This is a genomic window from Sulfitobacter pacificus (assembly GCF_030159975.1).
In the GTDB taxonomy this organism is placed as follows: domain Bacteria; phylum Pseudomonadota; class Alphaproteobacteria; order Rhodobacterales; family Rhodobacteraceae; genus Sulfitobacter; species Sulfitobacter pacificus.
Genome location: NZ_BSNL01000001.1, coordinates 1810656 through 1867537, shown reverse-complemented (window position 1 = coordinate 1867537; position 56882 = coordinate 1810656). Strand labels below are relative to the sequence as shown.

At 59.0% G+C, this 56882-nt stretch carries 54 protein-coding genes (1 of these 54 only partly in view); 33 read left to right on the top strand and 21 right to left on the bottom strand.

The window, feature by feature from the left end:
• Positions 1-364: the 3' end of an ATP-dependent helicase gene (locus tag QQL78_RS09400; RefSeq protein WP_284372807.1), read on the top strand. 2054 nt of this gene lie to the left of the window's left edge; only the last 364 of its 2418 coding nucleotides appear in the window; its start codon lies beyond the left edge, outside the window; the stop codon is at positions 362-364.
• On the opposite strand, the gene QQL78_RS09395 is transcribed toward QQL78_RS09400, so the two are convergent.
• A complete protein-coding gene (locus tag QQL78_RS09395; protein ID WP_284372805.1) occupies positions 361-996 on the bottom strand; it encodes a hypothetical protein in 636 nt (211 codons plus the stop codon). The two genes, QQL78_RS09400 and QQL78_RS09395, sit on opposite strands and share 4 nt — an antisense overlap.
• A 107-nt stretch (positions 997-1103) precedes the next feature.
• Between QQL78_RS09395 and QQL78_RS09390 the strand changes: the two genes are divergently transcribed.
• On the top strand, positions 1104-1634 hold the full coding sequence (locus QQL78_RS09390; protein ID WP_284372803.1) for a DUF2975 domain-containing protein: 531 nt from the start codon (positions 1104-1106) through the stop codon (positions 1632-1634).
• Positions 1634-1846 (top strand): helix-turn-helix domain-containing protein, encoded by a 213-nt coding sequence (locus tag QQL78_RS09385; RefSeq protein WP_284372802.1) that lies wholly within the window; start codon positions 1634-1636, stop codon positions 1844-1846. Before QQL78_RS09390 ends, QQL78_RS09385 begins: the two co-directional genes overlap by 1 nt.
• Positions 1847-2041: 195 nt before the next feature.
• Here the strand turns inward: QQL78_RS09385 and QQL78_RS09380 are convergent, their stop codons facing one another.
• Positions 2042-2263 carry a DUF1127 domain-containing protein gene (locus QQL78_RS09380; RefSeq protein ID WP_284372800.1) on the bottom strand — a complete coding sequence of 74 codons (222 nt, stop codon included), beginning with the start codon at positions 2261-2263 and terminating at the stop codon, positions 2042-2044.
• Between the two features lie 504 nt (positions 2264-2767).
• On the opposite strand from QQL78_RS09380, the gene QQL78_RS09375 reads away from it, so the two are divergent.
• Positions 2768-3853, top strand: a complete 1086-nt coding sequence (locus QQL78_RS09375; RefSeq protein ID WP_284372798.1) for an Mrp/NBP35 family ATP-binding protein — start codon at positions 2768-2770, stop codon at positions 3851-3853.
• A 40-nt stretch (positions 3854-3893) separates the two neighbouring features.
• Here QQL78_RS09375 and QQL78_RS09370 read toward each other — a convergent pair whose 3' ends face one another.
• Entirely contained in the window at positions 3894-4679 is a 786-nt protein-coding gene (locus tag QQL78_RS09370; protein ID WP_284372796.1) for a hypothetical protein, read from the bottom strand.
• 783 nt (positions 4680-5462) lie between these two features.
• Between QQL78_RS09370 and mraZ the strand changes: the two genes are divergently transcribed.
• From mraZ to mraY, 7 genes are read left to right on the top strand one after another with little or no spacing between them, the layout of a single operon-like run.
• Positions 5463-5966: a division/cell wall cluster transcriptional repressor MraZ gene (gene mraZ / locus QQL78_RS09365; RefSeq protein ID WP_284372794.1), complete on the top strand. Its 504-nt coding sequence runs from the start codon at positions 5463-5465 to the stop codon at positions 5964-5966.
• Between the two features lie 5 nt (positions 5967-5971).
• Positions 5972-6964: a 16S rRNA (cytosine(1402)-N(4))-methyltransferase RsmH gene (rsmH, locus tag QQL78_RS09360; protein ID WP_284372793.1), complete on the top strand. Its 993-nt coding sequence runs from the start codon at positions 5972-5974 to the stop codon at positions 6962-6964.
• A gap of 2 nt (positions 6965-6966) precedes the next feature.
• Positions 6967-7323 carry a cell division protein FtsL gene (ftsL, locus tag QQL78_RS09355; protein ID WP_284372791.1) on the top strand — a complete coding sequence of 119 codons (357 nt, stop codon included), beginning with the start codon at positions 6967-6969 and terminating at the stop codon, positions 7321-7323.
• Complete coding sequence (locus QQL78_RS09350) at positions 7320-9110, top strand: peptidoglycan D,D-transpeptidase FtsI family protein (protein ID WP_284372789.1); 1791 nt, start codon at positions 7320-7322, stop codon at positions 9108-9110. Before ftsL ends, QQL78_RS09350 begins: the two co-directional genes overlap by 4 nt.
• A 14-nt stretch (positions 9111-9124) precedes the next feature.
• Positions 9125-10606 (top strand): UDP-N-acetylmuramoyl-L-alanyl-D-glutamate--2,6-diaminopimelate ligase, encoded by a 1482-nt coding sequence (locus QQL78_RS09345; protein WP_284372787.1) that lies wholly within the window; start codon positions 9125-9127, stop codon positions 10604-10606.
• The gene (locus QQL78_RS09340; protein ID WP_284372786.1) at positions 10603-12030 is read left to right on the top strand and encodes a UDP-N-acetylmuramoyl-tripeptide--D-alanyl-D-alanine ligase; all 1428 of its coding nucleotides are present in this window, start codon (positions 10603-10605) and stop codon (positions 12028-12030) included. The genes QQL78_RS09345 and QQL78_RS09340 overlap by 4 nt, the downstream gene beginning before the upstream one ends.
• Before the next feature lie 42 nt (positions 12031-12072).
• On the top strand, positions 12073-13155 hold the full coding sequence (gene mraY / locus QQL78_RS09335; RefSeq protein ID WP_284372785.1) for a phospho-N-acetylmuramoyl-pentapeptide-transferase: 1083 nt from the start codon (positions 12073-12075) through the stop codon (positions 13153-13155).
• A 112-nt stretch (positions 13156-13267) separates the two neighbouring features.
• On the opposite strand, the gene QQL78_RS09330 is transcribed toward mraY, so the two are convergent.
• Positions 13268-14179 (bottom strand): glutaminase, encoded by a 912-nt coding sequence (locus tag QQL78_RS09330; RefSeq protein ID WP_284375520.1) that lies wholly within the window; start codon positions 14177-14179, stop codon positions 13268-13270.
• Positions 14180-14252: 73 nt separating this feature from the next.
• On the opposite strand from QQL78_RS09330, the gene murD reads away from it, so the two are divergent.
• On the top strand, positions 14253-15653 hold the full coding sequence (gene murD, locus QQL78_RS09325; protein ID WP_284372784.1) for a UDP-N-acetylmuramoyl-L-alanine--D-glutamate ligase: 1401 nt from the start codon (positions 14253-14255) through the stop codon (positions 15651-15653).
• Here murD and QQL78_RS09320 read toward each other — a convergent pair.
• Positions 15640-16818 carry a BaiN/RdsA family NAD(P)/FAD-dependent oxidoreductase gene (locus tag QQL78_RS09320; protein WP_284372783.1) on the bottom strand — a complete coding sequence of 393 codons (1179 nt, stop codon included), beginning with the start codon at positions 16816-16818 and terminating at the stop codon, positions 15640-15642. The two genes, murD and QQL78_RS09320, sit on opposite strands and share 14 nt — an antisense overlap.
• A 114-nt stretch (positions 16819-16932) precedes the next feature.
• Here QQL78_RS09320 and QQL78_RS09315 point away from each other — a divergent pair, with 114 nt between their 5' ends.
• From QQL78_RS09315 to ftsA, 11 genes are all read left to right on the top strand, one after another.
• Positions 16933-17460 (top strand): redoxin domain-containing protein, encoded by a 528-nt coding sequence (locus QQL78_RS09315; protein WP_284372782.1) that lies wholly within the window; start codon positions 16933-16935, stop codon positions 17458-17460.
• 145 nt (positions 17461-17605) lie between these two features.
• Entirely contained in the window at positions 17606-18775 is a 1170-nt protein-coding gene (gene ftsW, locus QQL78_RS09310; protein WP_284372780.1) for a putative lipid II flippase FtsW, read from the top strand.
• Positions 18772-19872 carry a UDP-N-acetylglucosamine--N-acetylmuramyl-(pentapeptide) pyrophosphoryl-undecaprenol N-acetylglucosamine transferase gene (locus tag QQL78_RS09305; protein WP_284372779.1) on the top strand — a complete coding sequence of 367 codons (1101 nt, stop codon included), beginning with the start codon at positions 18772-18774 and terminating at the stop codon, positions 19870-19872. The genes ftsW and QQL78_RS09305 overlap by 4 nt, the downstream gene beginning before the upstream one ends.
• The gene (gene murC, locus QQL78_RS09300) at positions 19869-21290 is read left to right on the top strand and encodes a UDP-N-acetylmuramate--L-alanine ligase (RefSeq protein WP_284372777.1); all 1422 of its coding nucleotides are present in this window, start codon (positions 19869-19871) and stop codon (positions 21288-21290) included. Before QQL78_RS09305 ends, murC begins: the two co-directional genes overlap by 4 nt.
• A 25-nt stretch (positions 21291-21315) precedes the next feature.
• Positions 21316-21567, top strand: coding sequence for a DUF2484 family protein (locus QQL78_RS09295; protein WP_284372775.1), 252 nt, complete (start codon positions 21316-21318; stop codon positions 21565-21567).
• Positions 21564-21830, top strand: coding sequence for a DUF2484 family protein (locus tag QQL78_RS09290; protein ID WP_284372773.1), 267 nt, complete (start codon positions 21564-21566; stop codon positions 21828-21830). Before QQL78_RS09295 ends, QQL78_RS09290 begins: the two co-directional genes overlap by 4 nt.
• Positions 21827-22114: a hypothetical protein gene (locus tag QQL78_RS09285; RefSeq protein ID WP_284372771.1), complete on the top strand. Its 288-nt coding sequence runs from the start codon at positions 21827-21829 to the stop codon at positions 22112-22114. Before QQL78_RS09290 ends, QQL78_RS09285 begins: the two co-directional genes overlap by 4 nt.
• A 6-nt stretch (positions 22115-22120) precedes the next feature.
• Positions 22121-23074, top strand: a complete 954-nt coding sequence (gene murB, locus QQL78_RS09280) for a UDP-N-acetylmuramate dehydrogenase (protein WP_284372770.1) — start codon at positions 22121-22123, stop codon at positions 23072-23074.
• 110 nt (positions 23075-23184) lie between these two features.
• Positions 23185-24066, top strand: a complete 882-nt coding sequence (locus QQL78_RS09275; protein WP_284372768.1) for a D-alanine--D-alanine ligase — start codon at positions 23185-23187, stop codon at positions 24064-24066.
• A complete protein-coding gene (locus QQL78_RS09270; protein WP_284372766.1) occupies positions 24054-24923 on the top strand; it encodes a cell division protein FtsQ/DivIB in 870 nt (289 codons plus the stop codon). Before QQL78_RS09275 ends, QQL78_RS09270 begins: the two co-directional genes overlap by 13 nt.
• Before the next feature lie 40 nt (positions 24924-24963).
• Complete coding sequence (gene ftsA / locus QQL78_RS09265) at positions 24964-26298, top strand: cell division protein FtsA (protein ID WP_284372764.1); 1335 nt, start codon at positions 24964-24966, stop codon at positions 26296-26298.
• A 63-nt stretch (positions 26299-26361) separates the two neighbouring features.
• Here the strand turns inward: ftsA and QQL78_RS09260 are convergent, their stop codons facing one another.
• Positions 26362-27984, bottom strand: coding sequence for a thiamine pyrophosphate-binding protein (locus tag QQL78_RS09260; protein ID WP_284372762.1), 1623 nt, complete (start codon positions 27982-27984; stop codon positions 26362-26364).
• A 579-nt stretch (positions 27985-28563) separates the two neighbouring features.
• Between QQL78_RS09260 and ftsZ the strand changes: the two genes are divergently transcribed.
• From ftsZ to QQL78_RS09230, 6 genes are all read left to right on the top strand, one after another.
• Positions 28564-30201 carry a cell division protein FtsZ gene (gene ftsZ, locus QQL78_RS09255; RefSeq protein WP_284372760.1) on the top strand — a complete coding sequence of 546 codons (1638 nt, stop codon included), beginning with the start codon at positions 28564-28566 and terminating at the stop codon, positions 30199-30201.
• 206 nt (positions 30202-30407) lie between these two features.
• Complete coding sequence (lpxC, locus tag QQL78_RS09250; protein ID WP_284372758.1) at positions 30408-31331, top strand: UDP-3-O-acyl-N-acetylglucosamine deacetylase; 924 nt, start codon at positions 30408-30410, stop codon at positions 31329-31331.
• 212 nt (positions 31332-31543) lie between these two features.
• Complete coding sequence (locus tag QQL78_RS09245) at positions 31544-32416, top strand: outer membrane protein assembly factor BamD (protein WP_284372756.1); 873 nt, start codon at positions 31544-31546, stop codon at positions 32414-32416.
• A 36-nt stretch (positions 32417-32452) separates the two neighbouring features.
• Positions 32453-34102: a DNA repair protein RecN gene (recN, locus tag QQL78_RS09240; RefSeq protein ID WP_284372754.1), complete on the top strand. Its 1650-nt coding sequence runs from the start codon at positions 32453-32455 to the stop codon at positions 34100-34102.
• Between the two features lie 21 nt (positions 34103-34123).
• Positions 34124-35806, top strand: coding sequence for a chloride channel protein (locus QQL78_RS09235; protein WP_284372752.1), 1683 nt, complete (start codon positions 34124-34126; stop codon positions 35804-35806).
• Positions 35807-35963: 157 nt separating this feature from the next.
• A complete protein-coding gene (locus QQL78_RS09230; protein ID WP_284372750.1) occupies positions 35964-37772 on the top strand; it encodes a calcium-binding protein in 1809 nt (602 codons plus the stop codon).
• Positions 37773-37857: 85 nt separating this feature from the next.
• On the opposite strand, the gene QQL78_RS09225 is transcribed toward QQL78_RS09230, so the two are convergent.
• The 7 genes from QQL78_RS09225 to QQL78_RS09195 all read right to left on the bottom strand — a co-directional run bounded on the left by QQL78_RS09225 (position 37858) and on the right by QQL78_RS09195 (position 46091).
• The gene (locus QQL78_RS09225; RefSeq protein ID WP_284372749.1) at positions 37858-38202 is read right to left on the bottom strand and encodes a DUF427 domain-containing protein; all 345 of its coding nucleotides are present in this window, start codon (positions 38200-38202) and stop codon (positions 37858-37860) included.
• 31 nt (positions 38203-38233) lie between these two features.
• Positions 38234-40024, bottom strand: a complete 1791-nt coding sequence (locus tag QQL78_RS09220; RefSeq protein WP_284372747.1) for an aminopeptidase P family protein — start codon at positions 40022-40024, stop codon at positions 38234-38236.
• Positions 40025-40066: 42 nt separating this feature from the next.
• Positions 40067-41944, bottom strand: coding sequence for a cobaltochelatase subunit CobT (gene cobT, locus QQL78_RS09215; protein ID WP_284372745.1), 1878 nt, complete (start codon positions 41942-41944; stop codon positions 40067-40069).
• On the bottom strand, positions 41941-42642 hold the full coding sequence (locus QQL78_RS09210) for an aspartate/glutamate racemase family protein (RefSeq protein WP_284372743.1): 702 nt from the start codon (positions 42640-42642) through the stop codon (positions 41941-41943). Before QQL78_RS09210 ends, cobT begins: the two co-directional genes overlap by 4 nt.
• Positions 42643-42657: 15 nt before the next feature.
• Entirely contained in the window at positions 42658-43644 is a 987-nt protein-coding gene (gene cobS / locus QQL78_RS09205) for a cobaltochelatase subunit CobS (RefSeq protein ID WP_284372741.1), read from the bottom strand.
• A 133-nt stretch (positions 43645-43777) separates the two neighbouring features.
• On the bottom strand, positions 43778-45430 hold the full coding sequence (locus QQL78_RS09200; RefSeq protein ID WP_284372739.1) for a hypothetical protein: 1653 nt from the start codon (positions 45428-45430) through the stop codon (positions 43778-43780).
• A 34-nt stretch (positions 45431-45464) separates the two neighbouring features.
• On the bottom strand, positions 45465-46091 hold the full coding sequence (locus tag QQL78_RS09195; RefSeq protein ID WP_284372737.1) for a DnaJ domain-containing protein: 627 nt from the start codon (positions 46089-46091) through the stop codon (positions 45465-45467).
• Positions 46092-46168: 77 nt separating this feature from the next.
• Here QQL78_RS09195 and QQL78_RS09190 point away from each other — a divergent pair, with 77 nt between their 5' ends.
• Positions 46169-46426 carry a BolA family protein gene (locus tag QQL78_RS09190; protein ID WP_284372734.1) on the top strand — a complete coding sequence of 86 codons (258 nt, stop codon included), beginning with the start codon at positions 46169-46171 and terminating at the stop codon, positions 46424-46426.
• Between the two features lie 9 nt (positions 46427-46435).
• Here QQL78_RS09190 and QQL78_RS09185 read toward each other — a convergent pair whose 3' ends face one another.
• The 5 genes from QQL78_RS09185 to QQL78_RS09165 all read right to left on the bottom strand — a co-directional run bounded on the left by QQL78_RS09185 (position 46436) and on the right by QQL78_RS09165 (position 51479).
• Positions 46436-46951 carry a DUF4177 domain-containing protein gene (locus QQL78_RS09185; protein ID WP_284372732.1) on the bottom strand — a complete coding sequence of 172 codons (516 nt, stop codon included), beginning with the start codon at positions 46949-46951 and terminating at the stop codon, positions 46436-46438.
• Between the two features lie 117 nt (positions 46952-47068).
• Entirely contained in the window at positions 47069-47548 is a 480-nt protein-coding gene (locus QQL78_RS09180; RefSeq protein ID WP_284372730.1) for a thioesterase family protein, read from the bottom strand.
• Between the two features lie 77 nt (positions 47549-47625).
• The gene (gene gatB / locus QQL78_RS09175) at positions 47626-49134 is read right to left on the bottom strand and encodes an Asp-tRNA(Asn)/Glu-tRNA(Gln) amidotransferase subunit GatB (protein WP_284372728.1); all 1509 of its coding nucleotides are present in this window, start codon (positions 49132-49134) and stop codon (positions 47626-47628) included.
• A 108-nt stretch (positions 49135-49242) separates the two neighbouring features.
• Positions 49243-50031, bottom strand: coding sequence for a lysophospholipid acyltransferase family protein (locus tag QQL78_RS09170; RefSeq protein ID WP_284372726.1), 789 nt, complete (start codon positions 50029-50031; stop codon positions 49243-49245).
• A 149-nt stretch (positions 50032-50180) separates the two neighbouring features.
• On the bottom strand, positions 50181-51479 hold the full coding sequence (locus QQL78_RS09165) for a hypothetical protein (RefSeq protein WP_284372724.1): 1299 nt from the start codon (positions 51477-51479) through the stop codon (positions 50181-50183).
• 417 nt (positions 51480-51896) lie between these two features.
• On the opposite strand from QQL78_RS09165, the gene QQL78_RS09160 reads away from it, so the two are divergent.
• Entirely contained in the window at positions 51897-52502 is a 606-nt protein-coding gene (locus tag QQL78_RS09160; protein ID WP_431358334.1) for a transglycosylase SLT domain-containing protein, read from the top strand.
• A gap of 30 nt (positions 52503-52532) precedes the next feature.
• Here the strand turns inward: QQL78_RS09160 and QQL78_RS09155 are convergent, their stop codons facing one another.
• Genes QQL78_RS09155 through pepN form a run of 3 tightly spaced genes read right to left on the bottom strand, consistent with a single transcriptional unit; the run spans position 52533 to position 56266 of the window.
• Positions 52533-52928 (bottom strand): hypothetical protein, encoded by a 396-nt coding sequence (locus QQL78_RS09155; protein ID WP_284372721.1) that lies wholly within the window; start codon positions 52926-52928, stop codon positions 52533-52535.
• Between the two features lie 35 nt (positions 52929-52963).
• Positions 52964-53701 carry an SDR family oxidoreductase gene (locus QQL78_RS09150; protein ID WP_284372720.1) on the bottom strand — a complete coding sequence of 246 codons (738 nt, stop codon included), beginning with the start codon at positions 53699-53701 and terminating at the stop codon, positions 52964-52966.
• 3 nt (positions 53702-53704) lie between these two features.
• Positions 53705-56266 (bottom strand): aminopeptidase N, encoded by a 2562-nt coding sequence (gene pepN / locus QQL78_RS09145; protein WP_284372719.1) that lies wholly within the window; start codon positions 56264-56266, stop codon positions 53705-53707.
• A gap of 104 nt (positions 56267-56370) precedes the next feature.
• Between pepN and QQL78_RS09140 the strand changes: the two genes are divergently transcribed.
• Positions 56371-56586, top strand: coding sequence for a hypothetical protein (locus QQL78_RS09140; RefSeq protein ID WP_284372718.1), 216 nt, complete (start codon positions 56371-56373; stop codon positions 56584-56586).
• A 111-nt stretch (positions 56587-56697) separates the two neighbouring features.
• On the top strand, positions 56698-56856 hold the full coding sequence (locus tag QQL78_RS09135) for a DUF2256 domain-containing protein (protein ID WP_386257807.1): 159 nt from the start codon (positions 56698-56700) through the stop codon (positions 56854-56856).
• Positions 56857-56882: the final 26 nt, after the last annotated feature.

The window sequence follows — 56882 nt, the reverse complement described above, 5'->3', positions numbered from 1 at the left end:
GGCACATGTGGATGTGCTGACCCCACCGGGATTATACGGCGGCGGGTTTGGCGCGGCGATGCCCACCAGCAACCTGCATGAGGCAGCGGCAGAGGCCAATGTCTATAATTCGCCCGGTTGGCGGCGCTTGCAATCGCGGGCAGGCGAACGCGGGGTGTCGCAGCCGTCAGAGGCCAAGAACGTCACAATTGATATGCAGGCGGTCAGCAGTTTCGCAATGGGGGAACGGGTGTTTCACCAGAAATTCGGCTATGGCGCGGTTGTGGGGATCGAAGGCGACAAGCTGGAGATCGACTTTGAAAAAGCGGGGACCAAAAAGGTGGTATCCCGCTTTGTCACCGGTTGTGATGACGTGCCGTTTTAATCCGTGCTTGGGATATGGGTGTCGACCACGCGGCATTTGTCGATCTGTTTTGATTCGACCCATTTGCGACCGGCGATCCCGATAGGGGCCATGCCATGTGAGCTGTCCAGTTTGCAGTAGGCAAGGGCGGCTTCACGGGCTTCTTCGGCACTGTCCCAGCCGTGGGACGCACCATACCCATAGGCTCCATTGATGGCGAAGGCACCGAATTTGCCGTCTTTCTGGCGTTTTGGATATTTGCGTTCAAAATCCTTTGCGGTGCGCTGGCCCAAACCGTCCAAACCTTTGCCGTTCGGGTCCATGCCTTTGGGATATAGAACCGCGTGCAAGACGCAGGATTTGGATTTTGACACAATTTCACATCCGGTTTTGGCGGCTTCGCGGGCGATTTTCATGCTGTGAAAATTGCGGGTCCAGAATACGTGATCGGTGCCTTCAACCACATAGAACGCGCCAAAATAGGCCTTGTTGCTGGCGTACCATTTTAAGGTGCGGCGTTGTTTGGCGCTGAGTTTTATACCCGGCACCTTGCCCATGGTGACGGCATTGCCAAAGAGCTTTGGTTCGGCTTGGGCGGGAAGAGAAAGAAGCGTTGCCAAGAGAAGAATTGTCGTAAGGCCGTTTTTGTTCATCTGTCGATGCTCCTGATTTCTATCGGGTGGTGCAACGTAACACTGGACAGCACGTGTTTTGCAAGTATAAATTATCGTAAAACAATAAATTATACTGGGATGGCGTTGTGAACCGTATTAAAAAGATGTCCACCGTTGCGATGATCTGTATGTTGCCGATGTTGATTTACTATCCTTATGAAGCGATTGGCTGGCAGTTGGAGCTTTCCTTTCTGGATCCGGGTAAGTGGACCCGCAACGACAGTTGGGTTCATCCTGACGCTGAAATCGCGCTCAAAACGCGGATCGTGTTTTTCCTTATCTGGTTTGTGCCGACGCTCTTGGGCACAGCCGCATATGCCACCGGGCTGAGCATGTTGTGGTTGCTGCATCGTGGTGTGGTTTTTGATGCGCGGATCGCGCAGCGCCTGCGTCTGATGGGGCTGTTGATCACAGCCTCTGCCAGCCTGTCATTGGTTGCAGGTGCAATCAGCCCGATGATCCGCTCCTGGCACAATCCTGATGGCCCGTTGCCCCTGCGATTTTGGTATAACAGCGGTAACCTTGGCATGGTGTTTTGCGGTTTGGCGTTCTTTTTCCTTGGGCTGGTGATGCGAGAGGCGATCCGCATTGCCCGTGAAAACGAGGAATTTGTCTGATGGAAATCATCGTGAGACTGGATGTGGTGCTGGCGCAGCGCAAGATGAAGTCGAAGGATCTGGCGGCGGCTGTGGGGATCACGGTGCAGAATATGAGCCTGCTGAAATCAGGCAAGGTCAAAGGTGTGCGTTTCGAAACGCTGGCCAAGATCTGTGAAGTCCTGAAATGTCAGCCGGGGGATCTGCTGGAAGCGGTGCCAAGCGGCGGGTAAGTGGCAAAACAGGGGCTGAAACGGAAAACAGCTGCACCTTGGGAGGAAGGTGCAGCTGTTCTCTTGTCGGCCCGAAGTTTGATGGGAGGATCATTCTCCGGGTCTTGTCACGTGGGTGGCAACCTCGGGGAGGAGGCGTTGCTACAACCAGCGTGACCTGGCGCACCGCGGGGAGGCGCGGCGCGGCAGGATCTCTTAGCGCTGAGCGATGCCCGCTGATTCCCGTGCAACCTGTTGCAGGTTGGAGCGGTGCAGACCCAGATCGGCCAGCTCGCGGTTGCTGAGTGCGCTCAGCTCGTTGAAGGTTTCGCGGTACAGGCGGTGCTGCTTGTAGCTGGCTACAACGTGCTGGAATGCTGCAGCTGCACGCGCTGTGAAAGAAGTGTCGGTTGCGGATGTTGTTGTCAAATATGCCATCAGGGCGCCTCGTGTGGATTGCGATGTTATCGCGTTTCGTTGAGGCATAAATAGCCTCTGTTTTGGATTGCGCAACGGCCATGCGGGCATTGCCGCTATGCGGTTTTTGCATAGGCGACGTGGGGTCAACTGTTTGTTATTCAATAGGAAACAATTCGAGCCTCTTGAGGGGTGCGCATTTGAAATGGGGGGCGGGATAAAAAAATGGCGACGATATCTGGGAGGAGATATCGCCGCCGGAAAAACAGACTTGTTCGGGAGGAGGATGAACTCGTCTGGTCGTACTCGTGAAGAACTTTCGTCGCTTCGATGTAATTACTTTCCCATTTATGCTGCGAATGCACAATGATTTATTTTGCAATGCTGCCATGCAGCAAATACATGGTTTCGCAGGGTAAACCTTGGGCGGTCTGCATGGAAAACAGGCAAATGGCCGCGCCCCCTTGTGTCCCCGGTGGAAAATGCGATGTCACAGGGAGGCAAGTTGTTTATAGGAGCCGCACCATGTCCGATCCCACCGCTGTCACCAAAGCTGATGTTGAAGCTGCTCTTGAGCGGGTGGGTTTGCCCGACGGGCGCAGTGTGCTGGCGCATGATCTGATCCGCGCCCTGACCATTGAAGGCAGTGTGGTGCGGTTTGTCATTGAGGCCCCCAATGCGGATGTGGCCCGTCAGATGGCACCGCTGCGCGATGCGGCGGAAAAGGTGGTGTCTGACCTGCCGGGGGTGACACAGGTGACAGTGGCGCTGACGGCACATGGGCCAGCGGCGAAACCGGCGGCACCGCCCAGCCTGAAGATTGGCGGCCATCCCAAGCCGCAGGCGGGGCCAAGCAAACCCTCCGGCGTGCAGCGTATTCTGGCGATTGGGTCCGGCAAGGGCGGTGTTGGTAAATCCACGGTCAGTACGAACCTTGCTGTGGCACTGGCACGGGCAGGGCGCAAAGTGGGGTTGTTGGATGCGGATATATACGGGCCCAGCATTCCGCGCATGATGGGGGTGAACAAGAAGCCCGCCAGCCCCGATGGCAAGACGATCATCCCTTTGCAGGCCCATGGGGTTACCTTGATGTCCATCGGGTTCATGATGGAAGAGGGCAAGGCGGTGGTCTGGCGCGGTCCGATGTTGATGGGGGCCTTGCAGCAGATGCTGGGACAGGTTGAATGGGGGGAGCTGGATGTATTGCTGGTTGATCTGCCGCCGGGCACCGGCGATGTGCAGCTGACCCTCTGTACCAAGTCAGAGCTGAGTGGTGCGATTGTGGTCAGCACGCCGCAGGATGTGGCCTTGATCGATGCGCGCAAGGCGCTTGATATGTTTGCGACACTGAAAACGCCGGTGCTGGGGCTGATAGAGAATATGTCGATGTTCATCTGTCCTGATTGCGGGGCAGAGCATGAGATATTTGGCACTGGCGGTGTGGCCGCCGAGGCCAGCAAGATGGATGTGCCTTTGCTGGGTGCCTTGCCGATTGATCTGGAGACCCGTCTGGCGGGGGATGCGGGCACGCCGGTGGCGGCTGGTGACAGCCCGATGGCGCAGGCCTATGCGCGGATCGCGGAAGGGTTGATCCGGGGCGGGATGGCTTAGGATCAGCCCCCTAATCTCGCGTGGTCGCTGGGGCGTGGGTCTATTGTCCCAGTGAGCGGCCTTCGACCAGATGGCCGTAAAGCGTGGTCAGGACGGAGATGAAGACCAGACCTTCAACCACATAGATAATAGTGTGGGCCAGAATCGCGAGGCCGCCAGTGACGGGCAGCAGAGTGTCGCTGATCATATAGACACAGATGTTCAGCCCTGACAGCAGCAGGGCAACCCCCCATAGCGCAGCGGAGATCGGTTTGGTGGTGGTCCAGCTTTCGCCCAGACGCATGGGTTCGCCCAGGGCGGCGGCGGGCAGGACAACGCTGAGCCGCATGGCCACCCAGACAAAGATCACGCTGGCGACAAGGCCCAGCAAAGTGGCCATGGGGCCAGTCGGGTTTGCATACATCATAGAGCCCCCCAGAATGCCGATGAGTATTGCAATGGGAATGGCGGCAACCATCTGGGCAAGGCCGACAAGGATCGCGCGCCAGATGTAGCCAAGGAAGATCGCGCGGTCTGGGCGCAGGTCTTCGATGCGATCCGACCCGTTGAGCAGAACATGACGGTGCCAGAGGATTGCCATCAGCGCATAGCCGATCAGTCCAACCGCGCCAAACATCAGAAAGAAGAGAGCCGCTTGCAGGGTAGGCGGTTCGGCGGGTGCGTTGATGGTCTGCTTCGGGATGATCATATCCGGGGTCAGCAGAGCGATGGCCAGGCTGCAGCCGATTACCAGAACCAGCGCCGGCATAAGCACACGTATGGTTGTGGAGGGCGCGTGAATCAGCATGCGCAGAGCGTGGGTAAGAATGGCCAATGCGGTGTTCATAATCGATTTCCTTGAATGCCGGTGTGTTTTGGCTGCTTGGCGGTAAAGAAGCAAGGTCTGGACAGATTATCGATGCGTCAGAGGTGGAGGCCGGGAATTCATGGGGCCGGCCACGGGAAACCATGGGAAAGGCGGGGGCAAGGGGTGGATGATAGGGGAGCGGCATGGGAATACCCTGTTTTTCGAATCACTTTTTCAGGAAATTTACGCGAAAATGACATTTGACATGAGAACGTTTAAAGAACATAAGCTGTGGATAACTCTGTGAGTGAAGTTTTTTGGGAATTGATGGGAAAAATTGGGGCGGATCCTGAATGCACTATATCTAGTGTTGCTCTACCTATCAGGGACAATTTGAGCTAATTTTCGCCTGATGATCAGCACCACATCTGGTTTTTCGACCCTGTGCAGAACAAGATATTGGGGATAATTCCCAAAATTTTTGTAGACGCCCATGAATTCCCACGGTATCCCTATTGCATCGGATGAGAACGGGACTACGGGGCACCAAACGACCCCAAACAAAAACAAAACCTAGCAGGTTTCATACAGGCACCTCGCTTTCATCAGACCAAGAGATCCGGCGCGCGAGCGAGCAGACATCCCCCCAGGTGGCGCGCGCAGTCGGACTTCCCCGCAAAGCGGGACAGGGACGGCGGGTTGATCAGTGGCAGCAGATCAGACCCGCCGTTTCCACATCTAACACCAGGTTTTCCGGTGGGGCGGGCAACAAGACGCAAAGAGGCCAAGGCGCGCAAGCGCGTAAACAGGATCGTAAGTACAGTGAGCCGCAGGTTCAGAGGCGAAAGCCACCACAAGGTCGATACGAAGGGGCGGGTGTCTATCCCAGCCTCTTTTCGGCGTGTGCTGGAAGCGGGCGATCCGAACTGGAAGTCAGGCGAAAACCCCGAGCTGGTCATTGTCTATGGTGACCACCGCCGCAATTTCCTTGAGTGTTATACAATGAACGCGATTGAAGAGGTGGACGCCAAAATCGACGCGCTGCCGCGTGGGTCCATGGAGCGCAAGATGTTGCAGCGCCTGTTCCATGGTCAGTCGTTCCCGACAAATGTGGATGAAACCGGGCGTTTGGTGCTGCCTGCCAAGCTGCGCCAGAAGATCGACCTTGAGAATGAGGCGTTTTTCATCGCCGCCGGGGATACCTTCCAGATCTGGAAGACAGAGACATATGACACGGTAGAACGTGCAAAAGAAGAAGAATGGCTGGACGATCTGCCAGAGGATTTTGATCCGATGGCGTTCCTTGACGGTCCTTCGGGGGAATAAAGACAATGGCTGCTGCGGCCCCCGAAAATACAAACCCTGCCCCACATACTCCGGTTCTTTTGCGCCCCATTCTGGAGGCGGTTGCCCCTGTTGAGGGCGTCTGGCTGGATGGGACGTTTGGCGCGGGGGGCTATACCCGTGGTTTTCTGGACGCAGGGGCGGCAAAGGTCATTGCGGTGGATCGTGATCCGCTGGCGTTTGAGATGGCGGCCGAATGGGCGGGGGAGTACGGCGCGCGGCTGGTGATGCAGCGCGGTGTGTTTTCCAAGATGGATGAATATGCCAGCGATCTGGACGGTGTGGTGCTGGACCTTGGGGTGTCTTCGATGCAGCTGGATCTGGCGGAGCGTGGGTTTTCCTTTATGCGTGACGGACCGCTGGACATGCGGATGTCGCAGGATGGACCATCGGCAGCGGATATTGTGAACGAGGCCGAAGAAGAGGTCATCGCCAACATCCTGTTTCAATATGGCGAGGAACGCGCCAGCCGTCGGATTGCGGCGGCGATTGTGCGGGCACGTAACGAGGCACCGATCACCTCGACCTTGAAGCTGGCCAAGCTGGTAGAGGGCTGTTTACCACGCTCCAAACCGGGGCAAAGCCATCCGGCAACGCGTAGCTTTCAAGGGCTGCGGATTGCGGTGAACAATGAATATGGTGAGCTGTTTCAGGGGCTTATGGCGGCGGAGCGGGCGCTGAAACCCGGCGGGCAACTGGCCGTGGTGACCTTTCATTCGGTGGAGGATCGCATGGTCAAACGCTTTCTGACTGCGCGGTCGGGCGGGGGTGGCAATGCCAACCGGTTCGCCCCCGAAATGGCGCAGGCGGCCCCGCAATTCACCGTCAAGAAGCGCAAGGCCATCGGCCCGGATGCGCAGGAACTGGAAGAAAACCCGCGCAGCCGTTCGGCCAAGCTGCGGGTGGCCATCAGAACAGATGCGCCGAGTGGTGCAGTAGATGCGAAATCCATCGGAATGCCGATGGTCAAAGGGTTTTAACGATGCGGGCAGTGCTTCATATCCTGACGACAATTGCGGTGATCGCCTTGGCTTTCTGGGCCTACCGCGAGAATTACGCGACCCAGCAGGCGCTGAGCGAGGCGGACAAGCTGCACGCCAATATCCGCGCCGCCCATGCACGTCTGGCGGTATTGAAGGCGGAATGGGCGTATCAGAACCGCCCTGACCGGCTGCGCGATCTGGCGGAGATTAATTTTGAACGGCTGGGCCTGTTGCCGCTGCATCCTGATCAGTTTGGACAGGTGGACGAGGTGCCTTATCCGCCCGCGCCGCTGCTGCCGATCACCAACCCTGTAGATGTTTCCAGTGCCGCTGCTGATGACGAGGACCCGCTATGATCCGCACGCCCCTGCGCCCGCTGGCGCGCATCCTGGATGCCCGCCAAAAGGGCGAGAACCCCGACGCGATCGAGAATGAAAACAAACGTATCCGCCATGAGCAGATGCGCGATAACGCTCGTTTGCGGGCCGAGGGGCGTTTGTTGGTTTTGGGCGTGTTTTTCTTTTGCGCCTTTGGTGTTGTTGGTGCCCGTATGGGAATGCTGGCCAGCACCGATCGGGTTGAACCGCGCGCCCATGCGCCCGGGGCTGTAATCTCGGCCAGCCGGGCCGATATTGTGGACCGTCACGGTAATCTGCTGGCGACGAATTTCGACACCCATGCGCTCTATGCCCAGCCCAAACATATGGTTGATCCGGTGATGGCGGCCAGGGGGCTTGTCAAGGTGTTTCCCGATCTGGACGAGGCGCAGCTGGTCAAGGATTTCACCGGCAAGCGCAAGTTTCTGTGGATCAAGAAGAAAATCAGCCCCGAACAGAAGCAGGCAGTGCATGATATCGGTGATCCGGGCCTGTTGTTTGCGCCACGCGATATGCGGCTTTATCCCAATGGGACGCTGGCGGCTCATATCATGGGGGGCGCCTCTTACGGCAAGGAAGGGGTGCATGCTGCCGAGGTCATCGGCGTTGCGGGGGTTGAGAAGTATTTTGACGATTACCTGCGTGATCCGGTCAATGCGGGCAAGCCGCTGGCGCTTTCGCTGGACCTGACGGTGCAGGCTGCCTCCGAACGGATTCTATGGGGCGGGATGAAACTGATGAACGCCAAGGGCGCGACCAGCGTGCTGATGGATGTCAAAACCGGCGAGGTGATCTCTATGGTGTCGCTGCCGACGTTTGACCCAAACAACCGGCCACGTCCTGCGGTGGAGGGGGATGCCTCTGACAGCCCGCTGTTTAACCGCGCGGTGCAGGGGGTCTATGAGCTGGGATCGGTGTTCAAGATTTTCGCCGCGACACAGGCGATTGAGTTGGGGTTGGTGAATACTGAAACGGTGATCGAGACCAAAGGACCGATGAAAGTTGGCGGTTTTCGGATTGGTGAATTTCAGGGCAAGAATTACGGGGCCCTGTCCGTTGCTGATATCATTGTGAAATCGTCAAACCGGGGCACGGGCCGGATGGCCTTGCAGATTGGTCCGAAACGTCAGCAGGAGTTTTTGAAAAGTCTCGGGTTTTTTGAGGCCACGCCGTTTGAGATCGTAGAGGCGGCAGGGGGCAAGCCTTTGCTGCCAAAGAAATGGACCGATTTATCTGCGGTGACCATTTCTTATGGTCATGGGATGTCGACCTCCCCGATGCATCTGGCGGCGGGCTATGCGGCGATTGCCAATGGCGGGTTTAAGGTCACGCCGACCCTGATCAAGCAGGACACCCCCAAACAGGGACCACGGGTGATGTCCGAACGCGCGGCACGGGACGGGCGGATGATGCTGCGTAAGGTGGTGTCAAAGGGCACCGCAAGTTTTGCGCGGGTGCCGGGGTATTTTGTCGGTGGCAAGACCGGCACTGCGGATAAGCCCAAGCCGCGTGGCGGCTATTACAAGAAAAAGACGCTGGCGACTTTTGCCTCGATCTTTCCGGCGCATGATCCGAAATATGTGTTGATTGTAACGCTGGATGAGCCATCGGAAAACTCCGGTGACAAGCCACGCCGCACCGCCGGTTGGACGGCTGTGCCGGTCGCCGCCGAGATGATCCGGCGTGTGGCACCCTTGCTGGGGCTTCGACCTGCTGTTGAACCTGTGAAACCCTCTATGGTAACGCTGACCAGCAGCAGTAACTGATAGAAGATTTAGCCATGAGCCCATCAAGTGTTTTGCTTTCTTCCCTTGGGCTTACGGCACGCGGCGGGGCGAATCCTGATATTGCCGGACTAGCCGTCGACAGCCGTCTGGTGCGCGAGGGTTTTCTGTTTGCCGCCCTGCCGGGCAGTCGCGTGCATGGGGCGGAGTTTATTCAATATGCGGTCCGCATGGGGGCATCGGCGGTTCTGACTGATGCCGAAGGGGCGGTGATCGCCGCCGACGTGATGGCAGAGGCAGGCGTGGCGGTGGTTGTCACCGATGCGCCGCGAGAGGCGCTGTCGCGCACAGCGGCGCTGTGGTCCGGGGCGCAGCCCTCGACTATGGTGGCGGTGACGGGTACCAATGGCAAAACATCCGTGTCGACATTTGTGCGCCAGATCTGGATTGAGATGGGGCTGGCCGCGGTCAACCTTGGCACCACCGGGGTGGAGGGCGCGTGGACCGCACCGCTGGCCCATACCACGCCGGAACCGATTACCCTGCACAAAGCCTTGGCGGATGCGACGGCAAACGGGATCACCCATGCCGCGATGGAGGCCTCAAGCCACGGGCTGGACCAGCGCCGTCTTGACGGTGTGACCCTTAAGGCGGCGGGATTTACCAATTTCACGCAGGACCATCTGGATTATCACGAGACATTCGAGGCCTATTTTGACGCCAAGGCCGGGCTGTTTGCGCGGGTGTTGCCAGAAGAAGGCACAGCGGTGATCAATATTGACGACCCCAAAGGTGTTGAAATGGCTGCGATTGCACAGGCGCGGGGCTGTTCGGTGATCACCGTGGGGCGCGACGGCGGGGATTTGCGGCTGACGGGCCAACGGTTTGATGCCACGGGGCAGGATTTGCGGTTCTCCTGGGGGGGCAAGGACTATCAGAAACGGCTGGAGTTGATCGGCGGGTTTCAGGCGGAAAACGTGCTGCTTGCCTGTGGGCTGGTGATTGCCTGCGGGGCCAATGCGGCAGATGTGTTTGATACGTTGCCCCATCTGACAACAGTACGCGGGCGGATGCAGCTGGCGGCGACCCGCGACAACGGGGCGGCGGTGTTTGTCGACTACGCCCATACACCGGACGCCATTGCCACCGCGCTTAAGGCGATGCGCCCGCATGTGATGGGGCGATTGGTCGCTATTGTCGGGGCGGGTGGCGATCGCGATGCGACCAAACGGCCTTTGATGGGCGCGGCGGCGGCAGAACATGCGGATCTGGTGATTGTGACAGATGACAACCCCCGCTCTGAAGATCCGGCGGTGATCCGGTCGGCGGTTTTGCTGGGCGCACCTGATGCGACTGAAGTGGGCGACCGTGCCGAGGCGATCCTGCGCGGGGTGGATGCGATTGGTCCCGGGGATGCCTTGCTGGTGGCGGGCAAGGGGCATGAAACGGGGCAGACCGTTGGCGATGATGTGCTGCCCTTTGATGATGTGGAACAGGCAAGCGTGGCGGTGACCGCCCTTGACGGGAGGCTGACATGACCCTTTGGACCAGCGATGAGGCGGCGGCGGCTACCGGAGGCCGTGCGATTGGCACATGGACCTGTGAGGGGGTATCGATTGACACGCGCACAATTGCGCAGGGTGATTTATTCGTGGCGCTTAAGGATGTGCGTGACGGGCATGAGTTTGTTGCACAGGCCTTGGAGAAGGGCGCGGGTGCAGCCTTGGTAAGCCATGTGCCTGAGGGCGTGGCAGAGGATGCGCCCCTGTTGATTGTTGAGGATGTGCTGGCAGGGCTTGAGGCGCTGGGGCGTGCCGGGCGGGCGCGGACGGGTGCAAAGGTGGCGGCGGTGACCGGCTCGGTCGGCAAGACCTCGACCAAGGAAATGTTGTTGGCGATGTTGGGCGATCAGGGGCGGACCCATGCGTCTGTTGCCAGTTACAACAACCATTGGGGGGTGCCGCTGACGCTGGCGCGGATGCCGCAGGACACGGAATATGCGGTGATCGAGATTGGCATGAACCACCCCGGCGAGATTGCGCCCTTGGCCAAAATGGCGCGTCCCGATGTGGCGATGGTGACCACAGTGGCGGCGGCCCATTTGGAAGCTTTCGAGAATGTGGCGCAGATCGCGGTGGAAAAGGCTTCGATATTCGAAGGGGTGCCGGCGGGCGGTGTGGCGGTGATCAACGCCGATATCGAACATGCGGCGATCCTGATGGCCAAGGCGGTGGATTGCAAACTGCGCGAGATTGAATTTGGCGCACATGGTTTTCAGTTCAAACTGAAAGATGTGTCGGTGCAGGCCGATGCCACGGTGGTGCAGGCGGATGCGGATGGCATGCCCTTGCTGTTCAAGATTGCCACGCCGGGACGGCATTTTGCGATGAACGGGCTGGGCGCACTGGCTGTGGTGCAGGCGCTGGGTGCGGATATGGCGTTGGCGGCGCAATCGCTGGGCCGCTGGACCCCGTTCAAGGGGCGCGGGGTGCGCGAGGTGATCACGCTGGATCCCGTGGAGACCCATCTGACACTTTCGCTGATTGATGACAGTTACAACGCCAACCCCACCTCGATGGCGGCCTCGCTGGAGGTGCTGGCGGCCAGTGCGGTTACCCATGACATCGGGCGGGTCAGCAAGGGGCGCAGGATTGCTTTCCTGGGGGATATGAAAGAGTTAGGCGAGGATGCCGTGGCGCTGCATGCGGGGCTGGCGCATCTGGAGGCGACCAAAACACTGGATGTGGTGCATTGCGTGGGACCACTGATGCGGTCGCTATACGAATTCTTGCCAGAGCATCAGCGCGGCGACTGGACCGAGACATCCGAAGAGATGCTAACCGGTCTGCGACAAAAGCTGGACAGCGGAGATGTGGTTTTGGCCAAAGGGTCTTTGTCGATGAAACTGGGGGCGATTGTTGACGCCATCCGTAAAATGGGCCATCGGACTGATGGTATGTAAAGTGGACTTGTTCCCACAAGATGATGATAAGGTGCGTGTTGAATGCTCTATTGGTTGACCCTGCTGTCGGATGGCGGCGATTTCTTTAACCTGTTTCGCTATATCACGTTCCGCGCCGGTGGTGCCTTTCTGACAGCACTGGTTTTCGGGTTCATCTTCGGGCGTCCGCTGATTGCCGTGCTGCGCCGCACGCAGGGCAAGGGCCAGCCGATCCGCGAAGACGGGCCAGAGGGGCATTTTGTCAAGGCGGGTACGCCGACCATGGGCGGGCTGCTGATTGTCGGGGCCTTGTTGACCTCGACCTTGCTTTGGGCGCGGCTGGACAATCCCTATGTCTGGATGGTGCTTTTCGTCACCATGAGTTTTGCCGCCATCGGGTTTGCTGATGATTACGCTAAGGTCAGCAAGCAGAACACGGCAGGTGTGTCCTCTAAGGTGCGGATTTTGTTGGGGTTGTTGATTTCGGTGATTGCCGGTTTCTGGGCCAGCATGTATCACCCCGAGGCGCTGCAATATCGGCTTGCGATGCCGGTTTTCAAAGATACGCTGATCAATATGGGATATTTCTTCATTCCCTTTGCAGTGATTGTGATTGTCGGGGCAGCCAATGCGGTGAACCTGACCGATGGTCTGGACGGGCTGGCCATCATGCCGGTGATGATCGCGGCGGCTACCTTGGGGGTGATTGCCTATGTTGTGGGGCGGGTCGATTTCACCGATGGTCTGGGGCTGCATTACGTGCCGGGGACGGGTGAGATGTTGGTCTTTACCATGGGATTGATCGGCGGCGGTCTGGGCTTTCTTTGGTATAATGCACCCCCTGCGGCTGTATTCATGGGGGACACCGGATCATTGGCCTTGGGCGGTGCTCTGGGGGCCATTGCGGTGGCGGCCAAGCATGAGATTGTATTTGCGGTTGTTGGTGGTGTCTTTGTGGCCGAAGCGATGTCAGTGATGATTCAGGTGCTGTATTTCAAACGCACCGGCAAGCGGGTGTTCCTGATGGCCCCGATTCATCATCACTATGAGAAAAAGGGCTGGGCCGAGCCGCAAATCGTGATCCGGTTCTGGATCATTTCGTTGATCCTCGCGATGATCGGGCTAGCCACTTTGAAGGTGCGTTAAGCGGGAATTTGACGCAGCTGCCGCGCGCCCGAGCAGATGATGCGCGCGCGGCTGCAGTTGTTGTTGAGTTTAAGGGCAAGATGAAGATGGGCAAGCCGCGGGCGGTGCTGCCCTAAAAGATCGACCAGTTCATTTGGCGGGCGAGGGTCGCCAGCGCTTCGGTGCCTTTGTGGCTGTTGCCATAACGGTTGAGGCCGGGGGACCAGACAGCGATGGAGGCTTTGCCCGGCACAATCGCCAGAATGCCGCCGCCGACACCTGATTTACCCGGAATGCCGACACGGTAGGCGAAATCACCCGAACCGTCATAATGGCCGCAGGTCAGCATCAGGGCGTTCAGGCGGCGCACGCGTGCGGTGGAGATAAGTTTTGGCATGTCAGCGGCACCCATCAGGAAGCGGCCGGATTGGGCCAGTTGGGTGGTGGTCATTTCCAGCGCGCAATGGTGGAAATAAGTACCAAGAGTCATTTCGGGCGGGTTTTTCAGATTGTCGAAAGAGGCCAGAAAATGCGCCAGCGCAAAATTGCGGTGCCCATGTTGGGTTTCGGACGCCGCGACGGCCTCGTTGATATGAATATCGTCAGAACCGGCGGCGGTGCGGATGAATTGCACGATCTCGGCCAGTGCGTCACGGGGCGCGCGACCGGCAAGCACCTCATCTGTGGTGACAATGGCACCGGCATTGATGAAGGGATTGCGCGGGCGGCCCTGTTCGCGTTCCAGTTGGACGATCGAGTTAAACGCGCTGCCCGAGGGTTCGCGGCCGACACGGCTCCAGAGTTGATCCCCCGAACGGCCCAACGCGATGGCAAGGGTGAAGACCTTTGTGATGGATTGCACGGAAAACCGGGTTTCGGTGTCACCGGCGCTATGCACCTCGCCATCCGCCGTGATCACTGTGATGGCAAATTGTTCAGGGTTGATGCCAGCCAGTTCGGGGATGTAATTGGCGGGGGTGCCCCAGGTGTCATCAGCCCGAACATTTGTGTTCAGCTTGTTCAGGAGGGCAGTGAGATCGGTGATGGTGCGGGCTCCGGCTTGTGAAGGATGCGTGATGGCATCATGGTGCGCCAGTGAGGCTAACAGGGGTAAGACAATGATTCCAGTGCAAGGATTGACGGGCAGCCGGGTGGCGGTTTTGGGGCTGGGGCGCTCGGGCCTGTCGGCGGCGCGTGCGTTGCGGGCAGGGGGTGCCTTGCCTGTGTGCTGGGATGACAACCCGCATGCCCGTGCCACGGCAGAGGCCGAGGGGCTACTTTGTGCCCCGTTCAAATCCGCACAGGCTTTTGAAGGGATTGCACGTCTGATCGTCTCGCCCGGTATTCCGCATCTTTATCCGGCACCCAATCCGGTTGTCGGTTTTGCGCTGCAGGCTGGCGTGCCGGTGGATAATGACATCGGATTGTTTTTTCAGAGCTTTGCCACCCGCGATTGGGATAATTTCGAAACCAGCCCGAGGGTGGTGGCGGTTACCGGGTCAAACGGGAAATCCACCACCTCTGCGTTGATCCATCATATTCTGGAACATGTGCAGCGGCCCTGCCAGTTGGCGGGGAACATCGGGCGCGGGGTGCTGGATCTTGAACCTGCGGTGGATGGCGAGGTGGTTGTGCTTGAACTGTCGTCTTATCAGACGGATCTGGCGCGCAACCTGACGCCGGATGTGGCGGTATTTACCAACCTCAGCCCGGATCATCTGGACCGGCATCATGGCATGGGCGGGTATTTCGCGGCCAAACGGCGGCTGTTTGCCGAAGGCGGGCCGGACCGGGCGGTGATTGGCGTGGACGAGGATGAAGGGCAGTTTCTGGCAGGGCAGCTGAGTGAAGGACCGGCGGACGACCGGGTGATCCGCGTGTCAGTGGAACGCAAGCTGACCGGACCGGGTTGGCAGGTGTTTGCGCGCAAGGGGTTTCTGTCGGAGTATCGCAAGGGCAAGCAGGTTGCCTCGATTGACTTGCGTGCGGTGGCGGGATTGCCGGGGGCGCATAACCATCAGAACGCCTGTGCGGCCTATGCGGCGTGCCGCACCCTGGGGCTGGCTCCCAAAGTGATCGAGCTGGCGTTTCATTCCTTTGGCGGGTTGCCGCATCGCAGCCAGACCATTGCCGAAGCCAAGGGCGTGCGGTTTGTGAATGACAGCAAGGCCACAAATGTGGATTCAGCGGCCAAGGCTTTGCTTGCGTTTAAGAATATCCGCTGGATTTGCGGTGGGCTGGAGAAGGAAGGCGGGCTGGAGGAGCTGGCAGAGGCCAGCGCATCTGTGCGCAAAGCCTATGTGATCGGGCGTGAGGCAGCCGGGTTTGCCATGCAGCTGCAGGTCGAGGCAGAGGTCTGCGGCACCATGGAGGCTGCGGTGAAGCGGGCGGTCGCGGAGGCTGAGGAGGGTGACGTCGTGTTACTGGCACCGGCGGCGGCAAGTTTTGATCAATATGACAGTTTTGAGCGGCGCGGAGAGGATTTTATCGCACAGGTGCGGGCGGTTATTGATCGCTGATTGCGCGGGCGGCAGCCATGCCGGAGGACCATGCCCATTGGAAGTTGAACCCGCCCAGCCAGCCGGTGACATCAACGGATTCACCGATAAAATACAGGCCCGCGACCTCTTTGGACATCATGGTTTTTGAGGACAGGGCGTTGGTGTCGATGCCGCCAAGGGTGACCTCCGCAGTGCGGTAGCCTTCGGTGCCGCTGGGGGTGATCTGCCATGCGGCGAGGGTATCGGTAAGTTCGGTCAGCCGCGCATCGGACCAGTCGGCAAGGTTGCCGGTCAGATCGAATTCGTCCGCGAGGTGATCGACCAGACGGGCGGGCAAGTGGTGAGCCAGTTCGGTGGTGAAGTTTTTACGCCCGGAGGTCTGGCGTTGGCTGCGCAGTTTTTCCAGCAGGTCGTGGGCAGGCGTGAGGTTGAGGGTGATCACCTCGCCCTCGGTCCAATAGGAGGAGGCTTGCAGCACTGAGGGGCCGGAGAGACCACGATGAGTGAACAGCAGCGCCTCTTCGAAGGTTGCACCGCCTGCGGTGATTTTCGACGGGGTGGCGGTGCCGGAGATCTTGGCGAAACGCCCGCCTTCGAAGGTGAAAGGCACAAGACCCGCGCGGGTATCGGTCACAGGAATGTCGAACTGGCGCGCGACGTCATAGGCAAAACCGGTGGCACCCATCTTGGGGATGGATTTGCCGCCGGTGGCGATAATCAGGTTCGTCGCGGTGATTTTTGATTTTTTATCAGCTTGTTGCAGGGTGAAGGTGAAGTGATTGTTTGATCGCGCAATACCACTGACGCTGGTGTTCAACCGCAGATCAACGCCCGCATCTTCCATCAGGCGGCGCAGCATGGCGACGATCTCTTTGGCGGAGGTGTCGCAGAATAACTGGCCCAGTGTTTTCTCGTGCCACGCGATGCCGTGGGCTTCTACCAATGCAATGAAATCCCATTGGGTGTAGCGGGCCAGCGCGGATTTGGCGAAATGCGGGTTGCCGGAGAGAAAGTTTTCGGGGCCACAGTACATATTGGTGAAGTTGCACCGCCCGCCACCGGAAATGCGGATTTTCTCGCCCGGAGCTTTGGCATGATCCACCAGCAGCACGCGCCCGCCTGCATGGGCGGCACACATCATGCCTGCGGCACCTGCACCGATGATGACCGTATCAAATTCCATGCCTGTCGCTTTTCACGCAACGGCGGGGCGGTCAAGTTGATGTGAGCGGGGTTGCAGCGGTCAGGCTATACGGCCACCTGTGAGGTCAACGCAAACAGATCCAAAGGAATGAAGATGACAGGATTAGCCGCAGGAAGCGTTTTCCCCAAGCAAGAGGTCGCCAAACTGGGGGGCGGCACCGTGACGCTGGGCGCGCCACAGGGCGGGCATGATTGGCAGCTGGTTGTTGTCTATCGTGGCTTGCATTGCCCGATTTGTAAAACCTATCTGTCGAAACTGGATGGATTGGTAAGTGATTACAATGCATTGGGTGTCGATGTTATTGCTGTTTCGGGGGATCCCGAAGACAAGGCACAGGCGATGGTGGATGAGAAAGAGCTGTCGCTGACCATGGGTTACGGGTTGAGCGTGGTACAGATGCAGGCACTGGGGCTTTATGTCTCTGACCCGCGCAGCCCGCAGGAAACCGACCGGCCTTTTGCGGAGCCAGGGTTGTTTGTGATCAACGGGCAGGGCGAGATCCAGATTCTGGATATTTCAAACGCGCCCTTTGCCCGGCCTGAACCAGAAGCGATTAAAAACGGCATCAAATTTATCCGTGCCAATGAGTACCCCATTCGCGGGACACATAAGGCGGCCTAAACCGGGCCAGACCTTCCGTCGCAGGCGTCAGTTTGCGGCGGAAAACCCCTAGCTTGTGGGGTGAAATCTGTTTATACTGGTTTGATAGACCCCAAAAATGGGGCTGGCCCTGTGGGGCAACCGAGGCAGTGTAAGGCAGACAGTCATGACAGCGATGGCGCATGGAACCGTTCGGGTAATCGACGGTGAACCGATCCTTCCAAAATGGTGGCGAACCGTAGACAGATGGGCCTTGTCCTGTGTGTTGATGTTGTTCGCTGTGGGGCTTTTGCTGGGGCTGGCAGCTTCGGTGCCTCTGGCCGAACGGAACGGATTCCAGCCGTTTCACTATGTGCAGCGTCAGGCGGTGTTCGGCAGTCTGGCGATCCTTGCGATGTTGCTGACCTCGATGATGTCGCCGCTTGTTGTAAGGCGGTTGGCGGTGATCGGTTTTCTGGTGGCCTTTGTCGCGCTGGCGCTTTTGCCGTTTCTGGGCACGGATTTTGGCAAGGGGGCAACACGCTGGTACAGCCTTGGCTTTGCCTCGATACAGCCCTCCGAATTTCTGAAGCCGGGTTTTGTGGTGGCCTCGGCCTGGATGATGGCCGCCTCGCTTGAGATTAACGGCCCGCCGGGCAAGGCCTGGTCCTTTTCCCTGTGCATTGCGATTGTGCTGATGCTGGCCTTGCAGCCTGATTTCGGGCAGGCCTGTCTGGTGTTGTTTGGCTGGGGCGTGATGTATTTCGTCGCCGGTGCGCCGATGATTTTGCTGGTTGGCATGGCCGCGATGGTGGTGATAGCGGGCACGGTGGCCTATGCCAATTCAGAACATTTCGCGCGCCGGATTGATGGTTTCCTCAGCCCGGATGTCGATCCGACAACGCAGTTGGGCTATGCCACAAATGCGATCCGCGAGGGCGGGCTGTTCGGTGTTGGTGTGGGTGAGGGCGAGGTTAAGTGGTCGCTGCCTGATGCGCATACAGATTTTATCATTGCGGTGGCCGCCGAGGAATATGGATTGGTTTTGGTCATGTGCATCATCGCGCTTTATACCATGGTTGTTGTGCGTTCGCTGCTGCGGTTGGTGCGTGAGCGTGATCCGTTTATCCGGCTGGCCGGTACAGGACTGGCCTGTATGTTTGGCGTGCAGGCAATGATCAACATGGGTGTTGCGGTGCGTTTGCTGCCGGCCAAGGGCATGACACTTCCGTTTGTCAGCTATGGCGGGTCTTCGGTGATTGCGAGCGGCATTGCAGTGGGCATGTTGCTGGCGTTCACACGCACGCGGCCACAGGGCGAGATTTCCGATATCCTGGGGCGGGGGCGCATGCGATGAAGGCACCATTGTTGATCATCGCGGCCGGTGGCACCGGGGGGCATATGTTCCCGGCGCAGTCTTTGGCCGAAGTGATGTTGGCACGTGGCTGGCGGGTCCGCCTGTCCACAGATGCACGTGGTGCACGGTATGTCGGCGGCTTCCCGGATTCGGTTGAGATTGTGCAGGTCAGTTCTGCCACTTTTGCGCGCGGCGGATTGGCGGCAAAGGCGCTGGTGCCGTTCAGGATTTTGGCTGGAACACTTGGAGCGGCCTGGCGGATGCTGCGCGACCGGCCCAGCGTTGTGGTGGGTTTTGGTGGCTACCCATCAATCCCGGCGCTGGGGGCGGCAACATTGCTGCGTCTGCCACGGATGATCCACGAACAAAACGGCGTGTTGGGCCGGGTGAACGAGTTGTTCGCCAAAAGGGTCGATAAGGTGGCTTGCGGCACATGGCCAACCGAATTGCCGGAAGGTGTTGAGGGGGCGCATGTGGGCAATCCGGTACGCGCCTCTGTGTTGGAGCGGGCCGGGGCGGGCTATATTCCGCCCGGCGATTACCCGATGGAACTGCTGGTGATGGGCGGCTCGCAAGGGGCGCGGATCCTTAGCGAAGTGGTGCCGCCTGCGATTGCCGCACTGCCGATGGATATGTTGAAAAACATCCGCGTCAGCCATCAGGCCCGCGAGGAAGACTGCGAACGGGTGACCGTGTTTTATCAGGAAAACGGGATCAGCGCGGATGTGCAGCCGTTTTTTGACGATGTGCCGCGGCGTATGTCAGAGGCGCAGCTGGTGATCACACGGGCAGGTGCCTCTACGGTTGCGGATATGTCGGTGATCGGACGCCCTTCGGTGCTGGTGCCCCTGGCCGCAGCGATCCGGGATGAACAAACCGCCAATGGGCGCGGCTTGGTCGAGGCGGGTGCGGCCGTGATGTTGACAGAACAGGAAGCGACCCCTGAAACGCTGACCGAACAGATAGAAACCATTCTCAGCATGCCAGAGGTTGCCTTGCAGATGTCCAATGCCGCTTTGTCGGTGGGCAAGCCGGAAGCCGCAGAGGCGCTGGCCGCCCTGGTTGAGAGCCTCGCAGATCAAGGAAGAAAAACATGAACGCAGCCGCCGCAACCAAACTGCCCACTGATGTGGGACCGATCCATTTTGTGGGCATTGGTGGCATTGGCATGTCGGGGATTGCCGAGGTTTTGCTGAACCATGGCTACCGCGTGCAGGGCTCTGATCTGAAAGCGTCCAAGATCACCGACCGGTTGAAGGATCTGGGTGCGACGATCTTTGAAGGGCAGCGGGCCGAGAATATCGAGGGGGCAGAGGTGATCGTGATCTCTTCCGCGATCAAACCGGGCAACGCAGAGCTTGACGCCGCGCGTCTGGCCGGGCTGCCGATTGTGCGCCGTGCTGAGATGCTGGCCGAGCTGATGCGCCTGAAATCCAACATCGCTGTGGCAGGGACACATGGCAAGACCACAACCACCACAATGGTGGCAGAACTGCTGGTTGCCGGTGGCATTGACCCCACCGTGGTGAATGGCGGGATTATTCATGCCTACGGATCAAATGCGCGGATGGGGCAGGGCGAATGGATGGTGGTGGAGGCTGACGAAAGTGACGGCACCTTTAATCGCCTGCCTGCAACCATTGCCATTGTGACGAATATCGACCCTGAACATATGGAACATTGGGGTGATTTCGACACACTGCGTCAGGGGTTTCTGGATTTCGTGTCCAACATTCCGTTTTACGGGCTGGCCGTCTGCTGCACCGATCATGAAGAAGTCCAAAAGCTGGTGGGCAAGATCACTGACCGGCGTGTGCTGACCTATGGGTTCAACGCGCAGGCGGACGTTCGGGCGGTGGGACTGCACTACAAGGCGGGCGTGGCGCATTTCGACATTCACCTTCAGGCCGAGGATGTGGTGATCGAAGATTGCGCATTGCCGATGCCCGGGGATCACAATGTGTCAAATGCCCTCGCGGCGGTGGCTGTATCGCGCCATCTGGGCATGAAACTGGAAGAGATCCGTGCCGCGCTGGCCGCCTTTGGTGGTGTGAACCGGCGTTTTACCAAAGTGGGTGAAGTCGACGGGGTGACGATCATTGATGATTACGGTCACCATCCGGTGGAGATTGCGGCGGTGCTGAAAGCAGCGCGTCAGGCGACCGAAGGGCGGGTGATTGCGGTGCATCAGCCACACCGTTATTCGCGCCTGAGCCATCATTTTGACGAGTTCTGCGCCTGTTTCAACGATGCTGATGTGGTTGGCATTGCAGAGGTGTTTTCGGCAGGTGAAGACCCGATTGAAGGGGCTTCCCGTGATGATCTGGTGGCCGGTTTGATCCGCCATGGGCACCGGCATGCCCGCAGCGTGCAGGATCAGGATGATCTGGCGCGGCTGGTGAAGGAACAGGCGGGGCCGGGGGATATGGTGGTCTGTCTGGGGGCTGGTACGATCAGCGCCTGGGCCAATGAACTGCCAAAGATCCTCGCGGCTCTCAAAGGCGCGGCTGCGTGACGGAACGCCGGGCAGAGGTGGTGCGATGACCTTGATGTTGATCTGTATCCTTTGGGTGTTTGCCTCCGCGGGCGTGGCGATGTTGCCAATGCGCCAGCAATATGTTCCCGGTGTTGCCCTGTTGATCGCAGCGCCGGTTCTGATCTTTTTCATCGGATATCTCTATGGCTGGATTCTGGCGCTCTTGGCGCTGGCCGCCTTTGTGTCGATGTTTCGCAATCCACTGAAGTTCTTCCTGGCGAAACTGCGTGGTCAAAATCCGCAGGTGCCAGAATGAGCCTGTCGTTGACCCTTGCCTGTTTCTGGGCGGTGCTGGCGAATGTTCTGGCGATGACACCCAGCCGCGACAACCATTGGCGTAACGCCTATATGTTGATTGCGGTTGGTATCCCCTTGCTGGGGTTCATCACTGCGCAACATGGTCCATGGGTTGGGCTGCTGGTGCTGGCGGCGGGGTGTTCGATCCTGCGCTGGCCGGTGATCTATCTGGGCCGGTGGCTGCGCAGCAAAGCCGGTAACTTCAAAGGCCCTGCGGCGTGAACGGACTTTGGGGCACATTGGTCGGGTTGCTGTCGCTCTGGATGGCGGCCTGTTGTTTTTGCGGATACAAGCGGCGGTTTGTTGCGTTTCTGGCGGTGTTGTTTGTTGGGCTCGCGGCCAACCTGTGCTGGATGGTGTTTGGTCTGGATGCCCGGCTGCTTGAGGTGAATGTGTTGATTGCACAGGCCTCTGCGGTGCTTTATGCGGTTTGTGCCTTTGCGATTGGCCTGTTTCTGGGGCGTATCCGGCGCAAATGGCTGGAAAGCCGTGTTGAAGGATCCTGAACACTCATGACAATAGCCAAGTTTCCGACACCGCGTGGTAAGTTGACACCGCGGCGCAGTTTGAACGATCTGACCTGGCTGCGTGTCGGTGGACCGGCAGATTATCTGCTGCAACCGGCGGATCTGGAGGATCTGCGCGGATTTCTGCGCGATTTGCCCCAAGATGTGGCGGTTTTCCCCATGGGTGTGGGCAGCAATCTGATTGTGCGCGACGGCGGGTTGCGGGCTGTTGTGGTGCGTCTGGGGCGTGGGTTCAACGGCGTCGAGATTGACGGAGAACAGGTAACAGCAGGGGCGGCGGCGCTGGATGCGCATGTGGCACGCAAGGCGGCGGATGCCGGGCTGGACCTGACCTTCCTGCGTACCATTCCGGGCAGCATCGGTGGGGCGGTGCGGATGAACGCGGGTTGTTATGGCAGTTATACGGCGGACCACCTTGTTTGCGTGCAGGTGGTGCTGCGCGATGGCACCTTGGTTACCCTGACGCCTGAGGCGCTGAATTTCCGCTACCGTCAGAGTGATTTAGCCGAAGGGGCGGTGATTGTTTCCGCGACATTTGCGCCGCCCAAGGGCGATCCGGCGGAATTGCACGCGCGTATGGAAGAGCAATTGCGCAAACGTGACGAGACCCAGCCGACCAAGGATCGCAGCGCGGGCAGCACCTTTCGCAACCCTGCCGGGTTCTCTTCTACCGGGAGGGCGGATGACGTGCACGACCTTAAGGCGTGGAAAGTTATTGACGATGCGGGGATGCGCGGGGCGACTCTGGGCGGGGCGCAGATGTCGCCAAAACATTCCAACTTTCTGATAAACACCGGCGGGGCCACTGCTGCGGATCTTGAAAACCTCGGCGAGGAGGTGCGAAAAAAGGTTTACGATACCAGCGGGATAAGGCTAGTATGGGAAATTATGCGCATTGGTGAAACCGAGGGCCCTTCCACGGCTGATCCAGAGACGTAAAATCAAGCCGGAAACCGGCAAAGACAAAGAATAAGGGCCGCAAAAGGTCCGTGTAAAAGGCAGCTAAAGTGGGTCAGTCGAGCAGACAAACCCCGACAGTGGCGGTAGTAATGGGTGGCCCCTCGGCGGAGCGCGAGGTGTCGTTGAGCACAGGCACGGCCTGTGCGGCTGCACTGCGGGAACATGGCGGATATAATGTGATCGAGGTTGATGCAGGCCGCGATCTTTGTGCCGTTCTGACAGAGATCAAACCGGACGCGGTCCTGAACTGCCTGCATGGGCGTTGGGGCGAAGATGGCTGTGTGCAGGGCCTGCTGGAGTGGATGGGCATTCCCTACACCCATTCGGGTGTCTTGGCTTCGGCGCTGGCGATGGACAAGCAGCGCAGCAAGGATGTCTACCGCGCCCATGGTTTGCCGGTTGTAGAGAGCCTTATTGCGGCTGCGGCGGATGTGCGGGCCGGGCATGTGATGCCACCGCCCTATGTGGTGAAACCAAACAATGAAGGATCCTCTGTCGGGGTGTATCTGGTGCAAGAGGCGAACAATGGTCCGCCGCAGCTGGATGATGACATGCCCAAGGAGGTGATGGTCGAGACCTTTGTGCCGGGGCGCGAGCTGACTGCAACAGTGATGGGGGACCGCGCTTTGACAGTGACGGATATCATCACCACCGGCTGGTATGACTATGATGCGAAGTACAAGGAAGGCGGGTCAAGCCACGTTGTGCCGGCGGAGGTTCCGCAAGAAATTTTTGACCTCTGTATGGAATACGCGCTGACCGCGCATCGCGCCCTGGGCTGTCGCGGCATCAGCCGTACGGATTTTCGCTGGGATGAAAGCCGGGGTGCGGCGGGCTTGATCCTGTTGGAAACCAACACCCAGCCCGGCATGACCGCCACATCACTGAGCCCTGAGCAGGGTCAGGCCGTTGGCATATCCTTCCCCGAACTATGTGCCTGGATGGTGGAGGACGCCTCATGTGGCCGCTGAACACCGTTAAAAAGCCGCAGCGTGCCGATCCTGCGCCATCGCGATGGGCATGGCGCATGCAGCGCCTGATGCTGACGCCGGGCTTTCGGCTGGCGCTGCGCGCAGGTGTGCCATTTTGTCTGACTTTGATGGCGGGCACGGTCTATCTGGCGGATGAGGGGCGTCGGGGCGCGATTACCCAGGCGGTAGCAGATGCGCGCGCCAGCATCGAAGAACGCCCGGAGTTTATGGTCAAGCTGATGGCGATTGACGGGGCAGAGGGGGCATTGGCCGCAGAGATCCGCGCGACCCTGCCGCTGGAATTCCCGCAAAGTTCGTTTGATCTGGACCTTCCTGAGTTGCGCAGCCGGATCACGGAATTGTCCGGTGTGCGTACGGCCAATGTCCGTATCAAGCCAGGTGGTATTCTGCATATTGATGTGGCCCGGCGGGTGCCGGTTGCGATCTGGCGCAATGACGAGGGTCTGGCGCTGGTGGATGAGGCCGGGGCCCATGTTGCCGATATCGCAGCGCGGGCAGAATTTCCTGAATTGCCGCTGATAGCAGGAGAAGGTGCCGAGAAACATGTGCCACAGGCGCTGACGCTGCTGAGTGCGGCGACGGCCCTTGGCGAGCGGGTGCGCGGCGTGGTGCGCATGGGCGACCGGCGCTGGGATCTGGTGCTGGACCGTGAGCAGCGGATCATGTTGCCCGAAGACCAGCCCTTGCCAGCGCTGGAGCGGGTGATCGCGTTGGAACGCGCCCAGGAGGTGCTGACGCGTGATGTGGCAATGGTAGATATGCGGCAGGGGCAACGTCCGACCATAAGGATGAACCCGGATGCAAATGAGGCCTGGTGGCAGGTCAAAACAAAATAGCGGCTCGTGAAAGAGCCGGGGCAGTGAAGGCAGTGCAATGATGAACGATCTATATGAAAGCCAGCGATCGATGCGCCACATGCGCAAGATTGCCATGCAGCGCGGTGTGGTGGCGATTTTGGATGTGGGCAGTTCCAAGATTGCCTGTTTGGTGTTGCGGTTCGATGGCGGGGACACCCTGAACGACGAAGGCACCATCGGGTCATTGGCGGGGCAGTCGGGTTTTCGGGTGATCGGGGCGGCAACGACACGCTCGCGCGGGGTTCGGTTCGGCGAGATCGAAGCGATGAACGAAACCGAACGCGCCATCCGTACGGCCTTGCAGGCGGCGCAGAAGATGGCCGGCATCCGGGTGGATCATGTGATTGCCTGTTTCTCTGGGGCAGAGCCGCGCAGCTATGGGTTGGATGCGCAGATTGATCTGGATGGGGAAACCGTATCAGAGGATGATGTCGCGCGTGTCTTGGCGGAATGTGATGTGCCCGAATACGGCGAGGGGCGCGAGGTGCTGCATGCCCAGCCGGTGAACTTTGCGCTGGATCACCGCTCGGGTTTGAGCGATCCGCGCGGCCAGCTGGGGCAGATGTTGTCGGTTGATATGCATATGCTGACGGTGGATGCCGCGGCGGTGCAACATCTGGCCCATTGTATCAAACGCTGTGATCTGGAGCTGGCGGGAATTGCGTCTTCCTCTTATGCCTCTGGCATTTCGTCGCTGGTTGAGGACGAGCAGGAATTGGGCGCGGCCTGTATCGATATGGGCGGCGGGTCGACCGGCGTGTCGATCTTTATCAAGAAACATATGATCTTTGCCGATACCGTGCGCATGGGCGGTGATCATGTGACACAGGATATTTCGCTGGGCTTGCAAGTGCCCACTGCGAATGCCGAACGGATCAAGACATTTTACGGCGGGGTGCATGCCACAGGCATGGACGACCGCGAGATGATCGAGATTGGTGGCGATACTGGTGACTATGAACATGACCGGCGCACCGCAAGCCGCGCCGAATTGATCGGCATCATGCGTCCGCGCGTTGAAGAGATCCTTGAAGAGGTCCGTGTGCGTCTGGATGCGGCGGGTTTTGACCATCTGCCCAGCCAGCAGATCGTGCTGACCGGTGGCGGCAGCCAGATCCCCGGATTGGACGGGCTTGCCAGCAAGATCTTAGGCCAGCAGGTGCGCCTTGGCCGTCCGCTGCGGGTGCATGGGTTGCCACAGGCTGCAACGGGGCCCAGCTTTGCCTCTGCTGTTGGTCTGTCGCTGTTTGCCGCACATCCGCAGGATGAATGGTGGGATTTTGACATTCCGGCGGATAAATACCCCTCGCGGTCACTGAAACGCGCCGTGAAGTGGTTCAAGGATAACTGGTAAACCGGATCAAGCCGCGATGGCCCGCGCCCCGTGATGCACGGGGCGGAAGCTATGTCTGCGCCGTCAGATGCGCATGCGCGGCACGTCGTTCGGATCGAGGCGCAATTCAATCAGGAAAGGCCCCTTGCGGGTCTTGAGTGCCTCAATCGCAGTTTCAAGCTCGGCTTCTGAATGTACCTCAATCCCGTCACCGCCCAGTGATTTGGCGATGCCCGCAAAGGACGGCCAGTTGAATTCGGTCAGGCTGGGGTCCATTTTGCGGTCGATGAACTGGATATGCTCCGCGCCATAGGCGGAGTCATTGGCAACGATGACAATCAGGTCCAGCCCAAGGCGCACAGCGGTGTTGAATTCATTGATCCCGCCCATCATGAACCCGCCATCACCGCTGAACAGCACCACAGGGCGGTCAGGGGCCGCAAGGCCCGCGCCGATGGCTTCTTGCAGGCCCAACCCGATGGCCCCGAAGTTCACGGTGCTGACAAAGCTTTGCGGATCGGGGGCAGAGATACGGCACCAGACTTCGGTCATGAAACGCCCGCCATCAGCGACCAGAATGCGGTCCTCGGGCAGGGCTTCTTCCAGCCGGGTCAGCGCATGGACAAAATTCACAAACCCCTCCGAAGTTTTCTGATTGGGGGCCGGGTGGGTTGTCAGGCTGGCGACATCCAATTCGCGGGTAAAGCCGCTGGCCGGTACTTCGGCTTCGTCCAGCCAGTAGAGAATGGTTTCCGCCGTCATGCCCGCATCCGCGATCAGTGCCGCATCCGGGTGCAGCCCGCCGCCAATGGCTTCGGGTTCAACGTCGATCTGGATGATGCGCTTGTCCTGCATCAGCTTGCCGCGATCCGTGGTGAAGTCATGCAGGGCGGTGCCGAAACAGACGATACAATCCGCCCGCGCGATCAGATCATAGGCGGCAGGGGTAGAAAGCGTGCCGAAAATGTCGATGTTATAGGGGTGGTCCTTGAACAGACCTTTTGCCTTGAGTGTGGTGGCAAGAGGGGCCTCAAGCCGGTCCGCAAGGCGGATCAGTTGAGCGCGGGCACCGATGGCACCGGCACCGGCAAGGATCAGCGGCTGGCGGGCAGAGGCGATCATGCCGATCGCTTCATCAAGGATATCGCCCTGCGCCACACCACCGGGGGCGGTGAAGACGTTCAGCACCTGCATATCGTCATTGCCTTCCTGCAGCATGAAATCGGCAGGCATGTTCAATACAATCGGACGGCGTTCCACCTGTGCGCGGTAAAAGGCGCGGGCGACATCCTTGCCCACTGTGGCGGGGGTGCGCAATTGTTCGAATCCTGCGCCTGTGGCTTTCGCCAGCTCGCGCTGGTCGATGCCTTGCAGGTGGCGCGGGTTCTCCACCGGTGTATCACCTGCCAGCACCACCAGCGGCACATGGCCCCGCGCGGCTTCGGTCAGGGCGGTCATGCAGTTGGTCAGGGCAGGGCCATGGGTCACGGTGGCCACGCCCACCTTGCCGGAGACATGCGTATAAGACAGGGCCATCAGCACCGAACTGCCCTCATGGGCGGCAGGTACAAAACGTCCGCCACAATCGCGCACAAAACTGTCGACCATAAACAGGTTCGCATCCCCCATCAGGCCGAACATGATCTCTACCCCATGTTCACGGGTGGCTTTGGCGATGGATTGATAAACATAGGGGGGCTTGGGCATGATGCTCACTCTTTTCAGCTGTTTTATCGGGAATATCAGAGGGGAGATGCGCAGAATTCGCAATTTTCCGACGGCTCGTAGGTTCTATGCGGAAAGGAAGCGATTTTTGGCGTTTGCGATGCGGGGTTTGCGCATGACGGGACGGGGATGATGGTGTGGGGCGGAAAATCAGGGAGGAACGCGCAGGTGTAAGGACGTCAATCCGCGCAGTTTCCGGCCAATTCCACGTGACAAGTGTTTTGGGAGCCTGTATTGATGGGGCAAGCGCTCTGGCCAAGATAAGGCTATAATCAATATGGGCGCGCGCGGGTCGAGCAGGGCCACGTAAATATTTGGTTGAGTCGTTTGCGTACTGTGGTTTTTGTGCGCAATGACGGCTGCCTAGTGGTTGGATCGTGCTGGACCGCAAGATTTACGCGTATCGGCGAAATCTTGCGTGAAAATACGTATTTTATCGCTGTATTTTGTGGTTTTTTCGCGGTTTTTGCGTGACCTTGCTGAATACTGTCGCTAATATTACCTGAATCTACCAAGAAAAGTGCCCGTGGGACGTGGGCTAAATCAACAGGCGGACAGCACATGACACTCAACCTTTCGATGCCCGGTCAAGAAGACCTTAAACCCCGTATCACCGTTTTCGGTGTTGGTGGTGCAGGTGGTAACGCGGTCAACAACATGATCGAAAAAGAGTTGGACGGTGTTGATTTCGTCGTGGCGAACACCGATGCGCAGGCGCTCCAGCAGGCCAAATCGGAAAACCGCGTTCAGCTCGGTATCAAGGTGACCGAAGGTCTGGGGGCGGGGGCGCGCGCCTCCGTCGGGGCTGCCGCCGCTGAAGAATCCATTGAGCAGATCGTTGACCATCTGGCGGGCGCGCATATGTGCTTTATCACTGCCGGTATGGGCGGGGGCACCGGTACAGGTGCCGCGCCGATCATCGCACAGGCGGCCCGTGAATTGGGTGTGTTGACCGTGGGCGTTGTGACCAAGCCGTTCCAGTTTGAGGGTGCCAAGCGCATGCGTCAGGCTGAGGATGGTGTTGAGGCGCTGCAGAAGGTTGTCGATACGCTAATCATCATTCCAAACCAGAACCTGTTCCGTCTGGCAAATGAAAAGACCACATTCACCGAAGCTTTCAGCCTTGCAGATGATGTTTTGTATCAAGGTGTCAAAGGTGTGACTGACCTGATGGTCCGCCCCGGCCTGATCAACCTCGACTTTGCCGATGTGCGGGCCGTGATGGATGAGATGGGCAAGGCGATGATGGGCACCGGCGAGGCCGAAGGCGAAGATCGCGCCATTCAGGCCGCCGAAAAGGCCATTGCCAACCCGCTGCTGGACGAAATCAGCCTGCGCGGCGCCAAGGGCGTGTTGATCAACATCACCGGTGGCGACGACCTGACCCTGTTCGAACTGGACGAAGCGGCCAACCGTATTCGCGAAGAAGTCGATCCAGAGGCCAATATCATCGTCGGTTCTACCATGGACGACAAGCTGGGTGGCATGATGCGGGTTTCCGTTGTCGCCACCGGCATTGACGCCACGGATGTGAACACCGAAATGCCGGTGCCGCGCCGTTCCATGAGCCAGCCTCTGCGTCAGCAGACCCGTGTAGAAGAAGCCGCTGAAGCAGCACCTGCTGCTGCCACTGTGGCCGCGGTTGCAGATAAAGACGAAGAGCAGACAGCGCTTTTTGAAGATCTGGACGTGCAGCGTACAGCCGCACAGGAGCAGGCCGAAGACATCTTTGATGATGAGGATGCCGCATCTGATGATCTGCCGCCGCCGGCCTATCAGCCTCAGGTTGCCGCCTTTGAGCCGCGTTTCGAGGATGACATCGAAGCAGAGCCAGAAGCCTATGTGGCACCACGCGCACCGGCACCGGGCACACCATCCCCCGAGGCACTTGCGCGGTTGCGCGCCGCTGCGCAGAAGGCCAACCCTGAACAACCGCAGCAGCAACAGCGCCCGGCAGCCGCCGCGGCACCCGCTGGTGGTCAGGCCGGGGGCGAAAAGCCACGCTTTGGCATCAATTCGCTGATCAACCGGATGACCGGTCATGCGGATGGTGAAGCGGCGCCGCGCCCCGCCCGCCAACAGCCGCCAGTGCAGCAGCAGCAGCCCCGCGTGGCCGCCGCACCAAAACCTGCACAGGAGCAAGACCCGGACCAGGAGCGCATCGAAATCCCTGCATTCCTGCGTCGTCAGGCAAACTAATCGGCTGAAAATTGTGAAATTGGGGTCGCCCTTGGGCGGCCCTTTTTCGTTTTACGTCATAGGGTTAAGCTGAGGCAGGCGCTATTGCGCCCATTTGTTTCAGCCATGTTTCAGTCCGTTACAAAGATTGAGTTGAGGATTCTCCCACCGCAGCCTATCTGCATTAACACATTAGACATTGATCTATGATCCGAGAGCGAGTGCGCGTGCAGACAACCATCAAATCAGCGATCAGTTTTACTGGTAAAGGCCTGCATTCCGGTGCGCCTGCGACAGTAACCGTGCGTCCTGCGGGCGTTCATCATGGTATCTGGTTTTCGCGCAGCGATGTTTCCGTCGGGGACCGCATGATTCCGGCGCGCTGGGATGCGGTGAACCGTTCCCCGCTGTGTACCAAGCTGGAAAACACCGCAGGTTTGTCAATTTCAACGGTTGAGCATCTGATGGCGGCTCTTGCAGGCTGCGGCATCCATAACGCGCTGATCGAGATTGACGGCCCCGAAGTGCCGATTCTCGACGGTTCTGCGATCCCCTTTGTGCGGGGCTTTATGCAGCGCGGTATTCGCGTTCTGGCGGCCCCTGTGATGGCCTTTGAGGTGATGCAGACTGTCAGCGTGACCGAAGGGGATGCCACGGCGACGTTGGCCCCCTCTGACACGCTGCGGATTGATTTCGAGATTGATTTCACCGATGCGGCGATTGGTAAGCAGAAAAAGTCGCTGGTGATGAATAACGGTTCTTTTGCCCGCGAGTTGTGTGACAGCCGTACCTTCTGCCGCCAGGCGGATGTGGTGGCGATGCAGGCCAATGGTCTGGCGCTTGGCGGGGACTCCGGTGAAAATGCGGTGGTGTTTGATGGGGACCGTGTGGTCAGCCCCGGTGGCCTGCGCCACGCGGATGAACCCGTGCGCCACAAGATGCTGGATGCTTTGGGTGATCTGGCCTTGGCCGGTGCGCCATTGTTGGGCCATTACACTGGCCTGCGGGCAGGGCATTCGCTGACCAATACATTGTTGCGCAAGCTGTTTGCTACCCCCGGTGCCGTGCGTATGGTGGAATGTGACGCGGCGATGGCACAGCGCCTGCCGGGCTATGGGCTGGTCTGGGATGAAATCCCACAGGTTGCCTGAACCCGCTGATGCGGTGCTGCGGCTCTTGAAACTCCATATTTTCAGATGTATTTCTTTGAAATCATCGCTGTTGGGTGGTGTGGTCTTGGTGAATAGTTGATGTCGGCCATGGATGTGGCGCAATCGGCATTTTGCATTCCAGATTAATGTGCTAGCAAGTGGTCAATAACGGTTGAAAAGACCATGGGTGTGAAGATGCAAGAGGTTCGGGCATGAGCGGGACAGGATCCACCACAAAGGTGATCGGTGCAATGCTTGTTGTGGCCAGCCTTGCGGCATGTGGCGGCAGCCGAAATGCAGGGTTGGTGGGCGGTAGCCTGCTGAATCCGCAGGAAATCCCGCTTGAAACCTATTCAGCCGAACAGATTTTTGAACGTGGCGAATACGAGTTGAACCGCAAGCAGGCGGGCGAGGCGGCGTTCTACTTCTCAGAGATCGAGCGGCTTTACCCCTATTCAGATTGGGCGCGGCGGGCCTTGATCATGCAGGCATTTGCCTATCACCGTGATCAGGACTACCCGAATTCACGTTCTTCTGCGCAGCGGTTTATTGATTTTTACCCTGATGATGATGATGCCGCCTATGCGCAATATCTGCTCGCGCTGAGCTATTATGACCAGATTGACGAAGTGGGCCGCGATCAGGGGCTGACCTTTCAGGCGTTGCAGTCGCTGCGCACGGTGATTGAGAACTATCCTGACAGCGAATACGCCAAATCTGCGATCCTGAAGTTCGATCTGGCCTTCGACCATCTGGCTGGTAAGGAAATGGAGATCGGGCGCTATTACCTGAAGCGCGATCATTATACCGCCGCCATCAACCGGTTCCGCGTTGTGGTCGAGGATTTTCAGACAACAACCCACACCGCCGAGGCGCTGCACCGGTTGGTCGAATCTTACCTGTCTCTGGGCCTGACACATGAGGCACAGACAGCGGGGGCCATTCTGGGTCATAACTTCCAATCGACCGAATGGTATGAAGACAGCTATAAATTGCTGACCGGTCGTGGCCTTGAGCCGGCGTTCTTTAAGGACAATTGGCTGGCTGCGCTGTATCGCCAGACGATCAAGGGTGAGTGGTTGTAGGAACGGTGGGTTTCACCCACCCTACGGGATAAGCACATGCTGCGCGGCCTTGATATTTCTGACATGCTGATCATTGACCGGTTGGAACTTAGCTTTCAGCCGGGATTGAATGTTCTGACCGGCGAAACCGGTGCGGGCAAGTCTATCCTTTTGGATTCACTGGGTTTTGTTCTGGGCTGGCGTGGGCGTGCCGATCTGGTGCGACAAGGGGCAGCACAGGGGGAAGTCACCGCCTGGTTTGATCTGCCCGAGGGGCATCCGGCGCATGCTGTCTTGCAAGAGGCTGGGTTGCCTGACGGTGACGAGCTGATCCTGCGCCGGATTAATACGGCGGAGGGGCGCAAGACTGCATGGGTTAATGACCGGCGCTGTTCAGGTGAGGTGCTGCGGGCGCTGTCGGAAACCTTGGTTGAATTACATGGGCAACATGATGATCGCGGATTGCTGAACCCACGCGGGCACCGGGCGATATTGGATGAATTTGCCAGTACCGGTGCGACGAAAGAGAAAGTACGCAAGGCATGGGCGGCCCTTGGGGCGGCCCGCAAAGCAGCGGCAGAGGCGGCAGCAGAGCGCGAGGCGATCAAGGCCGAGGAAGAGTTTCTGCGCCATGCGGTGGCCGAGCTGGAAAAGCTTGGGCCGCAGGAAGGTGAAGAGGCGGCATTGGACGTCAGACGCCGTCAGATGCAGGGTGCGGAAAAGATCCGCGCTGATGTGGTCAACGCCTATGAGATGATGGGACAAAACGGGGCAGAGCGCAGTCTGGGGGACGCGATGCGTTGGCTTGACGGGGCGGCGGCACGGGCCGAAGGGGCATTGGAAGCGCCGATGGCTGCCTTGGGCCGTGCGATGGTTGAGCTGGACGAAGCGATGTCGGGCGTGGCTGATGCGATGGATCAGATGACCTTCAACCCGCTGGAGCTGGAAGAGACCGAGGAACGCCTGTTTGCCATCCGTGCCATGGCGCGTAAGCATGACATTGCCCCTGATGAGCTAGCGGGATTTGCCAGCACCCTGCGGGGCAAGTTGGACGCGCTGGATGCGGGTGAGGCGGCCAAAGCAGGGTTTGATCAGGCGGTGCGCGCGGCGGAAGCCTCCTATGACACAGCGGCCAAGGCCTTGACTGCCGCGCGGCAGAAAGCAGCCCGAAAGCTGGACAAGGCGGTGTCGGGTGAACTGGCCCCGCTCAAGATGGAACGCGCGGTTTTTGAAACGCAGATCACGGTTGAACCGGACGGCCCCGATGGGCGCGACGCGGTCAGCTTTACTGTGGCGACGAATCCGGGCGCACCTGCGGGGCCGCTGGGCAAGATTGCCTCGGGCGGGGAGCTGAGCCGGTTCCTGCTGGCGCTAAAGGTCTGTCTGACACAGGGGCAGAACGGGCTGACGATGATTTTTGACGAGATTGACCGTGGTGTCGGCGGGGCAACAGCGGATGCCGTTGGGCGCCGCCTGTCCGCGCTGGCGGGGGAGGGGCAGGTCTTGGTTGTTACCCATAGCCCGCAGGTCGCTGCCCTTGGCGCGCATCACTGGCGGGTAGAAAAGGCCGTCAGCAAAGGGGTGACCACATCCAATGTTGTGCCGCTATCCGCGCCTGAGCGGGTGGATGAGGTCGCGCGGATGCTGGCCGGTGACACGATCACCGATGCGGCCCGAGCGGCGGCAGAGGCATTGCTGGCCGGGTGATGGCAGGGGGGCGCGCATAAGATGAGCGAGCCCGGCTTTATTGCCCAGCAACTGGACATGGCCACAACCTCTTGCAAGAAGGGCTGGCAGGTGATCCGCCATCGCGGCCCCGGCAAAATTACCTTTTGGTTCATTGCTCTGCTGATCGGGATTGCCGCAGGTTTCGCCGCCTTGTTGTTTCGCAAGGGGATCAACCTGTTGCAATCGACCTGGTACGGCACCGATGACGTCAAGAACCTGCATACATTTATCAGCGGGCTGGAATGGTATTGGGTTGTCCTGATTCCGACCATTGGGGGGCTGGCTGTTGGATTGATCCTGCATCACTTCACCCATGATGCGCGGGCGCGGTCGGTTGGTGATGTCATCCTTGGCGCGGCGATGCACGACGGGCGGGTTGAAACCAAAGCCGGGGTCGCCTCTGCCTTTGCCTCACTGATCACCCTGTCCACGGGGGGCTCATCAGGACGTGAGGGGCCGGTGGTGCATATCGTCGGGGTGATTTCCACCTGGGTCAGCGAAAAGATCAATGCCGACGGGATTACCGGACGGGATTTGCTGGGCTGCGCGGTGGCGGCGGGGGTCTCGGCCTCTTTCAACGCACCGATTGCGGGGGCGCTCTTTGCGCTTGAGGTGGTGTTGCGCCATTTTGCGGTACATGCTTTCGCGCCGATTGTTATTGCCTCTGTTGCCGGCACGGTGATCAACCGGATCGAGTTCGGCGGGGTGACGGAATTTGTTCTGCCGACCTATGGTGATTTGCAGTTCTACGTTGAATTGCCGGCCTTTTTGCTGCTGGGGTTGACCTGTGGCATCGTTGCTGTTGCCCTGATGCGCAGTATTTTCTGGGCCGAGGATCTGGGAAATCTTGTGCAGACCCGTACCGGCTGGCCGCGCTGGCTGCGTCCGGCGGTGGCGGGGGCGCTCTTGGGGGTGCTGGCGCTGTGGTTTCCGCATATCATCGGGGTCGGCTACGAAACCATGTCGCTGGCGCTGATGGGGCAGTTGACCTTTAACGAGGTTGTTGTCTTTGCCATTCTCAAGGTCACCGCCGTTGCCATTACCTTGGGCGGGCGCATGGGGGGCGGGGTGTTCTCTCCATCGCTGATGATCGGTGCATTGACCGGGCTTGGCTTTGGTCTGGTGGCGACGGGGGTGTTTCCTGATGTTTCCGGCTCTTCCTCGCTTTACGCTCTGGCGGGCATGGGGGCGGTCGCGGCGGCGGTTCTGGGGGCACCCATTTCCACCACCCTGATCGTGTTTGAAATGACCGGAGACTGGCAGACAGGGCTGGCGGTGATGGTGGCGGTCAGCATGTCTACCGCGCTGGCCAGCCGGATCGTCGACCGCAGTTTTTTCCTGACCCAGATGGAACGGCGCGGGATTCACCTTGCGGCCGGGCCACAGGCCTATCTTTTGGCGATGTTCATGGTGGCGCGGATCATGCGCCGCCCTGATGATCCGAATGCGGCGGATGAGGCGGAATGCTGGGCGCTGATTGATGCAGGCACCTATATCGACGGCGCGGCCACGCTGGAAGCGGCCATGCCGATGTTCGAGGCCAGCGGTGCCCCCCGGTTTATACCCGTGGTCACCCTGTCAGTGGGAGCCCCGCCCGAGCTGTTGGGCGCGGTTTTTCATGTGGATGCGTTGAAAGCGTATAACCGCGCCTTGGCGGCGACGGCTGCCGAAGAACACTCTTAATAACACGCTTAAGTTTTAGTTAAGTATTTCAGATCATTGTAGATGAAGCCGCCGCTTCCCTGCTGGGCCTGTGATTTTCCCGGGTCAGGCAGGGCGCGTACCGTTTGTACGGGGTGGTTGCAATGATGGTTTATTCAATTTCGGGAGCCGTGCTGCCATGCTCGCCTATGTTTTACTGCCGATGATCGGTCTTGGTCTTCTTGCGTCTTTTGTGGGCATTGAGGAAGACGACAATGCCTCTGTTGTGACGCCGCCGTCCGGCGACCCTGATCCGGTTGAGGGGACCACGAGCAATGACTTTATGATCGGGACCGGTGGCAATGACCTTTTAAGCGGTATGGATGGTGATGATGCGCTGCACGGATCGGCGGGGGATGACACGCTTATTGGCGGGGCGGGCAATGATCTGGTCATTGGCAGCCAGGGCGACGACCAGCTGTTGGGACGCACCGGGGATGACACGCTTTGGGGCCGGGATGGCGATGATCGCATGAACGGCAGCTTTGGCAACGATGTGATGCGCGGCGATGAAGGTGATGACGTGCTGCGCGGGGGCAAGGGGGATGATGTGCTGCTGGGGGGCGCAGGAGACGATGCGCTGATCGGCAATCTGGGCAATGACCTGATTGAAACCGGAAATGGTGCGGATACGGTGTATGGTGGCAGCGGCAATGACCTGATTACCGGCTATCAACTGCCGGTCGCGGACGGATTTGCGGCGGGTGAGGATGATCTGCTGCCCGATGAATTGAATGGCGGCAGCGGGGATGACACGATCACCGGCAATGACGGTGATACGGTGTCCGGCGGCTTGGGCGCGGATTTGATCCGTACCATAGGATTTGATCAGGAAGAGGGCGGCGGTGTCATTGTGACAGATTTTGATCCGGTTGAGGACATGTTGTTGCTTGCGGTCAGTGCAGGTCCCGAATTGTCACTGGACCCGGCGGATGATCGGATTTCGGTAGCGCAGGATGCCAATGGGTCAGACAGCAATGTGTTTCTGGATGATCAGCTGGTGGCGGTGCTGCGCGATACAGACGCGGAGGTCTTGGCGGCGGATCTCTCATGGTTGGCCAATATCGAGGAAGATCCGGCAGCCGCGCCGGTGCTTGGCACTGCGGGGGATGATACGCTTGCCGGATCAGGCGCTGCGGACGACATCAATGGTGCGGCGGGCGATGATGTGATCCGCGGGTTCGGGGCGGATGACACAATTCGTGGCGGAACCGGTGATGATTTCGTGATCGCAGGTGCGGGGAATGACGCGCTGGGGGGAGAGGTTGGCGATGACACGCTCTGGGGAATGCTTGGCGATGACCGGATGGATGGTGGCAACGGCAATGATGTGGTAAACGGCGACGCCGGTGACGATTTCATTAATGGCGGACGGGGCAGTGATGCGCTGCGTGGCGGGGCGGGTGATGACAGCCTGAACGGTGGCAACGACAATGACGTGATCTTTGCGGGTACCGGTGCTGATCTGGTCCATGGCGATGATGGCAATGACCGGATCACCGGTTTTCAGGAACTGTCCACAGCTGTCGATCATCTGGGGCTGGATGATGGTGCACCGGATACGCTGTATGGTGGCAACGGCAGTGATACGATCACCGCAAATGACGGTGATCTGGTTATCGGCGGCATGGGCGCGGATGTGATCCGGGCACTGGGGGTGGGACAGGTCGATCAGGCTGCGGTGATTGTCACCGATTTTGATCCTTCCGAAGATGTGCTGATGTTGGTTGGTCCGGACGGTGCAGATGCGGAAATCACTGATGGTGAGAACCTGCTGCTGCGCTCTGCACTGGAGGGCACCAGCACCGAAGTTGTCTATCGCGGGGAGGTGATGGCACTGTTGCAGGGCACACCGCCCGGCAGGCTTAGCCTGGCACAACCCTGGTTTGGCAATGTCTTTGCCCTGCCAGCGGTTTCTGCAGCGACCAGCTCCACGGTGGCGGCGTAATGGCATTCATCATGAAAATGCGCCGCTGCGGGCCGAGCTCCTGTGGCGGAGTTAGACCCTTTGGCACGCAGCGCGCCAACGGCGATTAAATTTGCTCTACGGCGATTTCATCAATGTCGTAAAACGCCATATACCCCTTGATTTCGGCCACCGCATCTTTTGGGTCCTCGTAGGACCAGACCGCATCCTTCAACGTCCGACTTTTGGTCACCACCGAATAATGGCTGGCATCCCCTTTGTGCGGACAGTGGCTGGTCTTGTCACTGGCATCCAGAAACGCCATGGCAATGTCACCGCGTGGGAAATAGATCACCGGGGGATAGGCCCCTTCGGACAAGACAAGTGCGGCGTCGGTTTCGCCCAGAACGGCCCCACCGGCACGCACAGTCCAGGACCCAGATGCTTTGGTGATTGTAATGTCATTGCCCATATATTTCCCCCTCAAATCGGTGTCGCGCAAGTCAAAGCGGCGCTGTTGCGTCATCCAACCATAGTTTTGTTTCGGGCGATACCCGTGGGCCGATCTTTTCCGCCACAAGCGCATGATAGCTGTTGAGCCAGTCCAGAGCTTCTGCGTCCAGCAGGCTGACGTCAATCAGCCGCCGGTCGATGGGGGCAAAGGACAGGGTTTCCCAATGCAACATCGCACGGTGATCATCACCACCAGCAAGGGCAGGGGCCGTGCGCACCACCAGCAGATTTTCGATGCGGATGCCAAAGGCCCCTTCGCGGTAATAGCCCGGTTCATTGCTCAGGATCATCCCCGCCTGTAACGGCACCTGACTGATCCGGCTTAACCGCTGCGGTCCTTCATGCACGCTAAGGTAAGCGCCGACACCATGGCCCAGACCATGATCAAAGTCCTGTCCGGCCAGCCAGAGCGGCATGCGCCCGATGGCCTCGATGTGGCAACCGGCAAGGCCCACGGGCCAGCGCAGCCTGCTCATGGCAATCATCCCAGCGAGGACACGGGTGAAAGCCGCCTTGGCCTCTGCCGGAGGGGTGCCGATGGCCAGCGTGCGGGTGATGTCGGTGGTGCCGTCAAGATATTGGCCGCCGGAATCAAGCACGATCAACTGGCCCTCTTCGAGCCTGCTGTCGGTTTCTTCCGTCACACGATAATGCATGATTGCGCCATTCGGACCGGTCCCGGCAATGGTTTCGAAACTGATGTCCTGCAAGGCGTTGTCCTTGCGTCTTGCGGCTTCCAGCTGGCCCACAACCTGCGTTTCGGTCACGCTGCCCGCAGGTTGCGCATCAAGCCATGCCAGCAACTCACACAGGGCTGCCCCGTCGCGCAGATGCGCCTGCGCAGAGCCTCGGATTTCGGCAGCATTCTTGCAAGCCTTGGGCAGGGCGCAGGGGTCTGCCCCCCAGACCGCCGCATCCGCCAATCGGTCGGCCACGATCACCGGTGCCGTTTGTTTGTCCACCCGCACCGGAGCTTTCAATGTCTGGACCATGTCCAGAAACGCCTCCGGCGGATGGCAGCGTACTTCTGGACCCAAATGATCCTCCAACCCGTCCAGTTTGGCCGTCGCCATGAACAAATCCACCGTTGCATCATCATGCAGCAGCGCAAACCCATGGGCCACCGGATTGCGCGCAATGTCTGCGCCGCGGATGTTCAGCAACCAGTTATGGCTGTCGGGCAGGGTGATGACAGCCGCCTTCTGGCCTGCCTCCTGCAAGGTCAGGGCCAGCCGTTTGCGCTTTTCTTCATGGGTTTCACCCGCAAACTCAAGGGGATGAACCTTGGCTGCCGCCATCGGCGGGGCCGGCTGATCTTCCCAGATGTGGTCGACAAGATTGACACAGGGGCGCAGGGTGATGCCCGTCCCCTTTAATGTCTCTTCGGCCTGTGCGATTTGATCAGGGGTGTGCAGCCAGGCATCAAATCCAACAGTGCCCCCCGCAGGCAATTGTTCTTTCAGCCAATCCCCCAGAGATACCTCAGGCCATGGAACCGGTGTAAACTCCGCCGCAACCTGTGCTTTGACCTGGGTACGATAGCGCCCGTCGATGAAGACACCAGCCACATCGCGCAACACAGCGCAGAACCCCGCTGATCCGGTGAACCCGGTCAACCAGGCAAGGCGGTCATCATGGGCAGCGACATATTCGCCCTGATGCGCATCAGCGCGGGGCACCAAAAACCCGTCCAGCCCCTCAACACCCAATTCAGCGCGCAGCGCCGACAGCCGTGGCGGCCCCTGTTCCGGCCTCGCGGTGACCTCGAAACTCTGGAACATCCGCCCCTCCTTCATCTTGCCTTTAAACTCAATTCCACGGGATCAACCCGCGCGACGCATGCCCATGACACGCGCCCGTGCCCGTGGATCGCTGTCAAACAGCGCCGCCAGTTGTTCGGTCATCGCACCGGCCAGTTGATCCACATCCGTGATCGTCACCGCACGGTCATAATAACGCGTCACGTCATGGCCGATGCCGATTGCCAGCAACTCAACCGCTTTGCGTTTCTCGACCATGGCGATCACGTCGCGCAGGTGTTTTTCCAGATAATTCGCCGGGTTCACCGAGAGGGTGGAATCATCCACCGGTGCGCCATCGGAAATCACCATCAGGATCTTGCGGGCCTCGTGGCGGGCGGTCATGCGGCGGTGCGCCCATTCCAAGGCTTCGCCGTCGATGTTTTCTTTCAACAAGCCTTCTTTCATCATCAGGCCCAGATTGTCGCGGGTCCGCCGCCAAGGTGCATCGGCGGATTTATAGATGATGTGGCGCAGGTCGTTCAAACGGCCCGGTTGCACGGGGCGGCCATCGTTCAGCCATGCCTCGCGGGCCTGACCGCCTTTCCATGCACGGGTGGTAAAGCCGAGGATTTCGACCTTGACGTTGCAGCGCTCCAGCGTGCGGGCCAGAACATCCGCACAGATGGCAGCGATTGAAATCGGGCGGCCCCGCATGGAGCCGGAGTTATCAAGCAACAGCGTCACACAGGTATCGCGAAATTCCGTGTCTTTTTCCTGTTTGAATGACAGGGGCGTGGTCGGGTTCGCCACCACACGCGCAAGGCGCCCGGCGTCCAGTGTGCCTTCCTCCAGATCAAACTCCCAGGACCGGTTTTGCTGGGCCTGAAGACGGCGTTGCAGCTTGTTGGCGAGGCGCGAAACCGCACCTTTCAGCGGTTCCAACTGCTGATCGAGATAGGCGCGCAGACGCTCCAGCTCGACTGCATCGGCCAGATCTTCGGCACCAATCACCTCGTCATGGGTGTCGAGGTAAACCAGATAATTCGGGTCGGCGTCGGACACGGGCTGGGGCGCGGGGGGCTCCATCGGGGCATCGCCCTCGGGCATTTCGGCCTCTTCGCCCAGCTCTTGGTCAGCCATATCGTCCATAGAGACCTGCGCCTCGGAACTGTCCTGCTGTTCTTCCTGCGATTGCTCGGCGCTGCCTTCGGCCTCTTCTTCGTCCTGATCATCCTGACCGGTGCTGTCGGGATCCTGTTCCTCTTCCGCACCTTCCTCGGCTTCGTCCTCGTTATCTTCGTCCAGCATGTCCGGGTCATCGCCCAGCTGGTCGGCATACCCCAGATCACTGATCATCTTGCGGGCGAATTTTGCGAATTCGGACTGGTTGTCCAGAATATCGTTCAGGTTTTCCAGCGTGCCGCCGGCCTGATCCTCAATAAACCCGCGCCACAGCTCCATGGCGTTTTCCGCCCCCGCAGGCAGGTCGCGCCCGGTGGCCAGATGACGCACCAGATAACCCGCAGCTGTGGCGAGGGGCACATCGCTGGCATGTTTGGCCTGATCATAGCCTTTGCGCAGCGCTTCATGTTTGATTTTGACGTCAATGTTGCCAGCCGTGCCGGGCATGTCACGCGCGCCCATGGCCTCGCAGCGCGCAGTTTCCATCGCCTCGTAAAGATCGCGTGCCATGTCGCCCTGAGGTGCATATTTCGCATGGGTCTGGCCGTTGTGATAGCGCCGGTTCAACGCCAGCGCATCCGCCGTGCCCCGTGCCAGCAACACCTCTTCGCGGGTCATGCGGCGGGACACCTGCGGCAGGCGCATGGTTTCACCGGACAGGCCGGAAGGGTCGACCGAATAGGTGACGTTCAGCTCAGGGTCGTTTGCCATCACTTTAGAGGCTTCAGCCAAGGCCTTCTTAAATGCATCTGCGGGGTTGTCGGATGGTTTGCTCATGTCGTCTGCCCCAATGCATGTTCGTTCAGGTCCGCCTGACCCGTGGCCAGCTTGACCAAAAGGTCGATATGTATGTCTAACGCGTCGATCACCGGATAGCCAACATCGCGCCCGTCAAAAGCGAGGTTCAGGTCCGTGCCCGCCAAAACCACAGCATCTGCGCCGGCTTTCATCAACTTTTGCCCCTGTTCAAAGAAATAGGCCCGTTGCGCATCGGTACAGGTGCTGGAAAGCGCCATATCCAGATAGGTTTGACCTGCGCTTGTAATATCGTCCGGTGCAATGGCGGCGGTGTTTCCCAGCTGCCCATAAAGTTTCGTACGCATCACAACAGCGGTTCCCAAAAGGCCAACGGTTTTGATGCCTTGTTGCACGAAATACCCGTCAAGCGGTGTCACACCACTGATCAAGGGCAGAGCAGAGAGAGGCAGAGTTTCGTTAATGCAAAAATGTCCACCCAGTGAGGTGATCACCGCACAATCGGCACCGGCTGCGTTTAGGCGGTCGATCAGTCCAGCGTAGACCTCTGCCTGTGCGGCACGGTCATCGGCCAGATTATTCTTGACCAGAACGTTGGCGTCTGCATTTACGAGGGTCAGTTCCAGCGGCTGCCCCAATGCACGCAGGGCTGCCGTCAGTTTCTGGTAGTAAACAACCGTGGATGCCGGACCAATGCCGCCGATTAGACCTAAGTGCATGACGCCTCCCTAGGATCACCCCAAGCTCACACTCGCCGCTGACTCTGGCAATTCCTCGTCAAACAGACGCTGATAGAATTCTGCTACGGTCTGGCGCTCCAGCTCGTCACATTTGTTCAGGAAGGACAGGCGGAAGGCATAGCCGACGTTGCGGAAAATCTCGGCGTTCTGAGCCCATGCGATGACCGTACGCGGTGACATCACGGTGGAAAGTTCACCGTTCATAAAGGCCGTGCGCGTCAGATCGGCAACCGTCACCATCTGCTTGACTGTCTTGCGGCCTTCGGCGGTGTTGTAATGCGGGTTCTTGGACAGAACGATAGAGGTTTCCGCATCAATGCTCAGATAGTTCAACGTGGCGACCAGTGACCAGCGGTCCATCTGGCCTTGGTTGATCTGCTGTGTCCCGTGATACAGGCCGGTTGTGTCGCCCAGGCCCACTGTGTTCGCAGTGGCGAAGATACGGAAATGGGGGTGCGGTTCGATCACCTTGTTCTGATCCAGCAGGGTCAGCTTGCCGTCGACTTCCAGCACACGCTGGATCACGAACATCACATCGGCGCGGCCCGCGTCATATTCATCAAACACAATTGCGGTTGGATTACGCAGGGCCCAAGGAAGGATACCTTCCTGAAATTCAGTGACTTGCACGCCGTCTTTCAGTTTGATCGCGTCCTTGCCGATCAGGTCGATCCGGCTGATGTGGCTGTCGAGGTTGACGCGCACACAGGGCCAGTTCAGACGGCTTGCCACCTGTTCGATGTGGGTGGATTTCCCGGTGCCGTGATAGCCCTGCACCATGACGCGGCGGTTGTGGCCAAAGCCTGCAAGGATCGCCAGCGTCGTGTCGGGATCAAACTTATAGGTGCTGTCCAGCTCCGGCACGCGGTCAGTGCGGTCGGCAAAGCCTTTGATGGTCATATCCGTATCAATGCCAAAAACGTCACGGACGCTGATGTCTTGGTTTGGTTTTGCGTCGAGATCCAGCGTGCCGTCGGCCATTGGGGGGTGTCCTTTCATCCGCTCTCCCCCAAGGGGGAGATTTGTTCGGGCAATTGGTGCAACATATCAGGGATAGCCGCAAGGGTTGGCCTAACGGTTTATTCCCCGTTCAGTCCAGTTTATTGTATTGGTATTAAGACATAGCCGCCTGTGCACAACCGCAGGCAGCTTTGACAGGGCGATCCGCGCGGGCCTCTGCCAGATCCAGACGCAGTTTGAGGTGGGCGGTTTCAGCGGTTTTATCCTGTGCCATCAGACAGTCATACAGACCGCGCAGAGCCCAGACGTTATCGGGATGCTGGCAGGCACGGGGCAGACCGGGCGCAAGGCCAAGATCCTGACGGAACACCTCTTCGGCCTGAGCAAAATGGCCCTGTTCAAACAGCAAGGCCCCCAGCGCATGGCGGGTCGGCTGCATCCAGCCCCAAGGTTCGTCATATGGCAGGGCATCATCCAGCGCGACTGCATCACGCAGACGTTTGAAGGCAAGCTCATACTCACCCTTGCGGTAAGCAAGCTCCCCATCAAGCATGGCGGTTGCAATCTCAAGCAGGTCGACGGCGCGCACATTGTGCAGCAGGCGGGTGTCTGGCACACGGGCCTTGGCGGCGGTGAAGACCGCGTGCTGCGCTTCGGCCTCTGGAATGCGACCAAGGGCGGAGAGGGCCAGCGCCTTGGCATATTCGATCATCGCAACCTTGGTGCAGCGGGTTTCGATGTCGTCGGGCAGGGGCAGCTTCAGAATGTCCTCCCACATGCCGAACCGGATCAGCACATGAGGTTCCATGCTGAGGTAGGCCTCAAAGAAATCCGCCATCGGCGGGGATTTGATGTTCAGCAGCGCGTCGGGCGTGGTGGCATCCATACCGCGCACGGCCCGCATGGCCGGTTCAAATTGCCCAAGGAACAAGGCCCCGTAGATGACAAAATGATAATTATGCTGCCGGTAGCCGGTGTAGATGTTGAACGCACCCTCCGCCTCATAATATTTCAGATCCGCCTCAATCGCCTTTTCGTTCCAGCGCACCACGTTTTCGTAATGGCCGCAGAGCACGTCGATATGGCTGGGCATATGCACGATATGGCCTGCGTCAGGGACAAGCGTGCGCAGGACGTCACTCGCCTTGAGCGCCAGTTCGGGAAAGGGCGACATTTCCATCAGATGCACGTACAGATGCAGCACACCGGGGTGGGCCATGCCATCGGGCAATGTCATCTGGCGTTCAAGGACCACGCGGGCCTCCAGTGTGGCGGCACCTTTGGCGACCGCGCCGGTTGGCAGGTCCCACATATTCCACGGTGTCAGGTTCATCAGGGCGTCAACATGGATCGCCGCAATATCCGCATCATCGGGGAATTCGGCCTGTACGCTGCGCATCGCATCGGCAAAGGCGTGATCCCAAGGGGCCATATCGTCAACCGGGGCACGTTGGGGGTAGCGGTGGATCAAGGTGTTGATCAACGCCTTTTCCGGCGCACTTATATGGGCGATATGCACCAGGGCCTTACGCGTGGCGGTATAGGCCTCATCCAGTGCTTCGGCCAAGCCTTTGGAATCATAAAGTTCCCAAGGCATATTGTAGTTGGGGCCCGCAGCATAGGCATGGCCCCAATAGGCCATGGCACAGGTCGGATCCGCCTCTGCCGCGCGTCTGAAACAGGCAATCGCCTCTTTATGGTTGAACCCGTAGATCCAGTTCAAACCACGATCAAACCACAGCTGTGCCTTGGCGCTTTTGGTGGTTACCTTGCGGGAATATCGTCCCAAATCATAGGGATAGTCCATTCTGGCCTCCTTGCCCGGCGCAGAGGCCAGGCCCTTAATCCTTGAAACTGCGGCTGCCCTTGATCTGGTCCCATGCCCACATCACCTGCTGCAACTGGTCTTCCTGACTGCGGTCCCCGCCGTTCATATCCGGGTGCAGCACTTTGATCAGCATCTTATAGGCCTTGCGGATTTCCGGCTTGGTCATGTTGTCCTTGACCTCCAGAATCTCGACCGCGCGGCGCTCGGTGGGGGGCAGGCGACGGCCGGATTGCGCGCCCTTGCCGGGATTCTGGGTGGCGTTCTTGCCCAAGACCTGATGCGGGTCCTCAATGCCCAGACGCGCCCATGCACGGGCCTCTGGATCACCGATTGGCTTGGTCTTGCGCTCCCAGACTTTATCCTCGGATTGCTGGGCATTCATTTCTGCCTCTGTGGTGCCGTCAAAGAAGTTCCACTTGAGGTTATACTCGCGCACGTGTTGCTGGCAGAACCAGAAATAATCATCCAGTACGTCAGGTGCTTTGGGCGCGCGGAATTTGCCAGCCTCTTCGCAACCGTCATGGTCGCATACCCGCGTTGAGGTTTCTGATGCGCCCGACATGCCACGGCGGCCCCGTGGGTTCTTCTTTTTGGAGGTCGACACGGACATGTCGAAACCGAAGGGATCTGATTTGCTCATGGGGATAGACCTTTCCGACTCAGGCTGGTCAGTCTAGAGGCTGTGGGGCGATATTGAAGGGGGCAAAGCGAAAAAATATGTCGAAAACGCAAGAGATTGAAGCGCGGTTGCGCGCGGCGCTGTCACCGCGGGAGTTGGATGTGGTGGATGACAGTGAAAGTCATCGCGGCCACGCCGGATTTCAAGAGGGTGGCGAGAGCCATTTTAACGTGCGTATTCGCGCAGAGGCCTTTGCCGGTTTGTCGCGGATCGCACGCCACCGCGCGGTGCATGGCGCAATCGGGCCGGAGCTGATGGGCCGCATTCACGCATTGGCGCTTGATCTGGATGTTTAAGAACGCCGCTTAATCTTCTGTTTTATTTACTTTTCGCGAAGCGGCCAGGGTTTCAAGCGTAGAGCCGATCCCTTCAACATCAGTGGTGTCTTCCACCCCGTTGTCCCAAGGCGAGGCTTCGTCGCCCTTCGCCTTTTGGGCGGAATCCTCCTCGACGTTTTGAGTGGGCTCTGCTTTGGGTGTGTCCGGTTCCGGCGCAGCCTCTGCTTCTGCGGGCGCAGGTGTGGCGGTATCGGCTATCACTTCGGCGGGCGGGGGCAAAAGCTCTGGCGCAAAGGCCTCGGCGTCATTTTCGCGCAGACGGCGGAACACCAGTACATTGCGCCACTCGGTGGTGGTCGAGGTCAGGCCAGCGCGTTCAATGCTGGGCAGGGTTTCGGCGCGCTGGTATTCCCAGCCATCGTCGGCCAACCCGTTCATTAATTCAGCGAGCGCATGGGAAAACCGGGCCTCGGCCCCTTTGACGCCTTTGGCTTTCAGGCCCTTTTGCGGGGCGGGAACAACTTTATACTCGTAACGGGGCATGGGATGTCTCTGATTTGGGTTCAGGCGGTTTAGCCGATGAGATCGGGAAAGGGAACGGGCCAGTGGGCGGCGGCGTCAATTTCTGCTGTGGTTTTTGCTCGGGCAGGCGCGCGCGGATCAGCGCGGCTTGCGCGTCAGGGAGATCTGGCGGCCGATGCGTGAAGGATCGGCAAGCGCGGGCTGGCTTGCCTTGTAGGCGGCCAGATTGTCCTGAATGTGTTGCGGCATTGGTGCAACTTTGGGGCCGGATTGATCAACATGCAGGGTCAAACCCTCGCCCGTGGCGGCGAGCCAGCCATCCTTGTGATAAAGCTCGCTGTAGCTGTGAAACCGTTTTCCGTCGAAATCCACCAGATGGAAGGTTGCGTAGACCTCGTTGCCCTCATGCAGTTCGCGCAGATAACAGACATGAAATTCGGCCACATAGGTGGTGCAGCCGGTGGTCTTTACATAGTCAAAACCAAAGCCGATTTGTGGGTAGAGCTCATCAATAGACTGGTCAAACAGCACGTTATAATAGGCCATGTTCAAATGGCCGTTAAAGTCGATCCATTCGGGCTTTACCGTCATCAGGCTGGAGCGGAAGGAGGCATTCATGGGGCGGGCTTTCCGTAGGGCGGGGCTGCCCCCGCCTTTCTGTTATCGTGGCGTGCGGTGGCTGGGAAAACCCCGCGCTACTTGAGCTTGGCCGCCACGATCTGGTTTACTGCTTTCGGGTTCGCCTTGCCGCCGGTGGCTTTCATCACCTGACCAACAAACCAGCCCGCCAGTTTCGGGTTGGCCTGTGCCTTGGCCACTTGATCGGGGTTAGCGGCGATGATTTCATCCACTGCGGCCTCGATCGCGCCGGTGTCTGTGACCTGTTTCATGCCTTCGGTCTCGACGATCTCGGCGGGGTTGCGCCCTGTGGTATAGCTGATTTCAAATACATCCTTGGCGATTTTGCCAGAGATGGCGTCAGAGCTGATCAGATCCACGATTTCACCCAGCTGTGCAGGGGTGACAGGGCTGTCAGAGATGTCTTTTTCGTCTTTTTTCAGACGGCCAAACAATTCGTTGATCACCCAGTTTGCGGCCATTTTTCCGTCCCGACCCTTTGCAACCGCCTCAAAATACCCGGCGCTGTCCAGATCTGCGGTCAGGACGGAGGCGTCATAATCCGACAGGCCAAAGTCATTGATAAACCGCGCCTTCTTGGCGTCTGGAAGTTCCGGCAGATTGGCGGCGATGTCATCGACCCAGGCCTGTTCGATCTCCAGCGGCAGCAGGTCGGGATCGGGGAAATAGCGGTAATCATGCGCTTCTTCTTTGGAGCGCATCGAACGGGTTTCCTGTTTGTCTGGGTCAAACAGGCGGGTTTCCTGCGTGACTTCACCACCGGCCTCGACAATGGCGATCTGGCGGCGGGCTTCAACGTCGATGGCCTGCTGGATAAAGCGCATGGAGTTCATGTTCTTGATCTCGCAGCGGGTGCCGAGGTGGGAAAAATCCTGTGTTTCCTGATACTTTTCGTATTGGCCGACACGGCAGATCGATACGTTCACATCGGCGCGCATGGCACCGGACTGCATGTCGCCGTTGCAGGTGCCCAGATAGCGCAGGATCTGGCGCAGTTTGGCCAGATAGGCGGCGGCCTCTTCGGGGCCACGGATGTCGGGGCGGGAGACGATTTCCATCAGGCAGACACCGGTGCGGTTCAGATCCACAAAGGACATGTTCGGGTCCATGTCATGGATCGATTTACCCGCGTCCTGTTCCATGTGGATGCGTTCCACGCGCACCAGACGGGCGGTGCCATCCCCCAGTTCCACCAGAACCTCGCCTTCGCCAACGATGGGTTCGTAAAGCTGCGAAATCTGATAGCCCTGCGGCAGGTCGGGGTAGAAATAGTTCTTGCGGTCAAAAGCAGATTTCAGGTTGATCTGCGCCTTCAGGCCAAGACCGGTGCGCACCGCCTGCTCAACGCAGAATTCGTTGATCACCGGCAACATGCCCGGCATGGCCGCATCAACAAAAGCGACGTTGCTGTTGGGTTCGGCACCAAATTGTGTCGAGGCGCCGGAGAAGAGTTTTGAATTGGAGGAAACCTGCGCGTGGACCTCCATACCAATGACAAGTTCCCAGTCGTGTTTTGCGCCTGCAATCACGCGGGGTTTCGGGGTGTCGTATGTCAGATCAAGCATGGCTGGCCTCGTGTGCGCTGGTGTTGGCTTGGTCTTAGGACAGGCGGCGGGGTGCTGCAAGAGCGCGGGCGCGATATCGCGACGGGCGAAAGGGGGGCAGGGCCGGTTTTAAGGCGCTCTGGGAGGTTGAGGCGCGTCAAAGGCCGCCATCATCGCGGCGCGCAGGCGGGCCAGATCCTCATCCACCGTCGCGCCTAGATCGCAGATGAAGGGGGGCAGGGTCTCGATACGGATGGTGCCGCTGGCGGGCATGAATTTGCCCCGTGGCAACAGGCGATCACTGTCGTGGATCACGATGGGGGTGATGCTGCGCCCGGTGGCCCGGGCCACCAGCACGGCACCAGCTTTGAATTCCCCCAAAGATTGGGTTTTTGTGCGGGTGCCTTCGGGAAACAACACAACAGATCGGCGCGGCGGCATGTCGCGCACGGCAGCTGTCAGGGTTTCCATCGCCACAGAGCCGCTGGCCCGCTCAATCGGTACCAGCCCCGCGCCATCAAACCCGGTACGCAGCAGCCTGCTTTTCCAGAACTCGCTTTTGGCGGCAAAAGTAAACCATTTGGCATCAGGCACCACATGCATCAGAGCAAACCCGTCCAGATGGCTGCGGTGGTTGATCACGATGATGCTGTTGGTGTCTGCGGCAAGGGCTGCCTTGCCTGTGTCTGTCATTTCCGCGCGCAGGCTCAACAGCCACAACAGGTGTGAACAGGCCCGTTTGACCTTGCGCCAGTACCAGCCACGAAAGCCTTTGCGTCCGGCACACAGCAGGGGGATGAATCCGATGAACAGGAAATAGAACGGCCCAAGCAGGATCAAGATGCTGCGTTTGATCAGGCGGATAGGGAATGCATCAATCGGGGCAGATGTGCCGGGAATGTTTTTCATGGCATCCATTGACTGGCCGTCCCTCGGGGACAGCGGGGGGCCATGAAAGGGCAGAGGGGTGCGTCATGACTTACGCAAAGCAGGAACCGGCCGCAGGGCCGACCCCGTGTTAATGTGTCAAATGACGTATTGTCGCAAGATGAAACCGCAGAGCCCTATCAGCATTCCATGGCGACCGGGCCGGATTCGGTAAAGACAATCCGCTTGCCCGAGGCAATTTCAGAGCTGAACAGCGAAGAGATCAGCCGCACCGCATCATCGCGGCCAGAGGCGGCAAAGCGACCGGGGGAGTGAACCCGCAGGTTGTTGTCAAAGCCACGCGCCGCATGGGCCCAGATCATCGGGTGCAGCTCGGTCAGATGTTCACGCACAATCCACTGGGAGCAATTGGAAATCTGTGCGCGAATCAGATCAGCACGGTCGTTGCCGGAAAAGCTCTGACCAATGGAGTTTGCACAATAGGCGGCCAGCAGGTTGGCGGTATAGGCGTCCGGTTTGCGGGTCAAAATATCGTGCAGACCTTCGATGAAGAAATCCAGATCAAGATTTGCACAGGCATCGTCGTCACAGGAGATTGCGTCAAACTGCACCCAAGTATAACCACCAGCGCCCCAGATATGTTCGGTACGCGCAGCGGTGCGTCGGGCTTCAAGCTCTAGCTCTGGATAGGAACCGTACCAGCGCGGCAACAAATGGTTGCCCATGGCCCGCATCGGGCGCGGGTTGGCCGGATTCAGATTGATCAGCGTTTCATAGCTGTCCGCGACACGCTGCTTGGCTTCCTCATTGCCGCCAAGCAGGGCACAACAGGTTGCGGCCAGCAAGGGCGAGTTTAGGCTCTGGGGGCAGAACTCTGCCATGATATCGGCAGCACGGTCAAAATGGGCTTTGAAGGCCGCGCGGTTGCGGGCGGGAACCTCAATGTCCCAGCCGGTTCCGCGCCATGCCCAGGCAATGTCCATATGGGCCTGAGCCACAATGCAGGCCATGACATAGCAGTTGGGGTGATCGACAAGTTCATGTTCCAGCGCTTCGATGCCAGCCAGAATAGGCGCACCTTTGGCAGGTTTGCCATCCATCAGAACATGTTCTGCGGCATGTACGACGTCCGCACGGGCGCCAAAGGACAGCAAATCCGCAATCGGCATTGTGCCGGGGGTCATGTGACGCTGGGCATCTGCAATTTTGATGGCTTTGACAAGGTCGTCCCAGCGTTCCTGGCGCACCAGATATTGTGCACTGGCCAGATGTTTGTCACGCACCGAATCCTCGGCAGTGGGATCGGGGCAGGGAATATGCAGCACATCTTCGACGGGGACAGGCATCACGGTGCGCGGAACACGCCGTCGGATCAACGCAGGCGGGACCGGCGTGTCAGCTTCTGGTGTGCCGTTTGCGCGCAGCATGCTGCCCAAGGGGCGCATGTGTTTTTGAATAAAGGCGCTGAGGGGTCTCATCAAAGGGAATCCAATAACACGTTTCGGTTGGATCAAATCTGGTCGACCAATGGGGCGTAACAGTGGCAAGCGTGGGATTAATTCACGGTAATTTTGCTGGGCTGGCGGGGCATTGCCGATCCATGTGTTGGGGCAAAAGGCGCTATTTGTTCCGTCTTTGTGAACGATCATTGGTTTCCGGCAGCTTTGTTGCCGGGTTGTGTTGCTGCGCCCATCTTGAACTTGCCAAAAGCGCGTTTTGCTTTGCATACTCCGTCGATGAAAAAACTTGGCTATATATTTGTATGTGCGCTTGTCGGGGGGGCTGGCCCGCTGGTTGCGGAGACGGCGATCCGCCCGCCTGCGCGTAGCGGAGCGGTGGAAATGGTCCCGGCCAAGGCCTCGATTGCAGATCCGCTGATGGAAAACACGGGGCAGATGTCCCCGATGGAACAAACCAACACCCTTGTGACCAACCTGCGCCCACCAGCCCGTCCTGCACAGATCCCACGCACCCGCTGGCAGCATATGGGGGGGCATCAGCTTTGGACCCGCGCGGCCCTGTCGGCGTTGAAAGAACATGGCAAGCCTTTGGTTGATCTGGTGCCGGCCGATATCGAGAACTGGTGCCCGAAGTATCCCACCGCCAGCGAGGCAGAGCGGCGCGCTTTCTGGGTCGGGTTCATGTCGGCGTTGGCCAAACACGAAAGCACTTACAAGCCATGGGCGGTGGGCGGCGGCGGCCTATGGTACGGCTTGTTGCAAATCCTGCCAGCAACGGCGCGGGGGTATAAGTGTAACGTCGGCACCGGTGCGGCGCTAAAGAACGGTGCGGCAAACCTCAGTTGTGCGGTGCGCATCATGGCCCATACGGTGCCGCGCGATGGGGTGATCCACGGCTATAAGAAGCGCAAAGGGCAGGGGGTGACGGCGGATTGGGGACCGATGCATTCAGCGTCCAAACGGCGTGACATGGCAAATTGGCTGAAGCGGCAGAATTATTGCAAGCCGGTCAATGCCACGCGGCCCCAATCGCGGCCCTAGGGTCAAGCACCAAACCGCTGTATCCTTGAGCTACTGCATCAATTGAAAGTGGAAGCGTTTGGTGGTGAGGCCCCTTTCCTTCAACGCCGCCTCAAAGGCGTGATGTGGCGGGGTTGCCTCAAACGGTAGGCGGACTTTGGCACCGGTCTTTAGCACCAACGTCACCTTGACCGAAAAATCCAGCCGCGTATCAAATCGGATGTGGTCGATCTCTTCCAAGGCGACAGTGGCGCTGCGCCGTCCTGAGTGCCAGTCCAGCGCATCTTCTGTCAGGGTCAGCCCACTGGCAGGGTTGTGCAACAGGTCCCAACAGGCGGGCAGGGTGAATACTGCCAGCAGGGTGATAATCCAAAGGGCAGCGTCAAACCCGATCCACAACACCACCAGACCAAGCCACAAAGACGCAACAACAAGGGCGGTGCGCATGCTGCGGCCTTGGGCGGTATAGGTAAATGGCGCGCTCACCGTCCGCCGGTCACATCAAGCGTTGAACCGGTGATATAGGATGCCTCTTGCGACAGCAGGAACAGAACCGCCTGAGCGATTTCATCAGCAGAGCCGGTGCGCCCCATGGGCACGTTTCGGGCCAGCCGCGCGGCGCGGTCGGGATCACCGCCCTTGGCGTGGATTTCCGTGTCGATCAACCCCGGTGCCACGGCCATGACCCGGATGCCTTTGCCTGCCACCTCGTCTGACAGCCCTTTGGTAAAGATGTCGATCGCGGCTTTAGAGGCGGCATAATCAACATATTGGTTGGCTGATCCAAGGCGCGCGGCGGCAGAGGTGATGTTGACGATCACGCCGCTGCCCTGTGCCTCCATGCGCCGTACGGCCCCCTGTGCCACCATAATGGCCCCGATGACATTGACGTCGAACATCTGGCGCAGGCGGGCATGGGACATTTCGGTGACACGGGCGGCCTGATCGACGATGCCCGCGTTATTGATCAGCGCGTCGATGCGGCCATGGGTTTTGTCGATGCGGTTATACATCTTGTCAATCGCGGCAGGGTTGGACACATCTACCTGCATGACCAGCGCCTGCGCACCCGCTGCATTGGCCACCGCCGCCACCTCCTCGGCCCCCTTGGGATCAGAGTTATAGGTCAGCGCAAGGTCATAGCCGCGCTGGGCGGCCAAGCACGCGCAGGCGGCACCAATGCCGGCAGAGGCACCGGTAATCAGGCAAACGGGTCTCAAGGCTCAGGCTCCTTTGATGCGGGTCAGCATTTCGGTGGTGTCGCGGCTGAGGTCCGGTGTGGCAAGGATACGCTCCACTTCGGCCAGTATTCTGGCCTGACGGTCCGCGTCATAGCGCTTCCACGTCTGGAAGGCGGAACACATGCGTGCCGTGGTCTGCGGGTTCAGCGGATCAAGGGTGATCAGCCAGTCAGCCAGCAGAGTATAGGCATCACCGCTTTTGTGGTGAAATGCGGCGTGATGGCCGATCAGGGCGCCAAAGACGGCGCGGAACCGGTTCGGGTTCTTGTGGTTGAAGTCGGGATGATCCGTTAGCCGTCGGGCGGTATCGGCCCCGTCTTCCGGTTTGGCACAGCTGACCTGCAGGCCGAACCATTTGTCCATGACCAGCCGGTCGTCTTTCCACTGTTGGTAAAAGGCATCAAGCGCGGTGCTGTCCTCACCATGACGCAGGATCTGGCTTAGGGCGCTGATCTGCTGGGTCATGTTATCGGCGCTGTCGAATTGCGCTTGCGCGGTTTCAGTCCCGCTGCGGCGGCTGATGAAGGCCAGCATCACATTGCTCAACGCGCGTTTGCCCGATTGCGCGGCATCCGGTTGATAGGCACCGCTGACGCTGTGACGGGCGTAAAGATCAGACGCAGCATCAGCAAAGGTTTCGGCCATGGCATCACGTATCTGTTCGCCAACGGTGAACAGCTGTTCAGGATCGGGCACTTCCCCCGCTTCATGCAGGACATTGGCCAGTTCGGCAGGGCCGGGCCAGTTGATCATCAAGGCGCGGAACGCCGGATCAAGGCTTTCATCCAAAGCAATGCCCTTGATCGCGTTCAGGAAAGCAGGGTCGGGCGCGGCCCCGTCGCGGATCATCGCAAGCATGGTGGTGCGGGCCAGCATATTGCCCGCTTCCCAGCGGTTGAAAGGGTCTGTGTCAGCGCTGAGCAAAAGCATGCGATCCGCGTCCGACAGATCATGCGTCAGCACCACAGGGGCGGAGAACCCGCGCAGGACTGATGCAACCGGTCGATCCTCAAGCCCGGTAAAGCGGAAGCTCTGGACCTCTTTGGTCATTTCAAGAACCTTGGTCTCCAAGGCTTCGCGGCCATCGGGGTAGATCAGGCCAATAGCGATTGGGATGACCAGCGGCTGTGGTTCCGGCGTTGCGGCGCTGGGCGGCGTGTGCTGGGTGAAGGTCAGGGTCAGCGTGTCCAGCTCAAAACTTTCCTCGACGGACAGGCGCGGGGTGCCAGCTTGGGAATACCAGCGTTTGAATTGGGTCAGGTCGCGGCCTGTGGTGTCCTCGAATACCTTCAGCCAGTCCTCAATGGTGGCGGCATCGCCGTCGTGGCGGTCGAAATACAGCTCCACCGCTTTGTAATAGGCATCCTCTCCCACAAGGGTTTTCAACATGCCGATGACCTCGGCCCCTTTTTCGTAGACGGTGGCGGTGTAGAAGTTGTTGATCTCCTGAAAGCTCTCAGGACGCACGGGATGGGCCAGTGGGCCTTGATCCTCGGCAAACTGCCGCCCGCGCAGGTCAATCACATCACTGATACGTTTGACGGGCGCGCTGCGCATGTCGCTGGTGAACTGGCTGTCACGATAGACGGTCAGGCCTTCTTTTAAACAAAGCTGGAACCAGTCGCGGCAGGTGATACGGTTGCCGGTCCAGTTGTGGAAATACTCATGTGCGATGATCGCCTCAATGCGTTCAAAGTTCATATCGGTCGAGGTTTCGGGCGAGGCGAGGACGGCAGAGGAGTTGAAGATGTTGAGGCCTTTGTTCTCCATCGCGCCCATGTTGAAATCATCGACGGCCACGATGTTGAACAGATCCAGATCGTATTCACGTCCGTAAACCTGTTCGTCCCATGTCATCGAAGCCTTCAGTGCGCCCATGCCAAAGGCGCATTTGCCTTCGTCGCCGGGACGGACATAGAGGTTCAGATCAACCTGGCGTCCGTTCATGGTGGTGAATGTATCGGAGTGGGCGACCAGATCACCGGCAACCAGCGCGAACAGATAGGCGGGCTTGGGCCATGGGTCGTGCCATTCGGCGTGGTGTTCGCCGGTCTTGACCGGGTTGCCGTTTGACAAAAGCACGGGGTGCGGCCCGTCGATGGTGACGGTGAAGACCGACATCACATCAGGGCGGTCGGGGTAAAAGGTGATCTTGCGAAAACCCTCTGCCTCGCATTGGGTGCAATACATGCCGTTCGACATATAAAGCCCCTCAAGCGCGGTGTTGTTCGCCGGATCAATCTCAACCTCGGCTTCCCATGTGAAAGATCCGGCAGGCACGGCACAGGTCAGCCCTTCGCCCGTCACCTCTGGATCAACCGCTGTGCCGTCAATCTGGGCAGAGATCAGTTTCACCTGTTCGCCATGCAGGAACATGGTGTCTGGGGTGTCGCCTGCATAGGCAGGGTTGCGGGCAAAGCGGATCACGCTGCGCACGCGTGTGGCATGAGGATCAAGGGAAAAATGCAAATTGACGCTTTCGACGGTCCAAGGATAGGGCGTGTAGTCGGACAGGAAAATGGTCTTGGGGGCAGCGTCACGCATGGGGGACCTCAAAAAAGATGGGAACGTTTGGTTTGCCCGCAGGTTAGTCTGTCAACAACAGACCCTCAACAGGTCAAACGAGAGCAATCCAAAAGGAGACATCTATGTCAGCCCCCGACACAAATATTGAAAAGCAGAAAGACAACCACAAGGCACCGTTGCTTGGCGTTAAAGGCGCGATTGGGTTTGGTGCCTTGATGCTGATTTTGGTACTGGGATTCACCATGGCCAATTCCAATGATCCGCAAGGGGATGCGGGGCTGAACCCGGTTGACGGGGCTGCCGCCGAAACCACTGCTACTGGCACAGCGTCTGACTAGTCCCATGCGCCGCCCGCTTGTGAGGTGGCCGGCCAGTATCTGAAACGATGACAGGGTGACGCGGATTTTCTGCGTCTCCCTGACTTTTTCTAGCAAATTTCAGCTCGCCCAATGCGATGTGGCCGGATCATGCCCAAGATGCCGAAGAAATCTGACTTGCCGCAAAAGATCTGTGCGACCTGTGGGCGTCCGTTTCTGTGGCGGCGCAAATGGGCTTCTGTCTGGGCGGAGGTCCGGTTTTGCTCCAAACGTTGTAAGTCACAGCGTTAAAGTCGCCTTGCCAGCTTTGGTAAGGT

Excerpts from the sequence above, each read along its gene's own strand:
- QQL78_RS09395 (WP_284372805.1), bottom strand. The coding sequence starts at position 996 with ATGAACAAAAACGGCCTTACGACAATTCTTCTCTTGGCAACGCTTCTT.
- QQL78_RS09385 (WP_284372802.1), top strand. The coding sequence starts at position 1,634 with ATGGAAATCATCGTGAGACTGGATGTGGTGCTGGCGCAGCGCAAGATG.
- QQL78_RS09380 (WP_284372800.1), bottom strand. The coding sequence starts at position 2,263 with ATGGCATATTTGACAACAACATCCGCAACCGACACTTCTTTCACAGCG.
- QQL78_RS09375 (WP_284372798.1), top strand. The coding sequence starts at position 2,768 with ATGTCCGATCCCACCGCTGTCACCAAAGCTGATGTTGAAGCTGCTCTT.
- QQL78_RS09370 (WP_284372796.1), bottom strand. The coding sequence starts at position 4,679 with ATGAACACCGCATTGGCCATTCTTACCCACGCTCTGCGCATGCTGATT.
- rsmH (WP_284372793.1), top strand. The coding sequence starts at position 5,972 with ATGGCTGCTGCGGCCCCCGAAAATACAAACCCTGCCCCACATACTCCG.
- ftsL (WP_284372791.1), top strand. The coding sequence starts at position 6,967 with ATGCGGGCAGTGCTTCATATCCTGACGACAATTGCGGTGATCGCCTTG.
- QQL78_RS09350 (WP_284372789.1), top strand. The coding sequence starts at position 7,320 with ATGATCCGCACGCCCCTGCGCCCGCTGGCGCGCATCCTGGATGCCCGC.
- QQL78_RS09345 (WP_284372787.1), top strand. The coding sequence starts at position 9,125 with ATGAGCCCATCAAGTGTTTTGCTTTCTTCCCTTGGGCTTACGGCACGC.
- QQL78_RS09340 (WP_284372786.1), top strand. The coding sequence starts at position 10,603 with ATGACCCTTTGGACCAGCGATGAGGCGGCGGCGGCTACCGGAGGCCGT.
- mraY (WP_284372785.1), top strand. The coding sequence starts at position 12,073 with ATGCTCTATTGGTTGACCCTGCTGTCGGATGGCGGCGATTTCTTTAAC.
- murD (WP_284372784.1), top strand. The coding sequence starts at position 14,253 with ATGATTCCAGTGCAAGGATTGACGGGCAGCCGGGTGGCGGTTTTGGGG.
- QQL78_RS09320 (WP_284372783.1), bottom strand. The coding sequence starts at position 16,818 with ATGGAATTTGATACGGTCATCATCGGTGCAGGTGCCGCAGGCATGATG.
- QQL78_RS09315 (WP_284372782.1), top strand. The coding sequence starts at position 16,933 with ATGACAGGATTAGCCGCAGGAAGCGTTTTCCCCAAGCAAGAGGTCGCC.
- ftsW (WP_284372780.1), top strand. The coding sequence starts at position 17,606 with ATGACAGCGATGGCGCATGGAACCGTTCGGGTAATCGACGGTGAACCG.
- QQL78_RS09305 (WP_284372779.1), top strand. The coding sequence starts at position 18,772 with ATGAAGGCACCATTGTTGATCATCGCGGCCGGTGGCACCGGGGGGCAT.
- murC (WP_284372777.1), top strand. The coding sequence starts at position 19,869 with ATGAACGCAGCCGCCGCAACCAAACTGCCCACTGATGTGGGACCGATC.
- QQL78_RS09295 (WP_284372775.1), top strand. The coding sequence starts at position 21,316 with ATGACCTTGATGTTGATCTGTATCCTTTGGGTGTTTGCCTCCGCGGGC.
- QQL78_RS09290 (WP_284372773.1), top strand. The coding sequence starts at position 21,564 with ATGAGCCTGTCGTTGACCCTTGCCTGTTTCTGGGCGGTGCTGGCGAAT.
- murB (WP_284372770.1), top strand. The coding sequence starts at position 22,121 with ATGACAATAGCCAAGTTTCCGACACCGCGTGGTAAGTTGACACCGCGG.
- QQL78_RS09275 (WP_284372768.1), top strand. The coding sequence starts at position 23,185 with ATGGGTGGCCCCTCGGCGGAGCGCGAGGTGTCGTTGAGCACAGGCACG.
- QQL78_RS09270 (WP_284372766.1), top strand. The coding sequence starts at position 24,054 with ATGTGGCCGCTGAACACCGTTAAAAAGCCGCAGCGTGCCGATCCTGCG.
- ftsA (WP_284372764.1), top strand. The coding sequence starts at position 24,964 with ATGAACGATCTATATGAAAGCCAGCGATCGATGCGCCACATGCGCAAG.
- QQL78_RS09260 (WP_284372762.1), bottom strand. The coding sequence starts at position 27,984 with ATGCCCAAGCCCCCCTATGTTTATCAATCCATCGCCAAAGCCACCCGT.
- ftsZ (WP_284372760.1), top strand. The coding sequence starts at position 28,564 with ATGACACTCAACCTTTCGATGCCCGGTCAAGAAGACCTTAAACCCCGT.
- QQL78_RS09245 (WP_284372756.1), top strand. The coding sequence starts at position 31,544 with ATGAGCGGGACAGGATCCACCACAAAGGTGATCGGTGCAATGCTTGTT.
- recN (WP_284372754.1), top strand. The coding sequence starts at position 32,453 with ATGCTGCGCGGCCTTGATATTTCTGACATGCTGATCATTGACCGGTTG.
- QQL78_RS09235 (WP_284372752.1), top strand. The coding sequence starts at position 34,124 with ATGAGCGAGCCCGGCTTTATTGCCCAGCAACTGGACATGGCCACAACC.
- QQL78_RS09230 (WP_284372750.1), top strand. The coding sequence starts at position 35,964 with ATGCTCGCCTATGTTTTACTGCCGATGATCGGTCTTGGTCTTCTTGCG.
- QQL78_RS09225 (WP_284372749.1), bottom strand. The coding sequence starts at position 38,202 with ATGGGCAATGACATTACAATCACCAAAGCATCTGGGTCCTGGACTGTG.
- QQL78_RS09220 (WP_284372747.1), bottom strand. The coding sequence starts at position 40,024 with ATGTTCCAGAGTTTCGAGGTCACCGCGAGGCCGGAACAGGGGCCGCCA.
- cobT (WP_284372745.1), bottom strand. The coding sequence starts at position 41,944 with ATGAGCAAACCATCCGACAACCCCGCAGATGCATTTAAGAAGGCCTTG.
- QQL78_RS09210 (WP_284372743.1), bottom strand. The coding sequence starts at position 42,642 with ATGCACTTAGGTCTAATCGGCGGCATTGGTCCGGCATCCACGGTTGTT.
- cobS (WP_284372741.1), bottom strand. The coding sequence starts at position 43,644 with ATGGCCGACGGCACGCTGGATCTCGACGCAAAACCAAACCAAGACATC.
- QQL78_RS09200 (WP_284372739.1), bottom strand. The coding sequence starts at position 45,430 with ATGGACTATCCCTATGATTTGGGACGATATTCCCGCAAGGTAACCACC.
- QQL78_RS09195 (WP_284372737.1), bottom strand. The coding sequence starts at position 46,091 with ATGAGCAAATCAGATCCCTTCGGTTTCGACATGTCCGTGTCGACCTCC.
- QQL78_RS09190 (WP_284372734.1), top strand. The coding sequence starts at position 46,169 with ATGTCGAAAACGCAAGAGATTGAAGCGCGGTTGCGCGCGGCGCTGTCA.
- QQL78_RS09185 (WP_284372732.1), bottom strand. The coding sequence starts at position 46,951 with ATGCCCCGTTACGAGTATAAAGTTGTTCCCGCCCCGCAAAAGGGCCTG.
- QQL78_RS09180 (WP_284372730.1), bottom strand. The coding sequence starts at position 47,548 with ATGAATGCCTCCTTCCGCTCCAGCCTGATGACGGTAAAGCCCGAATGG.
- gatB (WP_284372728.1), bottom strand. The coding sequence starts at position 49,134 with ATGCTTGATCTGACATACGACACCCCGAAACCCCGCGTGATTGCAGGC.
- QQL78_RS09170 (WP_284372726.1), bottom strand. The coding sequence starts at position 50,031 with ATGGATGCCATGAAAAACATTCCCGGCACATCTGCCCCGATTGATGCA.
- QQL78_RS09165 (WP_284372724.1), bottom strand. The coding sequence starts at position 51,479 with ATGAGACCCCTCAGCGCCTTTATTCAAAAACACATGCGCCCCTTGGGC.
- QQL78_RS09160 (WP_431358334.1), top strand. The coding sequence starts at position 51,897 with ATGTCCCCGATGGAACAAACCAACACCCTTGTGACCAACCTGCGCCCA.
- QQL78_RS09155 (WP_284372721.1), bottom strand. The coding sequence starts at position 52,928 with ATGCGCACCGCCCTTGTTGTTGCGTCTTTGTGGCTTGGTCTGGTGGTG.
- pepN (WP_284372719.1), bottom strand. The coding sequence starts at position 56,266 with ATGCGTGACGCTGCCCCCAAGACCATTTTCCTGTCCGACTACACGCCC.
- QQL78_RS09140 (WP_284372718.1), top strand. The coding sequence starts at position 56,371 with ATGTCAGCCCCCGACACAAATATTGAAAAGCAGAAAGACAACCACAAG.
- QQL78_RS09135 (WP_386257807.1), top strand. The coding sequence starts at position 56,698 with ATGCGATGTGGCCGGATCATGCCCAAGATGCCGAAGAAATCTGACTTG.